Source organism: Chitinimonas violaceus, from assembly GCF_052601015.1.
The window spans coordinates 57,672-113,442 of record NZ_JBQXDJ010000007.1; the positions used below are offsets into that span (position 1 = coordinate 57,672).

Below are 55,771 nucleotides of genomic sequence, written 5' to 3' on the forward strand. Positions count from 1 at the left end.
ACTTCACACTGCAAAATTAAGCTTAAGCCACATAGGACAAGGCTTTGCGCCTTTACACGCAAACTTGACAAAGGCATTATTTCTGTCAGCCTTTAATAAATAAACAGTCTAGGCTCGGCGCAGAACGCGTCGATTTTTTGCATAGGAAGCTCGATTATGGCGCAAGCAACAACACCGCTTTCCGGCATCGCCCGCGCGCTTGTCCAGCAAGGTCGGCTGCAAGAGGCAGATGCCGAAGCGGTCCACGCTCAGTCTCAAACTAGCAACAGCACTTTCGTCCAAGCACTAATCGCCAGCAAAAAATTGAGCGCTGCACAAATTGCGGAATTTGCTGCTGCAACTTTTGGTTATCCATTGTTAGATCTGGCGCAACTTGATGTTGCTTATATCCCTCCCGGGGTGCTTGACCCCAAATTGATGCAAACCCGTCGAATTGTTCCACTCTATAAACGTGGCACCAAATTGTTCGTCGGCATTTCAGACCCTACCAATATCAAAGCACTGGAAGATGCGAAGTTTCAGACCGGTGCAATGATTGAGCCCATAGTCGTTGAAGATAATAAGCTTGGTCAGCTAATTGAAAAGCTCATTGAAGCCAGTGGCGCCAATCTAAAGGATTTGGTTGTAGACCAGGATGAGTTAGATATTGCAGGTGGGGAAGAAGGAGGGGGGGCCGAGCCAGAAGCCGCCTCCATGGATGTCGACGATGCCCCTGTCGTTAAATACATTCAAAAAGTGTTACTGGACGCGATCAACACCGGGGCTTCTGATATTCATTTCGAGCCCTATGAGAAGTTCTACCGCGTACGTTACCGCATTGACGGCGTTTTACGTGAAGTTGCGCAACCCCCGCTAGCCATCAAAGACAAGATGGCTTCACGGATTAAGGTTATTTCAAAGCTCGATATTTCGGAAAAACGCATCCCACAAGACGGCCGTATGAAGTTGGTGCTTTCCAAGAGTCGTGCCATCGATTTTCGGGTCTCCACGCTGCCAACATTGTTTGGCGAGAAAATTTGTATGCGGATTCTTGACCCAAGTTCCGCAACCTTGGGGATTGATGCCCTCGGCTATGAGCCAGAACAAAAGGCCTCCTTACTCGAAGCGATACATCGACCATATGGCATGGTTCTGGTCACAGGCCCAACAGGTTCAGGAAAGACTGTGTCGCTGTATACCTGCCTGAATATCCTGAACGAACCTGGCATTAACATATCCACAGCGGAAGATCCAGCGGAAATCAACTTACCCGGCATTAACCAAGTCAACGTCAACGACAAAGCGGGGTTAACTTTTGCTGCTGCACTAAAGTCCTTCCTGCGTCAGGATCCCGACATAATCATGGTGGGCGAAATTCGAGACCTAGAGACCGCAGACATATCCATCAAAGCAGCACAGACCGGCCATATGGTGTTTTCAACGCTGCACACCAACGATGCTCCCGCGACCTTATCGCGTATGTTAAACATGGGCATTGCCCCCTTCAACATTGCTTCCGCAGTCATTCTGATTACCGGCCAACGCCTTGCGCGAAAGCTTTGCTCTGCTTGTAAGAAGCCCGTCGACATTCCACCGGAGGCGCTTATAAAAGCTGGTTTCGAACCTGAAGAGTTGGATGGCAGTTGGCAACCCTTCGGTCCCGTGGGTTGTGACACGTGTAAGGGAACTGGCTACAAAGGGCGGGTAGGTATTTATCAAGTCATGCCTATTTCCGAGGAGATGCAACGTATCATCATGCGGCAGGGCAACTCCATTGAGCTAGCCGACCAAGCCAAGCGGGAAGGTGTAAAGGACCTCCGTCAATCTGGCCTGTTAAAGGTAAAGCAGGGCCTGACCTCACTGACGGAAGTAGAAGCCGTTACTAACGAATAAGACAGTAGTTGCAAGGAGCAAGCACATGGCTGCGGACAAAAAAGCAAAAACCAAAGAGTATTCCTTCTCCTGGGAAGGAAAAGACAAAACCGGCAAAACCCTCAGAGGTGAAATGAGGGCAGCCGGCGATGCGGTGGTTCGCAGCAACCTACGTAGACAAGGGATTAACGTAACAAAAATTAAAAAGAAATCCACCGCTGGTGGAAAAAGTATTACTGAAAAGGATATTGCATTCTTCACCCGCCAAATGGCGGTGATGATGAAATCTGGTGTTCCATTACTTCAAGCTTTTGATATCGTCGCAAAGGGCCATAGCAATCCGCGTTTCACCAAGCTTTTGCTCGATATTAAAAATGATGTGGAAACTGGCTCCAGCCTAACTACTGCATTTCGTAGACATCCTTTATATTTTGACCAGTTATTCTGTAATTTGGTCCAGGCTGGGGAACAAGCAGGTATCCTTGATGCATTGCTAGATCGTTTAGCTACCTATAAAGAGAAGATTCTTGCCATTAAAGGTAAAATCAAATCTGCACTCTTTTATCCAACAGCGATTATCATCGCAGCGTTTATCATCATCTCGGTGATCATGATTTTCGTTATCCCTGCATTTAAAGATCTATTTGCTGGATTTGGCGCTGATCTCCCGATGCCTACGCAAATCGTCATCAATATCTCAGAATTTTTTACCGATTATTGGTGGTTAATTTTTGGCAGTATTGGTGGCGGTATATACGCCCTAATTCAACTGAAGAAACGCTCGCTTGCCTTCCAAATGTGGATAGATCGGACAGCGCTGAAATTACCAATATTTGGCGAGATTATTCGCAAAGCCACCATCGCTCGCTGGACTCGTACCATGTCTACAATGTTTGCGGCTGGTGTACCACTGGTTGAAGCGCTTGATTCGGTAGGTGGCGCATCTGGCAATATTGTCTACTCGAACGCCACAAAACGTATCCAAAACGAAGTCAGTACGGGTACCAGTCTCACCGTCTCAATGCAAAACAGCGAGGTCTTCCCTCCAATGGTCCTACAGATGGTTGCTATAGGCGAAGAATCTGGTGCCTTAGATTCCATGCTTGGCAAAATTGCAGACTTTTTTGAACAAGAGGTAGACGAAGCTGTAGATGCTATGACCAGCCTGATGGAACCGATGATCATGATGGTATTAGGCCCTATCATTGGCGGTATTATCATCGCGATGTACTTACCGATTTTCAAGATGGGCGCGGCAGTAGGCGGTTAATTCATATGAGTTTGTGGTACGTATTAGCACATCAACCCGTTGTCTTTGTGACTGCCGTTTTCATACTTGGACTTTTGATCGGAAGCTTCTTAAATGTCGTTATCCATCGTCTACCCAAGATGATGGAAGCGAACTTTAGGGCGGAATGTGCATTACTTGATCAGCCTGCAGAAGTACAACTAACTACTGAAACAGCCTCATCACATTATAATTTGATCGCACCACGATCATGCTGTCCGGGTTGCGGTGCTCAGATAGCTGGTTACGACAACATCCCAGTCTTATCTTGGTTGTTACTGCGAGGAAAATGTCGACATTGCAAAACTACCATCTCAATCCGCTACCCATTTGTTGAGCTAGTAACCGGGCTGGTATCGGCAGGGTTAGCCGCTTATTTTGGCTGGGGATTTATTGCTGCAGGCTGTATTGTTTTCGCTTGGTTTCTGATAGCGCTATTCTGTATTGATGTAGATACATACCTTTTACCTGATGATTTAACCCTACCTTTGCTCTGGCTAGGTTTGCTTTTCAATTTATTTGGTGGCTTAACATCATTAAATAGTGCATTAATTGGTGCGGTAGCAGGCTACCTCTGCCTTTGGTCGGTATATTGGCTATTTAAACTAGCTACCGGCAAGGAAGGAATGGGGTACGGTGATTTTAAATTACTCGCAGCGATCGGTGCTTGGCTTGGCTGGCAAGCACTTCCTATAGTCATTTTGCTCTCCTCTCTTATTGGAGCCATCCTAGGCATTGCGCTAACATTGTTAGCCAGTCGGGGTTGGAGCAAACCACTCCCTTTCGGCCCATACTTAGCCATTGCCGGTATGATTGCATTGATATGGGGAGATAATCTGCAACGAATAATATTTGCGATATAGTGTATGTATACAGTTGGATTAACTGGTGGTATTGGCTCAGGAAAAAGTACTGTAACTGCAATCTTTGAAAATCTTGGTGTTCCTTTGGTGGACACAGACTCCATTGCTCATACTTTGAGTCAACCCAATATGCCGGGCTCTCGAGCTGTATATGAGCTATTCGGTTCTCATTTTATTGATGCAAATGGTGCGGTCGAACGAGCCAAGCTTAGAAAGCTCATCTTTGAAAACACAGATGCCAAACATAAACTAGAAGCATCATTGCATCCACTTATTCGAGCTGAAGCGGTAAAAAAATTATCAGCCCTGCCAATCATCACTTCCTATGTATTACTAGTAGTTCCTTTGTTATTTGAAACGGGAAGCTATCAAGACTTAATTGATACTACACTAGTAGTCGATTGTCCCGAGCCTTTACAAATTTTACGTGTCAAAGCTCGAAGCCAGCTCAACCAGCAAGAAGTAGAGGCGATCATGCGTACTCAACTTTCCCGAGCAGAAAGACTAATAAGAGCGGACAGCGTCATCCTCAATGATGGAGACCTAGCATCCCTAGAGGAAAAGGTTAAAATCCTGCATAAGCGATATATGCAAACAGCTGAATTACAACAAGATTCATTGTAATGATTTGTCAAAGCAGTGTTAATCTTGCACAATTGAGTGCTGATTCAGTACAAGCAGCCGGCTCTGCCACCGTGATAAGTTACGAATTCCCTGTTAATGAACGAATCCGCACCCTTCTACGGCTTGAGGATTTGTACAATCGTGCCGCATTCTTTTCCAACCGAGAGCATGCGTTGGAACATCATGCAGCTTTGCTGTGCCTGTTTGAAATCATGGAGGTAGCAGGGCGCGCCGATTTAAAGTCCGATCTTCTGCAAGAATTGGAGCGCCAACGCCAAACACTGGAAGGCCTTCGCGACAACCCTCAAATATCCGAAGAAGCTTTGGATATGGTACTAGCAGATATTGAGCATACGCATACCAGATTGCTTGAGCCAACAGGCAAATTTGCCCAGCACTTACGTGAAAACGAGTGGCTTATGGCAATTAAGCAGCGCTCAACCATACCTGGCGGGGCATGCCAGTTTGACCTCCCCTCTTATCACTACTGGCAGCAACAACCCGTACAAGAGAGGCAGCATGCGATCAACGGATGGCTTGGCCCGATGCTACCCATCAAAGATGGAATCGATATCGTGCTGCGCATCTTACGTAACAGTGCAAAGGTATTCCCATTGACCGCACCGAATGGCGCATTCCAACAAATGTCTGGTGGAAAGTTAGTTCAGCTATTGAAGGTGACACTAGCCAAAGAGTTACCTTTCGTACCCGAGCTCTCAGCAAATAAGTACGCCATTAATGTGCGATTTGTTTCCCCTGCTGCAGGCGGCGACCGTCCCCGCCAATGTGATCAAGATGTAGACTTCCTCCTTGCTTTTTGCAATCTCTAATCTTTATGACAGGGCTCCCTCAAAAACAAATTTGTTGCCCAAGCTGTAGCGGACAGTCTTTTTGGTCACACGAAAACCCTTGGAGACCGTTTTGTACAGAGCGCTGCAAGCAGCGGGACCTTGGAGCATGGGCAAGCGACTCTTACCGCATTCCTGCGAATACAACCAGTCACCATCTTGAAGACACCCAATCCTGACAGTATCAGCTAGTAAAGGCCCGCAAACTAACGAAGTACTGGTGGCGGTACAAAGTTAAGCGTGGATTTTCCACACTCAGCTAGCAAGTTGCCATTAGCAAAGATACAAGCAACTTGTTCCCAATGAAAATCCCTTTCCTAATCCCATACTGGCGCCTCACTCGCCTGACTATACATTTCATGCGTGGCCTATTAGAGGTCGGTCTCATATTTCCCATACATACAAGCAAAGTCAAAGAAGAAGTAATTATTCGTTGGTCACGCCAACTTTGCCAGATCCTGAATATACGCACCATTAACAATCTAATCTGTCGACCACATAATACAATGCTGGTTGCTAACCACGTGTCCTGGTTAGATATATTTGTCTTGAATTCAGTATTTGCATCTCGGTTTGTTGCAAAAGCTGAAGTACGTCATTGGCCTTTCATTGGTTGGTTATGCCACCAGACAGGAACTCTCTTCATAGTAAGAGAACGTCGGCACGATACTCGCAGAGTAAACAAGGAGATCGCTGATGCACTCGCAAATGGCGATTGTGTTGCAGTATTTCCCGAGGGCATAACATCTAGCGGATTATCAACCTCCACCTTCAATGCATCTCTGCTACAACCCGCAGTAGATGCAAATGCCCAGGTTCTGGCTGTAGCATTGTCTTATTACGATCAGCATGGCAATCGGACTGATGCTGCAGCATACATTGGTGAAATGACTTTATTCGACTCAGTATGGCGCTTGATACACCAACCAGTCATAGAAGTGGAATTACAATATTTCCCCACAATTAGTGCCGGGCAGCTCAGTCGCAAGGAAATTGCCCATCAAGTGCAACAACTAATCAATGATCACATTAGAAGTTAAGTGTCATGAGTTAGACACCTGGTACTAGATGGCACCTGAAATACCTGCCCATCCTCTAGCCTAATGGCTGTTAGGAGGCCGCCCCAGACACATCCTGTATCGAGCGCAATAATGTCATCTCGCCGCAAAAAACCGAGCGCAGACCAATGACCAAAGACCACTACCTCATCACGAGCATTCAGCTTATCAGAGCTATCAAACCAAGCATATAAGCTCGCAGGGGCATCTTCCAAGTCCCCTTTGAAGTCTAAATTCAGCGTACCCTCTTCTACATCTAGCATCCTCATGCGCGTACATACGTTGACAACTAATCGTAAACGCTCGATACCGCTTAGACTTGCACACCATCTATTTGGCTCATTTCCATAAAGTTGGCTCAGAAACTCAAAATATCCATCCGCAGACAAAACAAATTGAACTTCATTGGATAAAGCAAGAGCTTGACTAGTCGTCCATTCCGGCAACAATCCTGCATGAACAATCACGTACTCACTCTTATTCACTTGACGTACCAATGGCTGGGTGCGTAGCCAATTCAACAGTATTCCACAGTCATGGGCACATAATAGCTCAGTTAGCGTATCACCCTTTTTCTGCTTGGCCAGTCCATATCCAATAGCTAGAAAATGCAAATCGTGATTACCTAATACCATAAATACAGAATCACGATTTGAATGTGCCCAACGAAGCACAGACAATGAATCCGGCCCACGATTTACTAAGTCACCCACAAGGTAAATACAGTCGGCTGCGGGATTGAATAGAAAACTATCCAATAGAGACATCAACTCGCTAAAGCATCCTTGAATATCGCCTATCACATAATTTGCCATACCTTTCAGCCCTATACTTAGTGCCCCGCATTGTCATCAATAGGAGGAGGCGCCATTTCATAAAGCAGTAAACAAAAAGCCAACCGTTTAGGTTGGCTTTTTGTTTACTGCTGCGAATTACTCCGCAACTTCGGATGCTACTACATCATCTGGCCGATCAAGCAGCTCAACTAAAGCCATAGGAGCGTTATCCCCTTGGCGGAAGCCGTATTTCAAGATACGAAGATAACCACCACTACGATTCTTGTAACGTGGGCCAAGAACATCAAACAACTTGATAACCAACTCTCGGTCACGAGTGCGGTCGAATGCTAAACGCAAGTTTGCAACCGAACGCTCTTGCTTACCCAATGTGATCAATGGCTCGGCAACTCGACGTAACTCTTTAGCCTTAGGCAACGTAGTCTTAATGGCTTCGTGCTTAAGCAATGCATTAGCCAGGTTACGCAGCATAGCGAGACGGTGACTTGTCGTACGATTTAGTTTGCGATTACTTTGACGGTGACGCATGAATCTCTATCCTTTGTCAATCCAGCCTAGTTACGGCTTTTCCAGACCAACCGGCGGCCAATTTTCCAGCTTCATGCCCAAAGTCAACCCCTTGGAGGCAAGTACTTCCTTAATTTCATTTAAGGATTTACGGCCAAGATTTGGGGTCTTTAATAACTCGGTTTCAGTGCGCTGAATTAGGTCACCAATGTAATAAATATTTTCAGCCTTAAGACAGTTTGCCGAGCGAACAGTTAGCTCGAGATCATCAACCGGACGCAACAGAATCGGATCAACCTGAGGGGCACGAGGTGCTTCTGGCTCAACCTCCGTACTCTTCAGGTCCGCAAAGACAGCAAGCTGCTCGACCAAAACACGGGCAGCATATCGCACTGCTTCTTCTGGATCGATTGCACCATTCGTTTCGATATCAATAACAAGCTTGTCTAAGTCAGTACGCTGTTCAACACGTGCACTTTCAACAGCATAACTAACACGGCGAATCGGGCTAAATGAAGCATCCAATAGGATAGAGCCAATGTTACGGCCTTCCTCCTTATCAATGCGCACCACAGCAGGTTGATAACCCCGGCCCTTCTCAACCTTAATCTCCATAGCAAGCTTGCCACCTGAAGACAAGTTAGCGATGACATGGCCAGGGTTAACAATCTCAACGTCATGTGGCACATCGATATCACTGGCTTTGACTAAGCCTTCACCGTCTTTTTTCAAAGTCAGCAATGCCTCACCACGACCGTGAAGCTTTAGTACCACGCCTTTAAGGTTAAGAAGAATATCAACGACATCTTCTTGCACACCATCCAGCGCAGAATACTCATGCAGAACGCCCTCGATTTTTACTTCAGTCGGGGCATATCCAGGCATGGACGACAACAGGATACGGCGCAATGCATTGCCAAGCGTATGGCCGTAACCACGCTCAAACGGCTCCATCACGACACGCGCCTGAGTAGAAGACGATGCCTGCACATCAATGATGCGCGGTTTCAGCAAGTCATTCGCGTTGCTTTGCATAAACAATCAATCCCTTTATCGAAACGAGCTGCGGTCCGAACTATCGGTACGGCGATTACTTCGAGTAGAACTCGACGACGAGCTGCTCGTTGATGTCGCTGGAAAGGTCACCGCGTTCCGGAGAAGCTTTATAGACACCTTCCATCTTCTTACCATCGACATTTACCCAGCTCGGAAAACCAATTTGCTCAGCAAGAGCCAAAGCCTCTTGAATACGAACCTGTTTCTTCGACTTCTCACGAACAGATACAGTATCCCCAGCTCTAACTTGGTATGAAGGGATATTAACGACTTGGCCGTTAACAATAATCGACTTATGGCTCACTAGCTGGCGCGCTTCTGCACGTGTAGAACCATAACCCATACGATAAACGACATTATCCAAGCGAGCTTCGAGAAGCTTTAACAGATTCTCACCTGTTGAGCCTTTACGACGAGCAGCTTCTTCAAAGTAACGACGGAACTGGCGCTCTAGGACACCATAAATACGACGAATTTTCTGCTTTTCGCGCAATTGAACACCAAAACCGGATAGCCTGGGCTGCTTAGCACCATGCTGACCAGGTTTGCTATCCAGTTTGCACTTGGTATCGAGCGCACGACGCGCGCTCTTAAGGAACAAGTCTGTTCCCTCACGGCGCGACAACTTGCACTTCGGTCCGATATAACGTGCCATCTCGGGTCTCCGGAATTAAATACGACGCTTCTTCGGCGGACGACAGCCGTTGTGCGGTACAGGGGTAACGTCAGAAATGCTGGTGATCTTAAAACCCAGCGCATTCAACGCACGCACAGCAGAGTCGCGGCCGGGGCCGGGTCCCTTGATGCGAACTTCGAGGTTCTTAACACCATATTCCTGGGCAACTTTACCAGCATGCTCCGCAGCAACCTGTGCCGCGAATGGTGTACTCTTACGAGAGCCCTTAAAACCAGCACCACCCGAGGTAGCCCAGGAGAGAGCATTTCCTTGGCGATCAGTGATGGTCACGATTGTGTTATTGAAGGATGCGTGGACATGCACGATCCCTTCAGACACAATCTTTTTGACTTTCTTCCGTACACGCACTGTGTTTGCTTTAGCCATTGCTATTCCTTAAGTGCTTACTTCTTGCCGGCGATTGCCTTACGAGGTCCCTTACGGGTGCGGGCATTCGTCCGAGTGCGCTGACCACGCGCAGGCAAGCCCTTGCGATGGCGCAGACCACGGTAACAACCGAGATCCATCAGGCGCTTGATATTCATAGTAATTTCACGGCGAAGGTCACCCTCTACCGTAAATTTGCCGACTTCTTCACGCAGCTTGTCCATTTCTGCATCGGTCAAATCCTTGATCTTACGATCAGAAGGAACACCAGTCGTTGCACAAATAGCCTTGGCGCGAGTCTGTCCGATCCCATAAATGGCCTGTAGACCAATCACGGTATGCTGATGATTGGGAATGTTTACCCCAGCAATACGGGCCATGATTCTCGTTACCCCAAATTTAAAAAGTTGCGGATTTTAGCACCGAAACTAACCATCACACAAGAAAGTGTTTAGTTTAGCCTTGACGCTGCTTATGCCGCGGGTCCGTGCAAATTACACGCACAACACGATTGCGGCGAATAACTTTACAGTTACGGCAAATCTTCTTCACCGAAGCCTGAACTCGCATCGCTCTTTCCTTTCACTTAAAAAAACGTGTCTGAGACCAGGCAAGTAAATACCTTATCAAGCAAACCCGTCTACCTTATCGCCGGGACGGAAGAAACAATCAACCCGACTTGAAATTTGCCTTCTTAAGCAAACTCTCATACTGATGAGAAAGCATATAAGACTGAACCTGTGCCATAAAATCCATTGTTACCACCACTACAATAAGTAACGATGTTCCACCAAAATAGAAAGGTAAATTCCATTGAAGTAGCAAAAACTCAGGAATCAAGCAAACAACAGCAATATATACAGCCCCAATTAACGTTAAACGTAAAATCACACGTTCAATATACTTAGCAGTCTGATCGCCAGGGCGAATACCAGGGATAAACGCGCCACTTTTCTTCAGATTATCTGCCGTCTCCTTGGGATTAAAAACCAAGGCAGTATAGAAGTAACAAAAGAAGACAATAGCTGCTGCATACAGCAACACATACAAAGGCTGCCCAGGATGCAACCCATCGCCAATTCGCTTTAGCCAGGAGAACGATTCAGAATTACCGGTCCAGGACAACACTGTTGCCGGAAACAAAATAATACTTGAAGCAAAAATAGGGGGAATAACACCCGCCATATTTAACTTCAAAGGCAAATGCGTACTCTGGCCTTGCATCACCCTATTGCCAACCTGACGCTTAGCGTAATTGACAAGGACTTTACGCTGTCCGCGTTCTACAAAAACCACGCCTGCTGTCAATAAGACCACACCCGCAGCCAACCCTAAAACCAGAAGGATGGGGAGTGCACCTTGGCTGGTAAGAGTTAATGTCTGTCCAATAGATGCTGGAATACCGGCTGCAATACCGCCAAAAATCAGTATAGATATACCATTACCCAAGCCACGCTCAGTGATTTGCTCACCTAACCACATCAAGAACATAGTCCCCGTAACTAGAGTGACTACAGTGGTTAGATAAAACTCCACTTGCCCGGTCAGCACCAAATTGGGCTGACGATATAGCATTACCGCAATACCAAAACTCTGAAAGGTAGCTAAAACAACAGTCGCATACCGAGTGTACTGCGTAATCTTACGACGCCCAGCCTCCCCTTCTTTCTTCAGTTCCTTCAAATTTGGAAGTACTTCTGAAGCTAACTGCAAAATAATAGAAGCAGAAATGTACGGCATGATGCCTATAGCAAAGACCGTAAAACGCGAAAGTGCACCCCCGGAGAACATGTTAAACATGTTCAAAAGGCCGGCTCCACTTTTTGATGTATCAAAAAGTGCAGCCAGCTCAGCCGGATTTATACCCGGCACCGGGATATGCGCACCAATGCGATAAACGATTAAAGCACCAATAAGGAACCAAATTCGCTTTTTCAGATCTGCAAATTTACTTGCAGTACTGGCCATCGCAGGGTTTGCCACGTATATCGCCTTATCTACACTTTATTCAGCAATACTGCCGCCAGCAGCCTCAAGGGCGGCTAACGCACCAGCCGTTGCCAATACGCCACGCAGCTTGACAGCCTTCTCAACACTGCCGGACAGAATCAGCTTAACCGACCGAGCACCCTGCGGTATAAGTCCCGCCTGCTTCAGCACCAGTAAATCAGCTTCTTCCACAGGCAACCGGCCGAGATCTCCAGTACGTAGCTCTGCAGTCAATCCTTTAGTCATTGACTTAAAGCCGCGCTTTGGCAAGCGACGCTGCAAAGGCATTTGTCCGCCTTCGAAACCCACCTTATGAAAACCGCCCGAACGTGACTTCTGGCCCTTATGGCCGCGACCGCAAGTCTTACCTAAGCCAGAACCGATACCACGGCCAACTCGCTTAGCAGCATGCTTAGCGCCCAAGGCGGGCTTAATCGTATTCAGTTCCATTTAGCTCTCGCTTTTCAGCAGGTAGCTGATCTTATTGATCATGCCGCGATTCTCTGGGGTATCAACGACTTCAACCGTTTGATTGATTTTCTTCAACCCCAGCCCACGAGCACACGCCTTGTGTGCTTCAAGACGGCCAATCAAGCTCTTAATCAAAGTTACTTTAATCTTGGAGTTAGCCATTTCCCTCTACCCCCAAAATATCCTCGACAGCCTTACCCCGCTTAGCAGCAATCTCTGCAGGCGTACGTAATTTAGCCAACCCATCCAACGTCGCACGAACGATATTGTATGGATTAGTTGAGCCGTGACACTTAGCAGAAATATTGGTCACACCCATCACCTCAAACACGGCACGCATAGGACCGCCGGCCTTGATACCGGTACCGTCTGCCGCTGGCTGCATAAACACGGTTGTAGCACCATGCTTACCAAATACAGCATGCTGCACCGTACCGTTTTTCAAGCTGATCTTCACCAACTTGCGACGAGCTTCTTCCATTGCTTTCTGCACAGCAACAGGCACTTCCTTCGACTTACCCTTGCCCATGCCGATGCGGCCATCACCATCACCAACCACAGTAAGCGCGGCGAAACCCATGATCCGGCCACCCTTAACCACTTTCGTGACTCGGTTGACACTGATCATCTTCTCCCGCAAGCCGTCGCCGCGATCTTCGATATCAGACTTAGCCATAATGACTCCTTAGAATTCGAGGCCAGCTTCACGAGCAGCGTCGGCAAGTGCCTTAACGCGGCCATGATAATGGAAGCCAGAGCGGTCAAAAGCGACAGCAGTGATACCCGCAGCTTTGGCCTTTTCAGCAATACGCTTACCAACAATCGCCGCAGCAGCGGCATTACCACCATTAGTCAAATCTTTACGAATATCTGCCTCCAAGGTAGAGGCGGACGCTAAGACCTTGTTACCGGTCTCGTCAATGATTTGAGCGTAAATGTGGCTGTTAGAGCGATGTACTGCCAAACGCACTACTTTTTGCGCTGCGATGCGAGCCCGAGTTTTGCGGGCACGGCGCAAGCGAATTTCGTTCTTGTCCATAATCTTCAGCCTCGATTACTTCTTCTTGGTCTCTTTCAGGACCACCACTTCATCGCTATAGCGAACGCCCTTGCCTTTATAGGGCTCTGGCGCACGATACGCGCGAATCTCAGCGGCAACCTGACCGACCTGCTGCTTATCCACACCCTTGAGAACAATTTCTGTCTGCGAGGGCGTCTCGACCTTCACACCAGCGGGCATCTTATGCGCCACCGGGTGGGAGAAACCGAGGGTTAAATTGAGCGTTTCGCCTTGAGCCTGAGCACGATAGCCCACACCCACCAGGTTTAACTTGCGCTCGAAGCCCTTGGAAACACCGGTCACCATATTGTTGAGTAAGGCACGCATTGTGCCCGACATGGCACGTGAATGCTTGCTGTCGTCAACAGCTTTGAAAATCAGAGCATTGTTCTCTAGCTTGATTTCCACGCCGCTGTCGAGCGGGCGAGAAGCTTGGCCGAGAGGCCCCTTCACAACAATTTCGCCACCTGCCAGCTTAACTTCAACACCAGCCGGCAATGCAATTGGATTCTTAGCTACGCGGGACATCGTCTACTCCTTACGCCACGATGCACAGCAATTCGCCACCGATACCCTGGGCGCGCGCCTTGCGATCAGTCATCACACCTTTAGAGGTGGAGACAATGGCGATACCGAGGCCGTTCATGACCTGCGGAATATCCTCAACACCCTTGTAGATACGCAAGCCAGGCTTTGAAACGCGTTCAATACGTTCAATAACTGGACGACCAGCGTAGTACTTCAGCTCAATATCGAGCTGGGGCTTCTTTTCTTCGCCAGTAATGGCGAAGTTTTCGATATAACCTTCATCTTTCAACACAGAGGCAATAGCAACCTTCAGTTTGGATGAGGGCATAGTGACTGACGGCTTGTCCGCACGCTGAGCGTTACGAACACGGGTCAACATATCGGCGATGGGATCATGCATACTCATTCGTGATCTCCTTACCAGCTAGCCTTAACGACACCAGGGATCTCACCACGCAAAGCAATTTCACGCAGCTTGTTACGCCCCAGGCCGAACTTACGAAATACCCCACGCGGACGACCGGTGATCGAACAACGGTTACGCAGACGTGTAGGATTTGCGTTACGTGGCAATGATTGCAACTTCAGACGAGCCTCAAAGCGCTCTTCGTCGGTCAGGTTCTGGTCGTTGATGATTACCAGTAGCTTCTGGCGCTTAGCGGCAAATTTCTCCACCAGCTTAGCGCGCTTCTCTTGACGGTTGATCAAAGCGAGTTTAGCCATGGCAAACCTCAGTTCTTGAACGGGAACTTGAACGCGGCGAGAAGCGCACGAGCCTCTTCGTCGGTCTTCGCAGTTGTGGTAATCGTGATATTCATACCACGCAGCGCATCAATCTTGTCGTACTCAATTTCCGGGAAAATAATCTGTTCTTTAACGCCCATGTTGTAGTTACCACGGCCATCAAAAGACTTAGCAGAAATACCACGGAAGTCACGAACTCGCGGCAATGCGATGGTTACCAAGCGATCCAGGAATTCATACATACGCTCACGGCGTAAGGTAACCTTACAACCGACTGGATAGTTATCACGAATCTTGAAGCCAGCGATCGACTTTTTCGACAAGGTGACAACGGGCTTCTGGCCAGCAATCTTGGTCAGGTCGCCAACAGCGTGCTCCATAACCTTCTTGTCAGCAACAGCCTCACCAACACCCATATTGATTGTGATCTTTTCGATGCGCGGAACTTCCATGACCGACTTGTAGCCGAACTTTTCAGTTAGTTGCGCAACAACCGTTTCTTTGTAGAAATCTTGCAAACGAGCCATGTTCTACCCCTTAGCCCCCGACCACTTCGCCATTCGACTTGAATACGCGAACCTTCTTGCCGTCATCGAGCAGCTTGAAGCCAACGCGATCAGCTTTCTGGGTGGCCGGATTGAAGATAGCCACATTGGACACATTAATCGGCATGGTTTTATCAACAATCCCGCCAACAACGCCGCGAACCGGATTCGGCTTTTGGTGCTTCTTGACGACATTGATACCTTCAACAACCACCTTGTCACCAACCAGAACGTTCAGCACGGTACCGCGCTTACCCTTATCCTTGCCAGTGATGACGACGACTTCATCGCCTCTACGAATTTTGTTCATGCCCGCTCCTTACAGCACTTCTGGCGCCAACGAGACGATCTTCATGAAACGCTCAGTACGCAACTCACGAGTGACCGGCCCGAAAATACGGGTACCAATTGGCTCGAGCTTGTTGTTGAGGAGCACAGCGGCATTGCCATCAAACTTGATGAGCTGACCATCAGCACGACGGACGCCTTTTGCGGTGCGAACAACGACAGCGTTATATACATCGCCCTTCTTCACACGACCACGCGGCGCGGCATCTTTGATGGTGACTTTGATAATGTCGCCAACGGAAGCATAACGACGCTTGGAGCCACCCAACACCTTAATGCACATAACCGACCGCGCACCTGTGTTATCAGCAACATCCAGCATGGATTGCATTTGAATCATTTAACAAACCTCCAACTTAACCCGTCACTCCTGCCAGCGTACCTGGCAGTGCCGCACGCAAGCCACGGCACAACGGCTAGTTTTGGACCCCGAAGGGGAAAGACACCATCTACTGCTTGCAATTTTCAACAAGCGGCAGATGAAAGAAGGGCATTCTACGCATTGTAGAATGCCCTGACAAGCATATCGTACGAAAAACTAGAAGTTCACATACTTAAACAATGCGAGCCTTTTCAACGAGGCCAGTCACGATCCAAGACTTGGTCTTGGACAACGGACGTGTCTCCTCGATGGTCACAACATCGCCTTCGCCATATACGTTAGCTTCGTCATGAGCATGATACTTCTTGGACAAACGAATAATCTTGCCGTAGAGGGGGTGCTTAACCTTACGCTCCACCAGCACGGTTACTGTTTTATCCATCTTGTTGCTAACCACACGACCGGTCAGCGAACGCTTTAATTTAGTTTCGGTCATTTACGCCACCTTCTCAGCCAGGATGGTGCGAACGCGCGCAATATCGCGGCGAACACGCTTCAGTTCACTGGTCTTGGCAAGCTGCTGAGTTGCCAGCTGCATGCGTAGGCCGAACTGGGCCTTAAGGAGCGAAGTGAGCTCTACTTTCAGCTCACCGACCGACTTATTGCGTAATTCAGTCGTTTTCATCTCACTGCCCCACATGACGGGTTACGAAAGTCGTCGCGATTGGCAGCTTGGCAGCAGCCAGACGGAAAGCTTCGCGAGCGAGAGTCTCGTCCACACCGTCCATCTCGTACAAAACCTTACCAGGCTGGATCTCTGCGACGTAGTACTCTGGACTACCCTTACCATTACCCATCCGAACTTCAGCAGGCTTGGAAGAAATAGGCTTATCCGGAAACACACGAATCCACACACGACCGCCCCGCTTGATATGACGAGTCATTGCACGACGCGCAGCTTCAATCTGACGCGCAGTCAAGCGACCTCGGCCGACGGCCTTAAGCCCCCACTCACCGAAGCTAACTTTATTACCACGCGTAGCGATACCGGTATTGCGGCCTTTCTGCTGCTTGCGGTATTTAAGTCTAGTTGGCTGCAGCATTTCGAGGCCCCTTTCGCGGCTTACGTTCGGCTTGCTCTGGCTGAGGCGCTACCTGCTCACCAGCCTTCACTTCACCCTTGTATACCCACACTTTGATACCGATGATTCCATACGTCGTCTTCGCTTCGGAAGTTGCGTAATCAATATCAGCACGAAGCGTATGCAGAGGAACTCGGCCTTCGCGGTACCATTCAGTACGGGCAATCTCAATCCCATTCAAACGGCCCGACGACATGATCTTGATACCCTGAGCGCCCAAACGCATGGCGTTTTGCATGGCACGCTTCATAGCGCGACGGAACATGACGCGCTTTTCCAATTGGGCAGCAATCGAATCGGCAATCACTTGCGAGTCGATTTCCGGCTTACGGATTTCTTCGATATTGATGTGCACAGGCACACCCATCAGTTTGACCAAGTCGCGCTTCAGAATTTCAATATCTTCGCCCTTCTTACCAATCACAACGCCCGGACGAGCGCTATGGATGGTGATACGGGCATTCTTAGCCGGACGCTCAATAACAATGCGGCCAACCGAGGCATGCGACAACTTTTTCTTCAGGAACTCACGTACCTTGATGTCCTCAGCAAGCATGGCCGGGAAGTTTTTGCTATTCGCATACCACTTCGAAGCCCAATTCTTGTTGACGGCAAGACGGAAACCCGTCGGATGAATTTTCTGTCCCATATCGTCCTCACTCGCCCACAGCTAGGGTGATGTGACAAGTCTGCTTCTCGATGCGATTACCGCGGCCTTTAGCCCGTGCAGTAAAGCGCTTCAAGCTAGCACCTTTGTCCACATAAATAGTCTTCACCTTGAGCGCATCAATATCAGCACCATCGTTGTGCTCGGCATTTGCAATGGCCGACAACAACAACTTCTTGATGATGACAGCACCCTTCTTCGGGCTAAATGTCAGGATATTCAGCGCTTGCTCAACCGGCTTACCACGCACCAAGTCTGCAACTAGGCGAGCTTTCTGAGCCGAGATACGAGCGCCACTCAAAATAGCGGAGGTGTGCATAACGTCTTACCTCTTAGCTTTCTTATCGGCAGCATGACCCTTGAAAGTACGGGTCAGCGAAAATTCGCCCAGCTTGTGGCCAACCATGTTCTCGTTGATATAAACGGGAACGTGTTGTTTTCCGTTGTGCACCGCGATAGTAAGACCGACAAAGTCGGGCAGCACGGTGGAACGACGGGACCAAGTCTTGACCGGACGCTTGTCGTTAGTCGCACGCACTGCCTCAATTTTCTTCAGCAGATGCGTATCGACGAACGGGCCTTTTTTAACGGAACGCGACATGTCTCATTACCCCTTATTCGAATACCGGCGGCGCACGATCATATTGTCGGTGCGCTTGTTGCTACGGGTACGATAACCCTTAGCAGGAGTGCCCCACGGACTAACAGGCACACGACCTTCACCAGTACGCCCTTCACCACCACCATGCGGATGGTCGATCGGGTTCATCGCTGTACCACGGACGGTCGGACGGATACCGCGCCAACGAACAGCACCAGCTTTACCGATCTTGCGCAGGTTGTGCTCTTCATTACCTACCTCACCAATAGTGGCGCGGCAGTCAACATGCACACGACGAATCTCACCTGAACGCAGACGTAACTGCGCGTAAGCACCTTCACGAGCCAGCAACTGGACAGATGCGCCAGCAGAACGAGCAATCTGCGCACCCTTACCAGGTTGCATTTCGATACAGTGGATCGTGCTACCAACAGGAATGTTACGCAACGGAAGCGTATTCCCTGCCTTGATAGGGGCATCCGGACCACTCACCACTTGCGCACCGACTTTGAGACCGCGCGGAGCAATGATGTAACGACGTTCACCATCAGCATAACAAAGCAGAGCAATGTGAGCCGTACGATTCGGGTCGTACTCTAGACGCTCAACAGTAGCAACAATGCCATCTTTGTTACGACGGAAGTCAACTAAGCGATAGTGCTGCTTGTGGCCACCACCCTGGTGACGAACAGTCACTACACCACGGTTATTCCGCCCTGCATTTTTATTCTGCGCCTCAACCAGCGGAGCATAAGGCTTGCCTTTGTGCAACTCCGGGCTGACAACTTTAACAACCGCACGGCGACCGGGCGAAGTAGGTTTAACTTTTACCAGCATCGTCGTTCTCCTTATGCGGCCACTTGCAGATCAATTTCTTGACCTGGCTTCAGCGCAACGTAAGCCTTTTTCCAAGCCTTACGGTACCCGACCGAACGGCCGAAGCGCTTTTGCTTAGGCTTAATATTGGTGATCTGAACAGACTCAACTTGCACCTTGAAAAGCAACTCCACCGCAGCCTTGATTTCAGGCTTGGTTGCATCACTTGCCACGCGGAACACGACCTGTTCATTCTTATCAGCCACCATGGTGCTCTTCTCAGAGATCACCGGTGCCAACAGCACCTGGAGCAGACGATCTTCATTCAGCTTAGTCATGCCAGAATCTCCTCGATTTGCTTGAGCGCTTCGCGAGTAACCAGCACTTTCTTGAAGCGAACCAAGCTAACCGGGTCAGCCTGCGATGGCTCGAGTACAAGCACATTTGGCAGATTGCGCGAAGCCAGATAGAGATTCTCATCCAGATTGTCGGTAACAATCAGGGTGCGCTCATTCAAGCCCATAGCAACCAATTTCGAAGCAAATGCCTTGGTCTTTGGACTCTCTGCGACAAAATTCTCAACCACCACCAAACGCTCTTCACGCACCAACTGCGACAAGATAGTCGCAATACCTGCGCGGTACATCTTACGATTTACCTTCTGGCTGAAGTTCTCTTCTGGGCTATTTGGGAAGATACGGCCACCACCACGCCACAATGGGCTGGATGCCATACCGGCACGAGCGCGACCCGTACCCTTCTGACGCCATGGCTTGCGAGTCGACTTCGCGACATCACTACGGCCCTTCTGAGCACGATTACCGCTACGGGCATTCGCCAAGTAGGCAGTGACAACCTGATGCACCAGATCTTCGTTGTAATCGCGACCGAACAGCGCGTCGGAAGCGGTCACACTAGCAGCGGCCTGACCGCTTGCATTAATGACTTTAAGTTCCATCACGCACCTACCTTCACGCTAGGACGCACAACTACGTCGTTACCCTTGGAGCCAGGTACCGCCCCTTTTACGAGCAACAAGCCGCGTTCAGCATCAACACGCACCACTTCCAGGTTCTGCACAGTACGCTTCACGTTACCGTACTGACCCGCCATGCGCTTACCCGGAAAAACACGACCAGGATCCTGTGCCATACCAATGGAACCAGGGGCGTTGTGCGACACAGAATTACCATGCGACGCACGCTGCGAGCTGAAGTTGTGACGCTTGATAGGGCCCGAAAAACCTTTACCCTGCGAGGTACCGGTCACATCGACCAATTGCCCAACAGCGAAAATTTCCACGGTGATTTGACTTCCAGGCTGATACTGAGCCAACTGATCAACCGTCAGCGTGAACTCGTGCAAACCACGACCAGCCTCAATACCTGCTTTCGCAAAGTGACCAGCCTCTGCCTTGTTGACACGACTGGCACGACGCTCGCCAAAGGCCAACTGCACAGCAGAGTAGCCATCAACTTCCTGCGTTTTTACTTGAGCGACGCGATTGGCAGACAGATCCAACACGGTCACCGGGACGGAAGCACCGTCATCAGTGAACACGCGCGTCATGCCGACCTTGCGCCCGATAAGTCCTAAGCTCATCGTTCTTTCCTTTCAAAGGGCCAGCTACGATTGGCTGGCGATCCTGACAAACCGCTTAATTACTACTGCTGAGCTGAGAAGAACACCCTTCAAAGCACAAAGCATTGCGGGCCCGCCATTTACGGCGAGCCCGCGATACTACTGCAAGTTCTTGGTTTAAAGCAAGAATTTATTGCAGCTTAATTTCCACATCAACACCAGCCGGCAAATCCAACTTCATCAACGCATCGACTGTCTTATCAGTGGGATCAACAATATCCATTAAGCGCAGATGAGTACGAATCTCAAGCTGATCACGAGATGTCTTGTTCACATGCGGGGAACGAAGAACATCGAAACGCTCAATCTTGGTAGGCAAAGGAACCGGCCCCTTAACTACGGCACCAGTGCGCTTAGCTGTATCAACAATCTCCTGCGCGGAGCGATCGATCAGCGCGTAGTCATAAGCTTTGAGACGAATACGAATCTTTTGGTTGGCCATGGTTTTTTCCAAAGAACAGAGCTCCCAATGGGAGCCGTGAAATACGTAAAGAACAAACGGGCAAATCCTTAGGATTTGCCCGAAGCAAACTAATTACTCGATGATCTTAGCAACAACACCAGCGCCTACAGTACGACCACCCTCACGGATAGCGAAACGCAGACCCTGCTCCATCGCGATCGGCGCAATCAGTGCAACCGTCACTTCAACGTTGTCACCTGGCATCACCATTTCGGTACCAGCCGGCAGCTCAACCGCACCTGTCACGTCCGTAGTACGGAAGTAGAACTGTGGGCGATAGCCGTTGAAGAATGGCGTGTGACGACCACCTTCGTCTTTGGACAACACATAAACCGAACCAGCAAACTTGGTGTGCGGCTTGATCGAACCAGGCTTGGCCAATACTTGACCACGCTGAACTTCTTCACGCTTGGTACCACGCAGCAACGCACCGATGTTGTCGCCAGCTTGACCTTGGTCCAACAACTTGCGAAACATTTCAACACCAGTACAGGTGGTTTTAGCCGTTGGGGTGATGCCAACGATTTCGATTTCTTCACCAACCTTGATGATGCCGCGCTCAACACGACCGGTCACAACGGTACCGCGACCAGAGATCGAGAACACATCCTCCACCGGCATCAGGAACGCACCGTCAATAGCACGCTCAGGCGTTGGGATGTAACTATCGAGCGCTTCAGCCAAACGGAAAATCGCAGGCTCGCCGATTTCCGACTGGTCGCCTTCCAATGCTTTCAGCGCAGAACCCTTGATGATGGGCAGGTCATCACCAGGGAATTCGTACTTGCTCAGCAATTCACGAACTTCCATTTCGACCAGCTCAAGCAACTCGGCATCATCAACCATGTCAGCTTTGTTCATGAACACGATGATGTAAGGCACGCCAACCTGACGAGCCAACAGGATGTGCTCACGAGTCTGAGGCATAGGACCATCAGCCGAGGACACAACCAGGATCGCACCATCCATCTGGGCAGCACCGGTGATCATGTTCTTCACGTAGTCGGCGTGACCTGGGCAGTCAACGTGAGCATAGTGACGGTTAGCGGTCTCATACTCGACGTGTGCGGTATTAATCGTAATACCGCGAGCCTTTTCTTCTGGCGCGCTGTCGATCTGATCGTAACCCTTAGCCTCACCACCAAACTTCTTCGACAGAATCGTGGTAATTGCCGCTGTCAGCGTAGTTTTGCCGTGGTCAACGTGACCGATCGTGCCAACGTTTACGTGCGGCTTGGTCCGCTCGAATTTCTCTTTTGCCATTTCTCAATCCTTAGTCTGAATTAGGTTGCAGACTGCCAGGCACAAGACCTGGCAATACCGCTTTACTTCTTATTGATGATTGCTTCCGCAACGTTGCGAGGAGCTTCCGAGTAGTGCTTGAATTCCATCGAGTAGGTAGCCCGACCTTGCGACATAGAGCGCAACGTTGTCGAATATCCAAACATCTCGGACAGCGGCACCTCAGCCTTGATCATCTTTCCGCCCGCAGGGTTATCGTCCATGCCTTGCAGCATGCCGCGACGGGACGAAATGTCACCCATGATGTCGCCCATGTACTCTTCTGGCGTCTCGATTTCCACAGCCATCATAGGCTCAAGAATTACAGGCCCCGCACGGCGCATAGCTTCTTTGAATGCCAGCGAACCGGCCAACTCAAAGGCAATCTGCGACGAGTCAACATCGTGGTAAGAACCGAAAGTGAGGCGAACCTTGACATCAACAACAGGGAAACCCGCCAACACACCAGACTTCAGCGTATTTTGAATACCCTTGTCTACCGAGGGGATGAATTCGCGAGGAATCGTACCCCCCTTGATCTCGTCAATAAATTCGTAGCCCTTACCTTCGCCAGAAGGCTCTACAGTGATCACGCAATGGCCGTACTGACCCTTACCGCCAGACTGCTTAGCATGCTTACCTTCGATATCAACCGCAATCTTAGTGATCGTTTCGCGGTAAGCCACCTGCGGCGCACCCACGTTCGCTTCCACGCCGAATTCGCGCTTCATGCGATCCACCAAGATTTCCAGGTGTAACTCACCCATACCGGACATGATTGTCTGGCCAGTTTCCTCGTCAGTACGGACACGGAACGACGGATCTTCCTTAGCCAGACGGTTCAAGGCGACACCCATCTTTTCCTGGTCAGCCTTGGTCTTTGGCTCAACAGCAACGTGGATCACAGGCTCTGGGAACACCATACGTTCCAAGGTGATGATGTGATCAGGCGAACACAAAGTCTCACCGGTTGTCACATCCTTCAGGCCGATACCGGCAGCAATATCACCAGCACGAACTTCTTCGATTTCCTGGCGATCATTTGCGTGCATCTGGACGATACGGCCCATACGCTCTTTACGGCTCTTGACCGAGTTGTAAACTGAATCGCCGGACTTAACTACGCCAGAGTACACACGGAAGAAAGTCAGCTGCCCCACGTAAGGGTCACTCATCAGCTTGAATGCCAGCGCCGAAAACGGTGCCTCATCCGAAGCCTGACGAGTGTCCGGCTGATCACGATCATCCACACCCTCAACCGGTGGCACATCCACTGGCGACGGTAGCAACTGGATTACCGCATCCAGCATCAACTGCACGCCCTTGTTCTTAAAGGCAGTACCGCACAACATTGGCTGAATTTCACAAGCCAGGGTACGGGCGCGCAAACCGGCGACTATCTCGTCTTCGGTCAACTCACCTGTTTCCAGGTACTTGTTCATCATCTCTTCCGAAGACTCAGCCGCAGCCTCGATCATCTTTTCACGCCATTCGGCAGCAACAGAGACGAGATCAGCCGGGATGTCCACGTAGTCAAACTTCATGCCCTGCGAAGCTTCATCCCACAGGATGGCCTTGTTCTTCAACAGATCGACCACACCAGTGAAGCCATCTTCTGCACCGATAGGAATTGCGATGGGCACAGGGTTCGCACGCAAGCGCAAGCGCATTTGCTCAACGACACGGAAGAAGTTGGCACCTTGACGGTCCATCTTATTCACAAAAGCAAGACGCGGAACCTTGTACTTGTTTGCCTGACGCCAAACAGTTTCCGACTGAGGCTGAACACCGCCCACAGCGCAGTAAACCATGCAAGCACCATCCAGAACACGCATTGAGCGCTCCACCTCAATGGTGAAATCAACGTGACCCGGGGTATCGATGATGTTGATCCGATGCTGCTCGAACTGGTTAGCCATACCCTTCCAGAACGTCGTGGTAGCAGCAGAAGTAATCGTGATACCACGCTCCTGCTCTTGCTCCATCCAGTCCATGGTGGCGGCACCATCGTGCACTTCACCGATCTTATGGTTCACACCGGTGTAGAAAAGAATACGCTCAGTCGTCGTGGTTTTACCCGCGTCGATGTGCGCGCTAATACCGATGTTCCGGTAGCGTTCAATGGGTGTAATGCGAGCCACAGCCAATACCTTTGCTTAAAAGGATGAGTTAGAAGCGATAATGGGCGAAGGCCTTGTTGGCTTCAGCCATACGATGCACTTCGTCACGCTTCTTCATCGCGCCGCCACGGCCTTCTGCCGCATCCAGCAATTCGCCAGCCAAACGCTGGCCCATGGATTTTTCACCGCGCTTGCGTGCAGCTTCACGCAACCAGCGCATAGCCAAAGCCATACGACGAGTCTGACGCACTTCAACCGGCACTTGGTAGTTGGCACCACCGACACGACGGCTCTTTACTTCGACGACTGGTTTCACATTGCCGAGGGCTTGGGAGAACACCTCGAGGGGGGATTTGCCAGTCTTCTTTTCAATGATTTCCAAAGCGCCATAAACGATACGCTCTGCAACCGACTTCTTGCCGTCCTGCATAACAACGTTCATGAACTTGGACAATTCTTCGCTACCGAACTTTGGATCCGGCAATACTTCACGTTTTGGTACTTCTCTACGACGCGGCATTATTCAACCTCAGTAGTTTTCAGTTGAGCGCTTTCACGCTCGCGACCATTCAACGAAATGGTCACTTACTCGACGGAGCCCCAGTGGACAACTCGCCGTCGTCGCGAATATCTTGATCAAACAAGACCGGGCTCGCGACTCAACCCAGGCAATTAAGCCTTCGGACGCTTGGCACCATACTTGGAGCGAGCCTGCTTACGATCCTTAACACCAGCGGTATCAAGAGAGCCGCGCACGGTATGGTAACGCACACCTGGCAAGTCCTTTACACGACCACCGCGAATCAACACGACCGAGTGCTCTTGCAGATTGTGACCCTCACCACCGATATACGAAATAACTTCGAAACCGTTGGTTAAACGCACCTTTGCCACTTTACGCAGAGCCGAGTTAGGCTTCTTCGGAGTAGTGGTGTAAACACGAGTACAAACACCGCGTTTTTGCGGACAGGCTTCGAGCGCTGGCACCTTGCTCTTAGCCGTTTCCGCCACACGTCCCTTACGGACGAGCTGGTTAATCGTTGGCATTATCTTTTTCCCAAAAACAAAAAATGGCGCACCCCATGTGCAAACATGGAGACGCACCCCCACTAAAAGAGCGCGGATTATAGGTAAATCAAGCGCTTAATGTCAACAAACCCTCCCCTCTCCTACCGCATTACTGCGGTCATTCGAGGGAAGGGTTGTCGATTTACTCAGCAGCTAACAAAGTCACCGAGAAATTTCTGCGGTCAGGCTTCTTCCTGCGCTTTTTCTGCTGCTTCAACCAAACTCGCTTCGACCGAAGTGCTGGTCATCTGATTGTCACCCGACCGTTGCCGACGACGGTTGGTGTGATAGGCCAATCCAGTACCGGCAGGAATCAAGCGACCGACAATGACGTTTTCCTTCAATCCACGCAAATCGTCGCGTTTGCCCATGATTGCGGCTTCAGTCAACACGCGGGTTGTTTCCTGGAACGACGCAGCCGAAATAAAGGAATCGGTCGACAGCGATGCTTTCGTAATACCTAGCAGGATGTTATCGAACTGAGCAGGTTGCTTGTTCTCTGCAACCAGCTTGTCATTCGCTTCCAGCACTTCAGCGCGCTCAACCTGTTCGCCCATGATGAAGTCTGAATCACCAGAATCGGAAATCACCACACGACGCAACATCTGACGCACGATTACCTCAATGTGCTTGTCATTAATCTTAACGCCCTGCAAGCGATACACTTCCTGTACTTCCTCAGTGATATAGCGAGCCAACGTCTCGATACCCTGCAAGCGCAGGATGTCGTGAGGATCCGCCGGACCATCCACAATAGTTTCACCACGGTTCACAACTTGGCCGTCGTGAACAAGCACGTGCTTGTCCTTCGGAATCAGGTATTCATGCGGCGTACCATCGAGATCAGTAATGATCAAACGTTGCTTACCCTTGGTGTCCTTACCGAATGATGAGGTGCCGGTCACTTCAGCCAGCATGCCCGCATCCTTGGGCGAACGGGCTTCAAACAGCTCGGCCACTCGCGGCAGACCACCAGTAATGTCGCGTGTTTTGACGGATTCTTGCGGAATACGTGCCAACACTTCACCGACACCGACCTGTTGACCATCCTTAACCGTAATGATGGCGCCCACCTGGAAAGTGATATTCACAGCCGCATCAGAACCAGCCAATTTCACTTCCACGCCGTTCTCATCCAGCAGCTTGATCTGCGGACGTACGCTCTTGGTCGCACCAGCCTTACGCTTCGGATCGATGGCAACCAATGTCGACAGACCCGTCACTTCGTCGATCTGTTTGGCAACCGTCACGCCATCTTCTACGTTCTCAAACCGCACCTGACCAGCATATTCGGTAATTATCGGGCGGGTATGTGGATCCCACGTCGCCAACACAGCACCGGCTTTGATGGACTCGCCGTCATTGACGCGCAAGGTAGCACCGTACGGCACCTTGTGACGTTCACGCTCACGGCCATTATCGTCAAATACGACAACTTCACCGGAACGAGTAATAACGATCTGCTCGCCCTTGGTGTTGGTGACGTAACGCATGGTGCCCGCGAAACCGATTTTACCGTTCGACTTGGTCTCAACTTGGCTTGCCGAAGCTGCTCGCGAAGCCGCACCACCGATGTGGAAGGTACGCATTGTCAGCTGAGTACCCGGCTCACCAATCGACTGAGCAGCGATCACACCAACCGCTTCACCCACGTTGACACGCTGACCTCGGCCCAAATCACGGCCGTAGCACTGGCCACACAGACCATATCGCGTTTCGCAAGTCAACGGCGTACGAACCTTGACTTCATCAATGCTCAACGCTTCGATCTGGTCAACGATATCTTCAGTCAACAGCGTACCGGCTTCGAAAGCAGTTTCCTGAGTTGCAGGATCAACCACATCGATAGCGGCAACACGGCCGAGGATACGATCACGCAGTGCTTCGATGACATCGCCGCCTTGCAACACGGCCTTCATGTTCACACCATTTTTGGTGCCACAATCATGCTCGGTAACAACCAGATCCTGCGTCACGTCCACCAGACGACGTGTCAGATAACCGGAGTTAGCTGTCTTCAACGCCGTATCGGCCAAGCCCTTACGTGCACCGTGAGTCGAAATAAAGTATTGAAGAACCGTCAACCCTTCACGGAAGTTGGTGGTAATCGGCGTCTCGATAATCGAGCCGTCCGGCTTGGCCATCAAGCCCCGCATACCAGCCAGCTGGCGAATCTGCGCTACAGAACCCCGAGCACCAGAGTCGGCCATCATGTAGATGGAGTTGAACGACTCTTGATCGACCTCTTTACCTTCACGGTCAATGGTCTTCTCTTTACCAAGATGCGCCATCATCTGCTTGGCAACCTGGTCACCACAACGGCCCCAGATATCCACAACCTTGTTGTAACGCTCACCTTGCGTTACAAGGCCTGAGGTGTACTGCGCTTCAATTTCCTTCACTTCGCGCTCAGCTTCAGCCAGTAGGGTAACCTTCTCAGCCGGCACAAGCATGTCATCCACACAGATCGACAGGCCAGCACGGGTCGAGTAGGTGAAACCGGTGTACATCAGCTTATCAGCCAGGATAACCGTTTCACGCAGGCCAACACGGCGGAAGGACGCATTGATCAGCTTGGAGATTTCCTTCTTCTTGAGCGCCTTGTTGACGTTCTCGAAGGGCAATCCCTTAGGCAGAATTTCGGACAGAATGGCGCGGCCTACCGTTGTCTCACGACGCACCATCTTATATTGCCACTCGCCAGCGTCGTCCTGGTACCAGTCCTTAAGGCGCACGCTCACACGGGCGTTGAGTTCAGCTTCGCGCGTCTCATAAGCACGGATCAGCTCTTCCAGGTCGGCAAAACGCAAGCCCTCACCCTTACCATTAATACGCTCACGGGTCATGTAGTACAGACCCAAAACGATATCCTGCGACGGCACGATGATAGGTTCGCCGTGCGCTGGGGAAAGCACGTTGTTGGAAGCCAACATCAAGGTGCGGGCTTCCATCTGCGCTTCCAGCGACAGTGGAACGTGAACAGCCATCTGGTCACCGTCAAAGTCGGCGTTAAAGGCAGTACAAACGAGCGGGTGTAACTGGATAGCCTTACCTTCGATCAGTACCGGCTCAAAAGCCTGGATACCGAGACGGTGCAGCGTCGGCGCACGGTTCAACAGGACCGGATGTTCACGAATAACGTCTTCCAGGATGTCCCAGACTTCCGGCACTTCTTGCTCAACCAGCTTCTTGGCAGCCTTAATAGTGGTAGCCAGACCGAGCACTTCCAGCTTATGGAAGATAAAAGGTTTGAACAGCTCGAGCGCCATCTTCTTTGGCAGGCCGCACTGATGAAGTTTGAGAGTCGGACCCACCACAATAACCGAACGACCCGAGTAGTCGACACGCTTACCCAACAAGTTCTGACGGAAACGACCGCCCTTACCCTTGATCATGTCAGCCAATGACTTAAGCGGACGCTTGTTGGCGCCAGTCATAGCCTTGCCACGGCGGCCGTTGTCGAGCAGCGAGTCGACGGCTTCCTGCAGCATACGCTTTTCATTGCGCACGATGATTTCCGGAGCTTTCAGCTCCAGCAGGCGCTTGAGACGGTTATTCCGGTTGATCACGCGACGATAGAGATCGTTCAAATCAGAAGTGGCGAAGCGACCGCCATCCAACGGCACCAGGGGACGCAATTCCGGCGGCAACACTGGCAGCACGTCCATGATCATCCACTCGGGTTTAATACCCGACTTGTGGAAAGCTTCCAATACTTTCAAACGCTTGGCAATCTTCTTGATCTTGGCTTCAGAACCGGTCGATTGCAGTTCGTGGCGCAGATTGTCCATTTCTGCATGGATATCCAGCGTACGTAGCAACTCACGGACTGCCTCAGCACCCATCAGCGCAACGAACTCATCACCGTATTCTTCAACCTTGGCCAGATAGTCATCTTCCGACAACAACTGACCACGATTAAGCGGGGTCATGCCCGGCTCAATCACGATGAAACCTTCGAAATACAGCACACGCTCAATATCACGCAGCGTGATATCCAACACCATGCCCAAACGCGAAGGCAGGGACTTCAGGAACCAGATGTGCGCAACAGGAGATGCCAGCTCGATGTGGCCCATGCGCTCACGACGGACTTTGCTAAGCGTGACTTCAACACCGCACTTCTCGCAGATAACGCCACGATGCTTGAGACGCTTGTACTTGCCACACAGGCACTCGTAATCCTTGACTGGCCCGAAAATGCGGGCACAGAACAGACCGTCACGCTCCGGCTTGAAGGTACGGTAGTTAATGGTTTCCGGCTTCTTGACTTCACCGTACGACCAGGAACGGATCTTGTCAGGCGACGCCAGGCCGATGCGAATCGCATCGAACTCTTCTTCCTGCGTTACCTGCTTGAACAAGTCGAGCAAAGCTTTCATGTCTTTTTACCTCGTATGACCCGTGAGGCCCTGCAAACCTTGGCAAAGATTTGCCTTCAGCTTTTGGGGCGCCTGGCGGGACGCGGCCTCACTGCCTCGTCCCACGCGCCCATGTTGTTGCGACCGCGATTTAGTAACGATCCAAATCGATATCAATACCCAACGAGCGGATTTCCTTCACCAGCACGTTGAAGGATTCCGGCATGCCGGCATCGATCTTGTGATCGCCCTTCACGATGTTCTCGTACACCTTGGTACGACCATTCACATCGTCAGACTTCACCGTCAGCATTTCCTGCAGCGTGTACGACGCGCCATAAGCTTCCAACGCCCACACTTCCATCTCACCGAAGCGCTGACCACCGAACTGCGCCTTACCACCCAGCGGCTGCTGAGTAACCAAGGAGTACGGACCAGTCGAACGGGCATGCATCTTGTCGTCAACCAAGTGATGCAGTTTCAGCACGTGCATGTAACCCACGGTAACCCTACGCTCGAACGGCTCACCAGTACGGCCATCATGCAACTGAAGCTGTGTCTTGGTGTCGTTAAAGCCTAGACGCTTGGTCTGATCTGCGTTGGTCGGATAGGCCAACTCCAGCATAGCCATCAAGTCAGCTTCTTTAGCACCATCGAACACTGGCGTTGCAAAAGGCACACCGTCACGCAGATTGTCTGCCAACTCCAGGATTTCGCGATCGTTCATCGCGGCCAGATCTTCCGGCTTGCCTCTCGAGTTGTAGATCTGCTCCAGGAACTTGCGCACTTCACCTGCACGCTTGGCTTCCTTGATGCTTTCATCCTTAAGCATGCGGTCGATACGTTGACCCAAGCCCTTGGCAGCCCAACCGAGGTGGACTTCAAGAATCTGACCCACGTTCATCCGTGATGGCACACCCAACGGATTCAGCACGATATCCATCGGCGTACCATCGGCCATGTGTGGCATGTCTTCGATCGGCAGAATCTTGGACACCACGCCCTTGTTACCGTGACGGCCAGCCATCTTGTCGCCAGGCTGCAGACGACGCTTCACGGCCACATAGACCTTGACCATCTTCTGAACACCCGGTGGCAGTTCATCGCCCTGGGTCAACTTACGCTTCTTGTCTTCAAAACGCAGATCGAACTCAGCACGCTTCTGCGACAGATTGTCCTTCATCAGCTCCAGCTGCTTGGCGACTTCTTCGTCAGCCAACCGGATATCAAACCAGTCATGACGTGCCAGATCTGCCAAGTATTCCTTGCTCAGCTCAGTGCCCTTGGCAATACGCTTCGGTCCGCCATTGACTTTCTTACCAACAAGCAAGCGCTCCAGACGCTCGAAAGCATCGTTCTCCAGAATCCGCAGCTGATCATTAAGATCAAGACGATAGCGTTTGAGTTCATCATCGATGATCGATTGAGCACGACGATCTCTATCAATACCTTCGCGCGTGAATACCTGGACATCGATAACCGTACCGCTCATGCCGGACGGGACACGTAGCGAAGTGTCCTTCACATCGGATGCCTTCTCACCGAAGATAGCGCGCAGCAGCTTTTCTTCAGGCGTCAGCTGGGTTTCACCCTTAGGTGTCACCTTACCGACCAGCACATCACCCGCTTCAACTTCAGCACCGATATAGACGATACCTGCTTCATCCAGACGGCCAAGCATACGCTCGGACAGATTGGAAATGTCGCGGGTGATTTCTTCCGGTCCAAGCTTGGTATCACGGGCAACGACACTCAGCTCCTCGATATGGATCGATGTATAGCGATCTTGCGCCACCACACGTTCCGATATCAGGATCGAGTCTTCGTAGTTGAAACCGTTCCACGGCATGAAGGCGACCAGCAGGTTCTGCCCCAATGCCAACTCACCCAGGTCTGTAGATGCACCGTCCGCAATCACATCGTGGGCGGTAATCACATCACCAACGCGTACGATAGGACGCTGGTTGATATTGGTGTTCTGGTTAGAACGGGTGTACTTAGTCAGGTTGTAGATATCTACACCGACTTCACCCGCGCTGGTTTCGTTGTCGTTAACACGGATCACAACACGGTTTGCATCGACATAATCGACACGACCACCACGCAGTGCCTTAACGGCAGTACCCGAGTCAACCGCACAAGTACGTTCGATACCGGTACCAACCAACGGCTTTTGCGCACGCACACAAGGCACGGCCTGGCGTTGCATGTTGGCGCCCATCAAAGCACGGTTGGCGTCATCGTGCTCCAGGAACGGAATCAGCGAGGCTGCAACCGACACGATCTGGCTAGGTGCAACGTCCATGTATTGGACACGCTCTGGACGAGCGACGATGGTTTCACCGTGCTCACGGCAAGTCACCAGCTCATCAATCAACGTACCGTTGTCATCCAACTTGGCATTTGCCTGGGCGACCACGTACTTGCCCTCTTCGATCGCAGACAGGTATTCGATCTCGTTGGTTACCTTGCTATCCACCACCTTACGGTATGGGGTTTCCAGGAAACCATATTCGTTGGTACGGGCATAAATAGCCAACGAGTTGATCAGACCGATGTTCGGGCCTTCCGGCGTCTCAATCGGACAAACACGACCATAGTGCGTTGGGTGTACGTCACGCACTTCAAAGCCAGCACGCTCACGGGTCAAACCACCCGGCCCCAACGCTGAGACACGACGCTTATGGGTGATTTCGGACAACGGATTGGTTTGGTCCATGAACTGCGACAACTGCGAGGAGCCGAAGAATTCTTTGATCGCAGCCGAAACAGGCTTGGCATTGATCAAATCGTGCGGCATCAGATTTTCGCTCTCAGCTTGTGAGAGACGTTCTTTCACAGCACGCTCAACGCGCACCAAGCCAGCACGGAACTGATTCTCCGCCAACTCACCCACGGAACGGACACGACGATTACCCAAGTGGTCGATATCATCGACTTCGCCGCGGCCGTTGCGCAGTTCTACCAGGATCCCAATCACCGCCATGATGTCGTCGGTGCTCAACACAGCCGGACCAGTGATGTCTTGTTTACCCACACGCTCGTAGAACCGCTTGTGCCAACCGGGCGCCTTGTCGTCCAGACGATCTGGATAGGCTCTACGGTTGAACTTCATACGACCAACGGAGGACAGGTCGTAACGATCTGCCGAGAAGAACAAGCCTTGGAACAATGCCTCGACCGAATCTTCAGTCGGCGGCTCGCCAGGACGCATCATGCGATAGATGGCAACCCGCGCGGCTTGGCGATCGGGCGTTTCATCCAGGCGCATAGTGTTCGAGATGTAAGCACCCTGATCAAGATCATTGATATAGAGGAGCTTGACTTCCTTCACGCCCGAAGCATCCAGTTTGATCAGGAGCTCTTCGGTGATTTCCTCATTGGCCTTGGCAATGATCTCGCCAGTACCTGGGTGAACCACATTGGCACCGAGTACACGACCCACAAGCAAATCAGCAGGGACTTCCAACTCTTTGACGCCTGCCGCCTGCAAATCACGAATGTGCTTAGCAGTAATGCGCTTGTCCTTCTGGACAAGCAACTTGCCATCGCTCCCAACAATGTCGAACTTGGCCACTTCACCACGCAGGCGCTCCGCAACCAACTCCATGAACACGCCTTGGCGAGACAATCGAGCAACATCGAACTCGTAAGACTCCGCGAGAATTTGCTCGTTGTTGTAACCCAATGCACGCATCAAAATCGTCACAGGCATCTTGCGGCGACGGTCAATACGGAAGTAGAGCAGATCTTTCGGATCAAACTCAAAATCAAGCCAGGAACCACGATAAGGAATAATACGGGCAGAGAACAATAGCTTGCCCGAGCTGTGTGTCTTACCCTTATCGTGTTCAAAGAACACACCTGGCGAACGATGCAACTGAGAAACGATGACGCGCTCAGTACCGTTGATAACGAACGAGCCATTCTCGGTCATGAGCGGAATCTCGCCCATGTACACCTCTTGCTCCTTCGCCTCCTTGACTACAGGCTTCGATGACTCCCGGTCAAAGATTGTCAGGCGAACTCGAGCACGCAAGGGTGCCGCGAACGTGATACCGCGCTGCTGGCACTCCACCACGTCAAAGGGTGGCTCACCCAACTGATAGCTGACGAAGTCGAGCCGAGCGTAGCCATTATGGCTAACGATCGGGAAAATCGATGAGAAAGCAGCCTGCAGGCCGATACTACGACGATCTTCTACCGATACACCAAGCTGCAAGAACTCGGTGTAGGAGTCGATTTGGGTGGCGAGCAGATAGGGAACGTCGAGAACGTTCGCACGCTTCGCAAAACTCTTACGAATGCGTTTCTTCTCAGTGAACGAGTAACTCATAGAGTCTCCGATCGAGGTGGGGCGCTAAAACCAAACCGCAAGGCCCGTATTAGCAGGCTTTCCGGTTTGGCTGCGCGGTTTGCCGACGATTTACTACAAGCGCAAGAAGGCTGACGACAAGGTCGTCAGCCTATCTCGCATCACCCGAAGGTGATTACTTCATCTCAGCGGTAGCACCAGCTTCAACAAGCTTCTTCACCATGGCTTCAGCATCAGCCTTAGGTGCGCCTTCCTTAAGGGTCTTAGGAGCGCCGTCAACCAGATCCTTGGCTTCCTTCAAGCCCAGGCCAGTCAGTTCACGCACAACCTTAATTACGCCAACCTTGTTAGCACCAGCGCCGGTCAGAATAACGTCGAAGTCAGTCTTCTCTTCAACAGCAGCAGCGCCAGCAGCGGCAGGGCCAGCAACAGCCATTGCAGCAGCGGAAACACCAAACTTTTCTTCGAACGCCTTAACCAGGTCGTTCAGTTCCATAACGGTAAGGTTGCCTACGGCTTCGAGAATGTCTTCTTTGGTCAGAGCCATGTTTAATTACTCCTGATTAATACAGTCTGTCTATTTGAAAAGGCCGTCTGCACGAGGCAGACTTAAGCAGCTTCTGGTGCTGCTTCCACTGCCGCTGCTTCTGGAGCCGGGGCGCCGTCGGACTTCTTGGCAGCCAGCGCGGCCAAGCCACGAGCGAACGAGGAAACAGGGGCTTGCATAACACCCAGCAACATAGCGAGCAGCACTTCGCGGCTCGGGATCGAAGCAAGTTGGGTTACTTCGGCAGCATTCAATACCTTGCCTTCGTAAGAGCCCGCCTTAACAACAATCTTGTCATTTTGCTTGGCAAAATCAGCCAATACCTTGGCAGCAGCCACTGGGTCAGCGGAAATACCGTACACCAATGGGCCTACCATGTGGTCACTCAAGCCAGTAAAAGCAGTATCCTGCACAGCCCGGCGAGCCAGGGTGTTTTTCAGAACACGCAGATACACACCTTGCTTACGTGCTTCAGCACGAAGCTTGGTCATAGCACTGACCTGAATACCACGATATTCAGCTACCACGATGGTCTGAGCTTTTGCTACTTCAGCAGCAATCTCAGCCACTACAGCCTTTTTATCGTCGAGATTAAGACTCAAGGTCTACCCTCCTAGAAAATCCACTCACAAGGAGCGGGGCCTAAAAGAAATGGCGACCAATTATCAGGGAGTGAACCGCTGTACCATTAGATACAACAGCAAATCCTGTTCTTGGGTACACCATCTGCGTAGGGCGGGGTGACGTGAGCAGTAAACCACTCCGTATCACCTAGCCGATTAAGGCGACTAGCAGAACATGTCGGCCAGTTACCCCCTACGGTCTTTGATAATCTGCAGCCACCTTTCGATAAACTACAGCCCAAAGTCCGTGTTGGTGCAGCAATGCCGCACCCTTAATACTTAAGCGCCCAATACCGAACTGGTATCAACACGCACACCAGCACCCATCGTGCTGGAAACAGCGATCTTCTTGAAGTAAACACCCTTGGAAGAAGCTGGCTTAGCCTTTTGCAAAGCGTCAACCAGCGCCGCCAAGTTAGCCTTCAGATCCGCAGCATCGAATGCAGCGCGGCCGATAGTGGTATGAACGATACCGTTCTTATCGGTACGATACTGAACCTGACCGGCCTTAGCATTCTTAACAGCTTCAGCAGCATTCGGCGTTACCGTGCCAACCTTCGGGTTAGGCATCAAACCACGCGGACCGAGAATGGTACCCAGCTGACCAACAATACGCATGGCATCCGGCGTAGCAATCACCACGTCAAAATCCATCATGCCGCCTTTGATCTGCTCAGCAAGATCTTCGAAGCCCACGATATCTGCACCAGCAGATTTTGCAGCTTCAGCATTCGCACCTTGAGCAAATACAGCAACGCGAACAGTCTTACCTGTACCCTTTGGCAGAACAACGGAACCACGCACAACTTGGTCAGACTTACGAGCATCAACACCAAGATTGATAGCCACATCAACCGACTCGCTGAACTTGGCTGTTGCGCCACCCTTGACCAAAGTCAACGCCTCATCGATAGCGTACAACTTGTTACGGTCGATCTTTGCTTTCAGAGCAGCGACGCGCTTGGAAACTTTAGCCATTTACACACCCTCCACATTCAAGCCCATTGAACGAGCAGAACCCGCGATGGTGCGTACAGCAGCGTCCAGATCAGCTGCAGTCAAGTCTGGAGTCTTGGTCTTAGCAATGTCTTCAAGCTGAGCACGAGTAATGGTGCCAACCTTGTCTGCATGCGGCTTGCTGCTGCCCTTAGTAATACCGACAGCCTTCTTGATCAGAATGGTTGCTGGCGGTGTCTTCATCACAAATGTGAAAGACTTATCCGCAAAAGCGGTAATCACCACAGGAATTGGCAAACCAGGTTCAACGCCTTGCGTCTGGGCGTTGAAAGCCTTACAGAATTCCATGATGTTCAGGCCACGCTGACCCAATGCCGGACCAATAGGAGGCGATGGGTTCGCCTTGCCTGCCGGCACCTGCAGCTTGATATAGCCAATAATTTTCTTAGCCACGGTGTGCTCCTAAGATGGGTATTTGACGCGAGTAAAACTCGCTCCCCAGTTACTAAAACCGACTTACGCCGGCACTTTCAAACATTTCCAGAACTAAACTTTTTCGACCTGAGAGAAGTCCAATTCAACCGGTGTAGCACGACCAAAAATCAACACCGATGCTTTAAGCTTGCTCTTGTCGTAATTCACTTCTTCAACCGTTGCATTAAAGTCCGCAAATGGTCCTTCAGTAACACGCAATACCTGTCCCACATCAAACAACACCTTGGGCTTCGGTTTTTCAACACCTTCTTGCATTTGCGCCATGATGCTTTCGACTTCCTTGACGGAAATCGGGGTAGGCCGCATGCCAGACCCACCAATAAAACCCGTCACCTTAGGCGTATTCTTCACCAAGTGCCAAGTCTCATCGGTCATATCCATTTCCACTAGCACATAGCCAGGGAAAAATTTACGCTCGGTCAAAGCCTTGGTTCCATTACGGATTTCCATGACCTCTTCCACCGGCACCAGAATCTGACCAAACAGATGCTGCATCTCAGAGCGTTCGATCCGCTCCTTTAAAGCCTTCATCACACTCTTCTCAAAACCCGAGTAAGCGTGAACCACATACCAGCGCATTGCCATCTTGTTATCTCCGACGGATCGATCAGCTGCGCTTTAACAGCACATCATAGAACAGCCAGGTCAGGCCAGAATCGACCAGCCACATGAACAAAGCCAGCACAAAAGTAAACAGGAATACCATACCGGTAACCTGCCACACCTCTTTCTTGTTAGGCCAGACGACCTTTTCCGCCTCCTTGATAGAGTCTCTGGCGTAATCAACAAAAGTACGGCCGGTTGCAGAATACCAAACCACCAGCGCCGCCAGCAAAACCCCAAGCACTACCGCCGATACACGAAGTACTTTTTGATCTATCGGGAGCAAATAGAAGCCCGCAACACCTGCCGCAACCAGCAACAAGGCCGCCCCAAGCTTCAATTTATCTGTGTTTTCCATGCGTCGGCTCAATGCCCAAGAAATAAAAGATAGCCGCTTTCCTAACGGAAAACGGCTGCCTTATTAAATAAAAACCAAACCACCATTGTGGCAGGCGAGGAGGGCCTCGAACCCCCAACCCCCGGTTTTGGAGACCGGTGCTCTGCCAATTGAGCTACTCGCCTTTAATCCCGCCTTATACAATCACTTGCCTAAGGCAGTCAAACAATTTACTCGATGATCTTAGCAACAACACCAGCGCCTACAGTACGGCCACCCTCACGGATAGCGAAACGCAGACCCTGCTCCATCGCGATCGGAGCAATCAGTGCAACCGTCACTTCAACGTTGTCACCTGGCATCACCATTTCGGTACCAGCCGGCAGCTCAACCGCACCTGTCACGTCCGTAGTACGGAAGTAGAACTGTGGACGATAGCCGTTGAAGAATGGCGTGTGACGACCACCTTCGTCTTTGGACAACACATAAACCGAACCAGCAAACTTGGTGTGCGGCTTGATCGAACCAGGCTTGGCCAATACTTGACCACGCTGAACTTCTTCACGCTTGGTACCACGCAGCAACGCACCGATGTTGTCGCCAGCTTGACCTTGGTCCAACAACTTGCGGAACATTTCAACACCAGTACAGGTGGTTTTAGCCGTTGGGGTGATGCCAACGATTTCGATTTCTTCACCAACCTTGATGATGCCGCGCTCAACACGACCGGTCACAACGGTACCGCGACCAGAGATCGAGAACACGTCTTCCACTGGCATCAGGAACGCGCCGTCAATAGCACGCTCAGGCGTTGGGATGTAACTATCGAGCGCTTCAGCCAAACGGAAAATCGCTGGCTCGCCGATTTCCGACTGGTCGCCTTCCAGCGCTTTCAGCGCAGAACCCTTGATGATGGGCAGGTCGTCGCCAGGGAATTCGTATTTGCTCAACAATTCACGAACTTCCATCTCAACCAGCTCAAGCAACTCAGCGTCATCAACCATGTCAGCCTTGTTCATGAACACGATGATGTAAGGCACGCCAACCTGACGAGCCAACAGGATGTGCTCACGAGTCTGAGGCATAGGACCATCAGCCGAGGACACAACCAGGATCGCACCATCCATCTGAGCCGCACCGGTGATCATGTTCTTCACGTAGTCGGCGTGACCTGGGCAGTCAACGTGTGCGTAGTGGCGGTTAGCAGTCTCATACTCGACGTGTGCGGTATTAATCGTAATACCGCGAGCCTTTTCTTCTGGCGCGCTGTCGATCTGATCATAACCCTTGGCTTCGCCACCGAACTTCTTCGACAGAATCGTGGTGATTGCAGCTGTCAGCGTAGTCTTGCCGTGGTCAACGTGACCGATCGTGCCAACGTTTACGTGCGGCTTGGTCCGCTCGAATTTCTCTTTTGCCATGACGGAGTCCTTAAATTGCGAATAGAAGAAACTATCAAGGGATGGTGCCCATGGGCAGATTCGAACTGCCGACCTCTCCCTTACCAAGGGAGTGCTCTACCCCTGAGCTACATGGGCATTCCACACAAACGATGGAGCGGGTGAAGGGAATCGAACCCTCGTCGTAAGCTTGGAAGGCTTCTGCTCTACCATTGAGCTACACCCGCACGACAAGATTTCCAACCCGCTTGCCACGCGGTAAAACACCGCGACGCTATTACTTCTTAAATTCTGGTGGAGGGGGAAGGATTCGAACCTTCGAAGGCAGAGCCGTCAGATTTACAGTCTGATCCCTTTGACCGCTCGGGAACCCCTCCTGAATGAGGGGCGCATTATGGGTAAGCAGACAGACCTTGTCAAAACATTTTTCAAATATTTTTTGGGCTGTAATGCAGAGCCCATCTGCCTTACCGAACAATGGGCATCAAGATTGCTTAGTTTGGTGCATGTTACCAACCGCCCACACCAGAAAAATATCTTCTCGTTCTGTGCAGCGGGGTAGCGCGCTACTTGCCTTTTTCCTGGTGGTAAGCGTTGCTTTTCTGGCTTTGATTGTTTCGAAGCTCGGACAAGTAGTCCCTCCTCAGAACAAGAGTGATGAGATTACTGACAGTGCTTTGCAAGCAGCTAAAGCTGCACTACTTGGCTGGACGGTAAGTCACGCCGACCTGCCGGGATTATTGCTTTATCCAGATCGTAATAATACGGATGGAGACTATGATGGTACCTCCGACTGCCCCTCAATTTCTGGGAACACATCCCTTCTTGGCTCATTACCTGACAAGATTGATAGCAACTCAGCCAATTTTGGGAATTGTTTAGCCGACCAGAATAACTCTCGCCCCATTGGCATTAGTTATTTAAGGGACGGTAGCGGCACCAAGCTTTGGTATGCAGTCTCGCAAAATCTGCTTGTTGGTTATCCTGGCTCTGTTGATCCAGACATTACAACCGCATGGTTAGGCACACCAGCTCCTTTCTTGTGGTTAAAAATATGTAGCGGCAGCGGTGTCCCGATAGACGATGTCGCATTCGTCATCATTGCGCCAGGGCCTCCATTAGTTGGTCAAAATCGCAACGCCGCAGCTCCAGCAGTTAGTAACTTCTTGGAAGGCATTCCTAATGGTGGCACAGGAGCTTGCGCCGGCCCCCAGAGCAATGCTGATACTGACGTTAATTTGACTTTCGTCTCAACCCCTCAAACAAATACGTTCAACGACAAACTCACTTACGTCACGAAACGTGAACTAATTAATGCACTGGTAGTAAGGGTTATTAATGAAATACGCAGTGCGCTGGACAGATTCCATAGTCAGTACAACGAATACTCAGACGCTGGGGACAACTCCGGCGAGTGCAATGCCAACTCAAACAAAAACCGCTTACCGCTAAATAACACCAACACGAATAGTGGCTGCCAAGGAAAAGGGCTAAGTAGTCTTCCAACGTGGATTCGTTCAGAGACAACGAAAGGTTGGTTTCTTCAGACTACTTATGTGAAAAATAGTGCAGATCAAGTCACATTGACGCTTAGTAACTGTGACACCCCATTTGTTTTTAATTGGAACAACACCACAAAGCGAACAGATGTGATGCCATCACCTTTGCAATGCAGAAAATTGGCGCCATGAACCCAAGGAAAAAATGGTTACAACATGGATTTACACTCGCGGAGTTGGCCACCGTTATGGTGATTATTGGTCTGCTGCTCGGAGGGATAATGACTGTGCTACCAAGGCAAATGGAGCACCAAAGATACTTACAAACACAGAAGGCGCTGACAGATATTTCCGATGCATTGATTGGTTTCGCTTTAGCGCACCCAGGAGTCCCAACAGGCCTCCGTGGTTATCTACCATGCCCCGATTCCCCCGAGGCCACTGCGCCTAACGTACCGGGCGACGGTTTGGAAGATGTCGTCCCAATTAACGGATGTGGCACATCGGGTGACCCCCGTTGTGGCGACAGCAACAACGATAATGTAATAAATTCAAGTGACACCCCGAATCAAAATGTATGTGTCTCGCAAGAAGGCTGGCTTCCCACTGCCACACTAGGGGTGTCATCCAGCGATGGCTGGGGAAACCGATTTCGTTACCGTGTCGATGCAAAATTCAGCAATCACACAACTGGCTTCACTGTGGGTCTCAACAGTGTGGGTAACCTAAGGGTGTGCAGCAACGCAGCCTGCGCAACGACCGTCGCAGATAAATTGCCCGTCGTATTTCTCTCGCATGGGCTCAACGCTGCTGGCGCAAGAAACAGTGCATTCATACTGAATGCCCCACCCTCGGCCGCGCAAGTTGACGAATTGCAAAATACCAACGGTCGAAATGCGGCCGATACCACCAGCATAGTGTGCCCAGCCGATCCAGCAGCCCCTGCCCCAGCCTGCACCTTTGTCAGCCACGAAAGATACGAAACCGATGGCGCAGGCGGGCAGTTTGATGATCAGGTTGGTTGGGTGCCAACCAGCCTCCTGTTTAACCGCTTGGTAGCTGCTGGCAAACTTCCTTAAAGCCTGTTCACAGCCCTACTTTTAGAGCCAAAATCAGCTCGCGGGTTTTAGGCAAAACTCAACACAGCCTTCCCGATTTGTATTTAGTATCAATACACACCCTCGCTCAGTAGCCATCCTCGCTACCTGGTACAACCCGAGCCCGAACCCTGTCGAAGAGGCAACGGGCCGAATCAATAACTTGCCCAATAGCTCTCTCGGAACGGGTTCCCCATCATCCATCACAGTAAGTACCGCCTGGCCATTTAGAACTGTCAACCTTGCCTGAATGCGCAAACCTGGACGAAGTGCCCGCTTATTCAATGCGTTGCCAATCAGATTATCCATTGCGTTGGTAAACAGCCCCTCGTCAAGCATGGCCTCCAACTCCCCATCCGCCACAAAATCGACACCGCTGTCGACATGTCGACACTTTTGCTGTTCCCACCATGTCGCCGCAGTAACACGCTTCACCGATTCGGACGCCAAAGGCAACGTCAGCTTATTTAGCGTGGTTTCGAGCCTACGGGTAATTTCGGGGAGTTGTCGCGCATAAAGCGCTGCAGACTGCTCTGCATCGTGCATAGCGTCCGCTGCCGCCAGCAACAGCTTTAGGGTCTGTAATAGATTCTTGATGTCATGCGTCAAACGGGCCCCAGTCTGATGTACCGCTTCGACATAAGCCTGTTCTGAAAGCAGTTCTTCTCGCAGTTTTGCCTGGTAGAACTGGCTCAGCAATTCGGCAATCAACTGGAATTGCAAATACAACGCCGGCGGAACCGGACGCTCAGACAACAGTACCAACGCAAACCTATCTGCTTTTACAGAAGCGTTGAAGCGCGCACTTTCAGTACCAAATCGTCCAGTCAACCGGTCATAGGACCAGCTACCACCGACCACACCAGGGAGCGTAAGCAGCTCCGCGATGGCGCTGTGGAGAAAGCTCTCAGGGGATGCAGTACGATTGGAATATGCTGTAAGCCGAGTCGACCAGCGCTCAAACGGTGTCCCCAGCTGGAGCACGCGCATAGAAAATAGTGCGCCGATACCGGCGAACCCGGCCCTTGGGTTCCAAAGCCACGCGAAACCACCCAGACCGCCACCTAGTCCTACCAACACCAGGGCTAGTGCCTCCACATAGTTCCAATCAGACAGGGCATCCAACGCCACCGCACCCAGCGGCACAAGCAACGCCAACAGAAGTATGAGCACAGCATCAAAGAAATCGAGCGAAGCCCGCTGACGCTCTGGGCTTGTAACTACAGGCAACGCGCCTAACAGCAACAAACACAGCGGGATGCCGTATTGGAATAAACCTTCAAAGAGAAGCGGATGATTCGCAGCACGTGGCATAGCGACCAGCCAGAGCATAAAAAGCAGGTTCAGCAACATGCCCATATGGAAACGTCGCTGCCAAGGCCGCAATGCACGAAGGGAACGGCTGCCAAACAGACTTGCCAGCAGCGCCAACCAACATAGCATCAATCCTTTGCCAGCCAGCAACGTAAGTACAACACCAACCAGTACAAACCGAATGAACGCTGCCCGGGTAATACGCAGACCGGTATCGAACACCGGCTGCCACAGTAGTAGCAAGCCATATTGCGTAATCAGCAGCATACGGCTAACAGGGCCATCCGCACCAATCAGCAACGAAAACCAAACCAAGCCGACAAGTAACAACGGCAGGATTCGTTCACGAAAAATTGGCAGCTGTTGTATTCGGGTTATGAACGTATTTGGCATAGCTCATGGCTTAGTGACTACAGACCAGCACCAACGTTAAGCATGTCCCTGCTCACGATCACGCGGGCAGTGCTTATAACACCGTGGTTGCAAAACAACTTTAGCTGCACACTCAGCTTAATTTTGGCACGCCCGTTGCTATATTTTCCTCAGCTCGCCTTGGGGCGAATTCCTCGTAGGAGATTGGGTGCCATGAACTACGCAAAACATAATCAACAGGGCTTTACCCTGATCGAAATTGCAATCGTATTGGTCATTATCGGCTTACTGCTGGGCGGCGTGCTCAAAGGCCAGGAAATGATCGAAAACGGCAAGACGAAAAACGCAATCAATGATTTCAATGGCATGTCCGCTGCAGTCAATGCTTTTCGGGATCGCTACCGCTCCCTGCCTGGCGACGAGAACGTCAACACCCAGACCACGCGTGGTTGGGCAGCCAACGTCGGTGGTGGTAACAATGATGGGTTGATCGGTGCGGCAACCGCAAATCCCTTCACCACCAATGGCGGGGAAAACAACAACTTTTGGCGTGCCCTCCGTTATGCCGAACTGATCCAAGGCGACCCAGCACAGACTGCTGCTGCAGCCCGGCCTAACAATGCATTCAACGGCGTAATCGGTGTAACCAGAACCGTCTATGGCATTACCGGTAACGCCATCTGCATGAGTGCGATTCCTGGCAAACACGCTGCTGCAATCGATCGGCAACTGGATGATGGCAACCCACAAACAGGAACCGTCCGCGCAGCCAGCGCTGCTGCAGCGCCTTTGGCCCCGACAGCCGCAGCACCGGGGGTTGCTGTTTATAACGAGACCAATGGTCAACTCTGGACCACTTGCCGTCAGATCTAGCCTCACACAGCAAAGCTTGTTGCTCAGGATGTAAAAAGGTTGCGGGATTGCATACTTTGCATATGCCCATTTACTCCGGCACTTGAGATACCAATCGGCACCGACAAACAAAAACAGCCCCCAGAAGGGGGCTGTTTTTGTTTACACAGGCTTTAGTCACCTACTAATAAGCGGCGCTCTGCCCTGGCCAAAGCATCTGGGACGCCAAGCAGTACCAGCACATCGCCCACCTGCAGCAGCTGCTCTGGCGGTGGTTCATCCAATCTACGACCGCCTTGGCGCAAGCTTCTTACGCTGACGTCGATCTCCTCAAGCTTAATTTCGCTCAATGTCTTACCTACCGCCGCAGTGCCTTCGGTAAGCTGAAGCGAATGCAAACGCGGCTGAGCCTGTTCCTCTATGCCTTCGTCGCTTGCGCCGCGAAAGAACCCTCGGAACAAGCTGTAGCGTTGCTCACGGGCATCCCGGATATGTCGTAGCACCCGGTTAAGCGGCACACCCAGCAACATCAAGGCATGCGAAGCCAACATCAAGCCACCTTCCATGATCTCGGCAACCACCTCATCCGCCCCGGCTTCGCGTAGCTTTTCGATATCGTTATCGTCCCTGGTCCGAATAATGACAGGCAGGTCGGGCCTCTCCTGGCGAACAATATTCAGAATCTTCAGGGCGGAAGGCGTATGGTCGTAAGTCACGATCAGTGCTCGAGCACGCGGCAGCCCCGCTGATATCAGCACCTCACGGCGTGTAGCATCCCCGAACGAGACATTCTCGCCAGCGGCTGCGGCCTCTTTGACACGTTCCGGGTCCAGGTCCAAGGCATAGATCGTGACATCCTCCTGCTGCAGCACCCGTGCCAGCGCCTGTCCACTACGGCCATAACCACACAGAATGACATGGTCCGAAGTTGCCATGGTTCTGGCTGCCAGCTGGGTCAAACGCATCGCCTGCATCATCCAGTCTGACGCGATGAAACGCCGTACGATGCCTTCGGACTGTTGAATCAGAAATGGCGCAGCGAGCATCGACAACAAGATGGCTGCCAACGCCACCTGCTCCACCTGTCGCGGCATCACCCCCGATGCAATCGCCAGCGTCAGCAACACAAAACCAAACTCCCCCCCCTGCCCCAATGCCAAACCGGTACGTACCGCCGTACCTGTACTGGAACCGAACCAACGGACCAACGCTACGATCAATCCACACTTACCCAGCGTAAGGAAAGCAAATACCAGCAAAACTGCAAAGAGGTTCTGCCACAACGCCCCGAGGTCGAGCCGCATGCCTACGGTGATGAAAAACAGCCCCAGCAACAAGTCCCGGAAGGGTCGAATATCCTCTTCCACCTGGTGCCGATACTCTGTTTCCGCAATCAACATACCGGCAAGGAAAGCCCCCAGCGCCAAGCTGAGACCCGCTTGTGCGGTGGCATAGGAAATACCCAGCGTCACCAGCAATACATTCAATACAAATAGCTCTGTGGACCGCCCTTTGGCCACCAAATGAAACAAGGGCCGTAGCAACTTCGGTCCGAAGTACAGCAACACAACAAGCGTGATGGCTATTTTGAGCGCCGCGTATCCCAGCGCCATCCACAAATCGATGCCTGCGGAGCCCAAAGCCGGGGTGACAATCAAAAGCGGCACAACGGCCAAATCCTGAAATAGCAACACCCCGATGGCGTGCTGACCATGCGGTGCATTCACTTCCACGCGTTCCGCCAGCAACTTGGTGACAATGGCGGTGGATGACATGGCCAGAATGCCCCCCAACACCAACCCGACCTGCCAGGACAGACCAAATAGCAATGAGGCTCCCATCACCACCAGCATGGCGGACCCAACCTGGGCTGAACCAAGGCCTAATACAGTGCTACGCATGGCCTTCAGTTTGGGCAGGCTGAATTCCAGACCAAGACTGAACATCAGGAACACCACCCCGTACTCGGCCAGTTCCGAAGCCTGTTCCGACGAAACAATCAAGCTGAATGCGTTCGGGCCTATCGCTATCCCCACCAGCAGATAGCCGAGCATGGCCGGCAATTGCGCCCGACGACAAAGGGTTACCACCGCGACTGCAGCCGCCAGCAAAAGTAAAACGGTTTCAAGCGCGTGATGCATGTGTTACCTGATCAAAGTGATGCGCGGATTATACGAACCCGCATGGAACACACGCGGGGATTCGGCGCTATATATTGGAATATAGACCTCACTGGTCAAGAACCGTGCCCGCTACTGCGCACGACCTGCGACGCTTCCCTTATACTTCTATGCCATGACACCCAATCGCACACTTACACAAGCGAGTCTGCTCGCGCTCGGCCGCGATGTTCTCACTACCGAAGCTGATGCTATCCAGGCCCTGGCAGACCGTCTGGATGAATCATTCGTACAGGCGCATGCATTGCTCCTGAACTGCAAGGGCCGGGTGGTCGTCGCCGGCATAGGCAAATCAGGGCATATCGGTGGAAAGATCGCCGCCACCTTGGCCTCCACCGGTACACCCGCATTTTTCATGCACCCAGCCGAAGCGGCCCATGGTGATTTGGGGATGATCACCGCTGAAGATGTCGTGCTGGCCTTATCGAATTCCGGTGAAAGCAATGAGCTTGTTGCCTTGCTGCCCGCCATCAAGCGTAAAGGCGCCAAGATCATCGCGATGACGGGCAATCCACGTTCGTCGCTGGGTAACGCCGCCGATGTCCATCTTAATTCCGGTGTCAGTAAAGAAGCCTGTCCATTGAACCTGGCACCTACCGCCAGTACGACGGCCTCATTGGCATTGGGCGATGCGCTTGCTGTATGCCTTCTGGAAGCCAGAGGGTTCAGCCGTGATGACTTCGCGCTATCTCATCCTGGAGGTAGCCTTGGGCGCAAATTGCTGGTTCATGTGCGTGACGTCATGCATCAGGGCGAGGAATTACCGGCTGTCAGTACCGAGGCCAGCCTACGTGATGCCTTGTTCGAGATCACCCGCAAGGGGCTTGGCATGACAGCTGTGGTCAATGCAGCTGGCGATCTGGTTGGTGTCTTTACCGATGGTGACCTTCGCCGGGCCATGGACAAGGATATTGACCTCAAACGCGCCGCGATCACTGATGTGATGACCTTGAAGCCAAAGACGATCGACGTCAATCGACTGGCTGTCGAAGCAGTACAGCAAATGGAACAATCCAAGATCTATGTGCTGCTGGTAACCGATGCCGGCAAACTGGCAGGCGCTATTCGCATGCATGATCTGTTGCAAGCCGGCGTGGTCTGACCGTCACAAATTACATAAAGGAATTTTCTGTGCTCGAACGCGCCCAAACGGTCCGTCTCATGATTTTCGATGTGGATGGTGTGATGACAGACGGCAGTCTGTATTACACCGATGCCGGTGAAGAAATGAAAGCATTCAACTCACTTGACGGCCACGGCCTGAAGATGCTCAAGCAATCCGGCGTTCAACTGGCCATCATCACTGGTCGTCAGTCCAAACTGGTCGAACACCGCGCCCGCAACCTGGGTATCGATCATCTCATCCAGGGTGCCCATGACAAACGTGCCTCATTTGAGGCGCTGCTGGACAAGCTCGGTTTCACAGCGGATCAATGCGGCTACATGGGCGACGATGTAATCGACCTGCCAGTTATGCGACGGGCACACTTTGCCATCGCTGTGCCAGACTCACCCACCGTAGTTCGGCAGCATGCGCACTATGTTACCGGTGCGCGCGGTGGCCACGGTGCCGTGCGAGAAGCGTGTGAAGTTATCATGCAAGCCCAGGGTACACTCGACGCGCAATTGGCTGCGTACTTGGCGTAACCATGCTGCCCGACCGCGCTGCACGCGCCTTCCCCTTTTTACTACTGGGACTGATGGCCGGAATGGCGTTGATGCTTGATCGTGTCACCGATGTGCCCAGCTTGTCGCCAGGGGCCGCTATACGGACGCCAGACCTGACGATCAACCAGTTTTCCGCAGTCAGTTACGGTAGCGACGGTAAACCGCTCTATACCCTCAAAGCGGAGAAGATGTTGCGTTACCCCGATGACGGCCGGGCTGAGTTTGAAAAAGCTTCACTGGTGCGGACCCTGCCCACAGAGCCCTCGTTGACCATAACCGCTGAGACCGCACGCTCCACGGCAACCGGCGACAGAGTCTGGTTCGAGCAGAATGTGCAAATGCAACGCGCGGCAAGCCCCGATGCTGTTGCCATCCAGCTGAATACGCGTAACCTGTTGCTGGATACCGCCCGTGGCACTGCCTTCTCGGACGCCGCAACGCAAGCCTGGATGGGCGACGACCAGATACGCAGTACCGGATTTGATTACGACCATAATACCGCGCAGCTGAGACTGCGCTCCAAAGTGAGCATTGACTATGCCCCGCCCAAACGCTGAGCTGATACTGGCGGCCGCTCTAGTTAGCCTGGCCGCATTATCAGCCCAGGCTGAACTGGCTGACCGCAGCCAAAAAATTCATATTGATGCCGGTGGCGGCTCACGAGATGCAAAGACAGGCCTCTCCATTCTGGAAGGCGGCGTCAAGTTGACCCAGGGCACATTGTCGCTAAAAGCTGAGCGCGCCACCCTGCAGGAGCTGCCGAGTGGCGACCAGCAGATCAAGGCACATGGCCGGCAGGTAGAATTCCGCCAAAAGCTGGAAGGTGAACGTGGCTGGCTGGACGGCAAGGCAGACCAACTGGAATACGATAGCAAGAGCGGTGATGTCCGCCTACAAGGCAAGGCCTGGCTGAAAATAAGCGGTAATGAAATCAGTGCCAGCACAATCACTTACAACACCCAGACCGAACTGTACAAGGCGGAAGGCGGCCCGACTGAAAAAGGCAACGACGGCCGGTTACAGATGGTGATCCAGCCTCAAGTCAAGTCGACCGATAACAAGCCGGTTGAAGGACAAAGCAAGCCATGACAACCCGCTTGTCCGCACAACACCTGCAGAAACGTTATAAGTCGCGAACCGTGGTACGGGATGTGTCCCTGCATGTCGATGCTGGCGAAGTTGTCGGCTTGCTCGGCCCTAATGGCGCCGGCAAGACAACCAGCTTTTATATGATTGTGGGCTTGGTGGCGCTCAATGGCGGCCAGATCCAGCTTAACGATGCGGACATCACGCATCTACCTATGCATGATCGTGCCAAAATGGGCCTCGGTTATCTGCCGCAGGAAGCCTCGATCTTCCGCAAACTCACCGTGGCAGAAAACATAAGAGCCATTCTGGAACTTCATGAACGCAGCAGCGACGCTATCGAAGCGCGCCTGGAAGAACTGTTACGTGAACTGAATATTTCCCACTTACGGGACAGCGCTGCATTGGCGCTTTCCGGTGGTGAACGGCGGCGCTGCGAAATTGCACGTGCGCTGGCGGCCAATCCACGATTCATTCTGCTGGACGAGCCATTCGCCGGCGTAGACCCGATTGCGGTCATGGACATCCAGAAAATCATCGGCTTCTTGAAACAGCGGCAGATCGGCGTGCTTATTACCGATCACAACGTTCGTGAAACCCTGGGTATTTGCGACCGGGCCTATATCATTAATGAAGGCAGCGTACTTGCCTCGGGTAGCGCAGAAGAGATCGTACATAACGACAATGTACGTCGGGTCTACCTTGGTGAGCATTTCCGGCTGTAAACCCTCAACGCACAGGCCGGTATGAAACAGTCTCTCCAGCTCAAACTCTCCCAGTCTCTGACACTTACGCCGCAGTTGCAGCAATCCATCAAGCTGCTGCAATTGTCCACTCTTGACCTAAATCAAGAGATTGAACGCTTCCTGCAGGATAATCCCATGCTGGAACGCGAGGACGACACCGAGCCAGATACCTATATGGTGCGGGAAGACGGTACCCCGACTGCACCAGCAGAGCAGGAAGCTGCAAGTACCGAAACACCATCCGAGGAAAGCAGTCAACCTGACTTCGACATGGATGACTCGCTGGGTGACAACTACTGGAACGAGGCCTCTGGCAGTGGAGGTAAAAACAACGATGGCGATGACGAATTCGATCCCCAGGCCAATGTCGCGAGAATTTCCACCCTGCGTGAGTATCTACTTGAACAGCTTGGCCTGTTGCCGCTGAGCTTTCGGGATCGTGCCGTCGCTAGTCTAGTTATTGATGCGCTCGATGATGACGGCTATTTGGGCATGAGCCTTGCTGAAATATTTGAACTGGTGCCTGCCGAATTACGGGCAGAGCTTGAACTTGAGCTGGAAGAACTGCAAATTGCATGGCAATTAGTAAGACAGTTGGAACCTTGTGGCGTTGGCGCTGTCGATCTAAAAGATTGCCTTAGTTTGCAGTTGCGACAACTGAATAGAAACGAACCGGCGTGCGAGTTGGCCTTGGCCGTGGTTACCAACGGTCTCGATTTATTGGCCAACAAGGACTACAGTAAACTTAAGCGAACGCTAAAGTGTGACGACGAATCACTACGGGCTGCACAGGAGCTTATCAAGCGGTTAAGCCCTCATCCTGGCGCAGAATTTGGTGATTCGGATACCCGTTACGTGGTGGCGGATGTGGTCGTGAAAAAGATGAAACAAAGCTGGACGGTGCAGTTGAACGAAGCTGCGATGCCCAAGTTGAAGGTCAACCAGTTGTACGCAAATATTCTGCGTCAACAACGCGATAGCGGCACGGGTCTTTCCGGGCAGCTGCAAGAAGCGAAATGGCTGATCAAAAACGTGCAGCAGCGCTTCGAGACCATCTTGCGCGTTGCTCAGGCTATCGTCGAGAAGCAACAGCGTTTCTTCGAGCATGGCGATGTGGCCATGCGTCCCTTGGTGTTACGCGATATCGCCGAGGAGCTAGATCTGCACGAATCAACCATCTCGCGCGTTACCACCCAGAAGTACATGCTTACTCCGCGAGGCATCTATGAATTCAAGTATTTCTTCGGAAGTCACGTCGACACCGATTCAGGCGGCGAATGCTCTGCGATCGCCATCAAAGCCCTGATCAAGCAACTTATTCAAAACGAAGACCATAAGAGTCCCCTAAGCGATAGCGTCATTGCCGAGGTACTGGGTAAACAAGGCATCAATGTTGCCCGACGCACCGTCGCAAAATACCGAGAAGCACTGCATATCCCTCCCGTGAACCAACGAAAGTCCCTGTAGCCGCCAAAGCAAGATTAATTGGCGACGTCCTTAACACAAGGAGAGTCGTATGAATCTAAACATCAGTGGGCATCATCTCGAAGTTACTCCCGCCATGCGCGAATATGTCGAAGCCAAGCTCGAGCGGGTGACTCGCCACTTCGACCACGTGATAGACATGAATGTCATCGTTTCAGTCGAAAAACTACAACAGAAGATCGAGGTCACTGTTCACGTGCGGGGTAAAGATATTCACGTGGAAGCCGTCCAACCTGACATGTACGCCGCCATCGATCTAGTAGCAGATAAGTTAGACCGCCAAGTGCTCAAGCACAAGGAGAAACGCTACAACGACAGACACACCGACGCGTTGAAGTATCAATCTATGCCGGAGCAGCCGGCCGCTTAAAAGTATTGCTTCACTTCTGACGCGCGAGGGACGGGAATGGCACTGGGACGCCGTTCCCGTTTTTTATTTCTCAGCGGGTTAAACGACACTTGTACCTAGTACAAATACATGCCTCAAGTCATCAATCACTTCAGAATTAGCGTGTTTATCAACTCATTGAACTTGTTACGATCAGTCGCGAGCAGCTATCAGCAAGGTGCAGAGCAACACATAAGCCCTGATCACAGCTACGCAGCAAGATCGTGAACATGTTCTTACAACACACTCAAAAATTACCTGCCATCCCACATTTACTGCACTAGTCTTGCCTCAAAGCCACACTCAGCATGAAGTCAAAACCTATGCCAACCAACCCGTGCATCGTTACCTTGCCGCCGGCCACGACGGGCGTACAATGGCGGCCTCTTCATGAAGTCTCCCATCATGTCCCTGATTGCTTCCATCCTGCCACCAGATAATGTATTTCTTGATCTGGACCTGACCAGCAAAAAGCGTCTGTTTGAACAGGCCGGCCTTTTGTTCGAGAACAGTCAGGGCATTGCACGTAGCGCAACCTTCGATGCCTTGTTCGCTCGTGAAAAACTCGGTTCGACCGGTTTGGGGCAAGGCGTTGCCATTCCGCATGGACGGATCAAAGGCATCAAACAGGCGGTAGGCACCTATGTTCGTCTGAAAAACCCGATTGCTTTCGAAGCACCCGATGGCAAGCCAGTGTCTTTGGCCTTTGTGTTGTTAGTGCCAGAGCAGGCAACCGACCTGCATTTGCAGATTCTTTCTGAACTTGCACAGCTTTTCAGTGATAAAAAATCGCGCGAAGCACTCTGTGCGGCGACAACCGTCGAAGAGAGCTATCGTTTATTGACCACTTGGCAGTCCTGAGTTGGCACGGTAGCAGCTAGAATCGGGCTATCTGCCGAGAGAGCCCGCCCATGCCGCAAATTACTGTCCGCCAGCTTTTTATCGACAATGCCGAGAAACTGCGCCTGACCTGGCTAGCAGGCCAGAGTGGTGCGAATAATCTGCTTTCCAACGAAGCCGATGCGCAAAAGCCAGCGCACGCCTTGGTTGGCCACCTCAACTTTGTCCACCCGAACCGTGTCCAGGTGCTTGGACTGGCTGAAGTCGCCTACCTCAAAGAGTTAGAAGCCACCGCGCTGAAAAAGTCGCTCGACCATCTTTTCAGCACCGATATGGCTGCGATGATTATCGCCAACGGCCAGGCTGCGCCAGACGTATTGCGTGAATCCTGTGAGCGAGCTCACGTTCCGCTGCTGACTTCACCCGAACAGTCGCCTTACCTGATGGATGTATTGCGCTTTTATCTTGCGAAAGCGCTAGCCGTATCCACCAATCTTCATGGCGTTTTCTTAGATGTGCTGGAAGTAGGGGTACTGATCACCGGCGAAAGCGCGATGGGTAAAAGCGAATTAGCGCTGGAGCTGATCTCCCGCGGCCATGGCATCGTTGCCGACGATGTGGTTGAGCTCTACCGTATTGCCCCCGACACTCTGGAAGGACGCTGCCCCCCCTTGCTGCGGGACTTTCTCGAAGTGCGCGGCCTTGGCGTACTGAATATCCGCACCATATTTGGTGAAACGGCAGTCCGCCCCAAGAAAAACCTGAAGTTGATTATCCATCTCACCAAACAGTCCGAATCGGTAACGCCATTGGACCGATTGCAGATGCAGGCTGCCACACAGTCGGTACTCGACGTAGCGATCCGAAAGGTTGTCATCCCAGTAGCCGCCGGCCGTAACTTGGCCGTTCTCGTAGAGGCCGCGGTACGGAACTATATTCTGCAGCTGCGTGGTATCGACTCGACTCGCGAATTTATCGAGCGCCACCAACGTTTCATGGAATCTGGGGAGTAAGCATGCCATCGGTTGCATCAACACAAGTTGTACTGATTTCCGGCTTGTCTGGTTCCGGCAAGAGCGTGGCGCTCAAACAGCTTGAGGATCAAGGCTATTTTTGCATCGATAACCTGCCAGCCACTTTGCTCCTGCAAGCCGTGCAGTCATTACGCGATGAAGGGCATCGCCGTATCGGTATTAGCGCGGATGTTCGTGGTGTACATAGCCTGCCAGCCCTGCCCGCAGCGGTAGCTACTTTGAAATCACAAGGGTTGGACGTCCGGGCGCTTTTCCTGGAAGCCAAACCCGATGCGCTGCAAATGCGTTTCTCTGAAACCCGGCGTAAACATCCACTCTCGGTAGCCCACCCTGAGCTCACCGTAGCCGAATGCATTGTGCTGGAACAGGAACTCCTGGTCGATGTAGCCAGCCTCGCGCATCGGATTGATACCAGCGACCTCAGCGCCAACGCACTACGCAGCTGGGTAAAGCGACTGCTGGACCTGGACCAATCGCGCCTCACCGTCATTTTTCAATCATTTGGTTTCAAACATGGTCTACCGCTCGATGCAGACCTCGTGTTTGACGTACGTTGCATACCCAACCCCTATTACGACCCCAAGTTGCGTCCACTGACAGGGCGGGATCAACCCGTGATCGACTTTCTGGAAGCACAACCGCTTGGGCAGAAAATGTATACCGACATTTGTAACCATCTTGTCGACTGGTTACCTGCGTTTGATAGCGACAACCGCAGTTATCTCACCGTTGCCATAGGCTGCACAGGCGGCCAGCACCGCTCAATCTGGCTGGCAGAAAAACTGGCCGTCCGTTTTGGCAACGATCGACAAGTGCTCTCCCGCCACCGTGAACGACGTGGGGAAACCTCGTGACGCCACCACCACGCACCGTCACCCTCGCCTTTACGGGTGCATCGGGCATGCCCTATGGCTTACGTTTACTCGACTGCCTTCTCGAAGCCGGTGTACGGGTCTATCTACTCTATTCACAAGCCGCGCAGATCGTCATCAAGCAGGAAATTGGTGAGACTTGGCCATCGCGAGCCAAAGAAGTAGAAACTATGCTTCGGGAACGCGCGAACCTCTCCAATGACCAACTACAGGTATTCGGCAGAGAAGAATGGTTCGCACCGGTGGCATCGGGCTCCAACCCTGCCGATGCGATGGTGATCTGCCCTTGCACCATGGGTACCCTCGCTGCCGTCGCTACCGGCATGAGCGACAACCTCATCGAACGTGCTGCAGATGTCAGCATCAAGGAAGGCCGCAAGCTGATTATTGTGCCTCGCGAAACACCGTTCTCGGCTTTGCACCTGGAAAACATGCTCAAACTCGCCCGCATGGGAGTATGCATCCTGCCGGCCAACCCTGGTTTCTATCATCATCCACAAAGTGTTGGGGAACTGGTGGATTTTGTAGTGGCCAGAGTGCTGGATCAGTTGAACGTACCGCATGAACTGATGGTACGTTGGGGCGATAGCGAAGCCTGATTGGAAGCGGTTCGCGAATCAATTCACTAGCAAATGCCCCGCCATGTATACCTTGGTGCACAGTATTGCGCTATTGACCACGCTGTACGCACCAATATTCAACTCTACCCATATGTAAGGAAAAGACTATGGCCATGGATGTAATCGACTACAAGCTGTTTGGCGATGATATGCAATTCGTCGAGATCGAACTCGATCCGGGCGAAGCGGCGGTTGGTGAGGCTGGTACCTTGTTCTACATGGAAGATGGCGTCCAGATGGACACGATCTTTGGCGATGGCTCCGCAGCACAGCAAGGTTTCATGGGCAAACTGATGGGAGCCGGCAAGCGGCTGCTGAC

The 55,771-nt window shown here is 51.7% G+C and carries 66 protein-coding genes and 4 tRNA genes (1 of these 70 running past the window's edge); 22 read left to right on the plus strand and 48 right to left on the minus strand.

Features of this window, described 5'->3' with window-relative positions; all coding sequences use genetic code 11:
* The first annotated feature begins 156 nt into the window (after positions 1-156).
* The 7 genes from pilB to ACUHMQ_RS04110 all read left to right on the plus strand — a co-directional run bounded on the left by pilB (position 157) and on the right by ACUHMQ_RS04110 (position 6,514).
* Positions 157-1,872, plus strand: a complete 1,716-nt coding sequence (gene pilB, locus ACUHMQ_RS04080; protein ID WP_445294173.1) for a type IV-A pilus assembly ATPase PilB — start codon at positions 157-159, stop codon at positions 1,870-1,872.
* Between the two features lie 25 nt (positions 1,873-1,897).
* Positions 1,898-3,121 carry a type II secretion system F family protein gene (locus ACUHMQ_RS04085; RefSeq protein ID WP_445294174.1) on the plus strand — a complete coding sequence of 408 codons (1,224 nt, stop codon included), beginning with the start codon at positions 1,898-1,900 and terminating at the stop codon, positions 3,119-3,121.
* A gap of 5 nt (positions 3,122-3,126) precedes the next feature.
* On the plus strand, positions 3,127-4,002 hold the full coding sequence (locus tag ACUHMQ_RS04090) for a prepilin peptidase (RefSeq protein WP_445294175.1): 876 nt from the start codon (positions 3,127-3,129) through the stop codon (positions 4,000-4,002).
* A gap of 3 nt (positions 4,003-4,005) precedes the next feature.
* Positions 4,006-4,626: a dephospho-CoA kinase gene (coaE, locus tag ACUHMQ_RS04095; RefSeq protein ID WP_445294176.1), complete on the plus strand. Its 621-nt coding sequence runs from the start codon at positions 4,006-4,008 to the stop codon at positions 4,624-4,626.
* The gene (gene zapD, locus ACUHMQ_RS04100) at positions 4,626-5,456 is read left to right on the plus strand and encodes a cell division protein ZapD (RefSeq protein WP_445294177.1); all 831 of its coding nucleotides are present in this window, start codon (positions 4,626-4,628) and stop codon (positions 5,454-5,456) included. Before coaE ends, zapD begins: the two co-directional genes overlap by 1 nt.
* A 5-nt stretch (positions 5,457-5,461) precedes the next feature.
* Positions 5,462-5,653, plus strand: a complete 192-nt coding sequence (locus ACUHMQ_RS04105; RefSeq protein WP_445294178.1) for a DNA gyrase inhibitor YacG — start codon at positions 5,462-5,464, stop codon at positions 5,651-5,653.
* 123 nt (positions 5,654-5,776) lie between these two features.
* Positions 5,777-6,514 (plus strand): lysophospholipid acyltransferase family protein, encoded by a 738-nt coding sequence (locus ACUHMQ_RS04110; protein ID WP_445294179.1) that lies wholly within the window; start codon positions 5,777-5,779, stop codon positions 6,512-6,514.
* Here ACUHMQ_RS04110 and ACUHMQ_RS04115 read toward each other — a convergent pair.
* The 46 genes from ACUHMQ_RS04115 to ACUHMQ_RS04340 all read right to left on the minus strand — a co-directional run bounded on the left by ACUHMQ_RS04115 (position 6,511) and on the right by ACUHMQ_RS04340 (position 39,776).
* Complete coding sequence (locus ACUHMQ_RS04115; RefSeq protein WP_445294180.1) at positions 6,511-7,347, minus strand: symmetrical bis(5'-nucleosyl)-tetraphosphatase; 837 nt, start codon at positions 7,345-7,347, stop codon at positions 6,511-6,513. The genes ACUHMQ_RS04110 and ACUHMQ_RS04115 overlap by 4 nt on opposite strands.
* Positions 7,348-7,464: 117 nt before the next feature.
* On the minus strand, positions 7,465-7,857 hold the full coding sequence (rplQ, locus tag ACUHMQ_RS04120) for a 50S ribosomal protein L17 (RefSeq protein WP_445294181.1): 393 nt from the start codon (positions 7,855-7,857) through the stop codon (positions 7,465-7,467).
* A gap of 30 nt (positions 7,858-7,887) precedes the next feature.
* A complete protein-coding gene (locus ACUHMQ_RS04125) occupies positions 7,888-8,871 on the minus strand; it encodes a DNA-directed RNA polymerase subunit alpha (RefSeq protein WP_445294182.1) in 984 nt (327 codons plus the stop codon).
* A gap of 55 nt (positions 8,872-8,926) precedes the next feature.
* Positions 8,927-9,547, minus strand: a complete 621-nt coding sequence (gene rpsD / locus ACUHMQ_RS04130) for a 30S ribosomal protein S4 (RefSeq protein WP_445294183.1) — start codon at positions 9,545-9,547, stop codon at positions 8,927-8,929.
* A gap of 15 nt (positions 9,548-9,562) precedes the next feature.
* Positions 9,563-9,955, minus strand: coding sequence for a 30S ribosomal protein S11 (gene rpsK / locus ACUHMQ_RS04135; RefSeq protein ID WP_445294184.1), 393 nt, complete (start codon positions 9,953-9,955; stop codon positions 9,563-9,565).
* 17 nt (positions 9,956-9,972) lie between these two features.
* A complete protein-coding gene (rpsM, locus tag ACUHMQ_RS04140; protein ID WP_445294185.1) occupies positions 9,973-10,335 on the minus strand; it encodes a 30S ribosomal protein S13 in 363 nt (120 codons plus the stop codon).
* 76 nt (positions 10,336-10,411) lie between these two features.
* Positions 10,412-10,525: a 50S ribosomal protein L36 gene (gene rpmJ, locus ACUHMQ_RS04145; RefSeq protein ID WP_072428311.1), complete on the minus strand. Its 114-nt coding sequence runs from the start codon at positions 10,523-10,525 to the stop codon at positions 10,412-10,414.
* A 99-nt stretch (positions 10,526-10,624) separates the two neighbouring features.
* On the minus strand, positions 10,625-11,923 hold the full coding sequence (gene secY / locus ACUHMQ_RS04150; RefSeq protein ID WP_445294230.1) for a preprotein translocase subunit SecY: 1,299 nt from the start codon (positions 11,921-11,923) through the stop codon (positions 10,625-10,627).
* 36 nt (positions 11,924-11,959) lie between these two features.
* The gene (gene rplO / locus ACUHMQ_RS04155; RefSeq protein WP_445294186.1) at positions 11,960-12,394 is read right to left on the minus strand and encodes a 50S ribosomal protein L15; all 435 of its coding nucleotides are present in this window, start codon (positions 12,392-12,394) and stop codon (positions 11,960-11,962) included.
* Positions 12,395-12,577: a 50S ribosomal protein L30 gene (gene rpmD / locus ACUHMQ_RS04160; protein ID WP_445294187.1), complete on the minus strand. Its 183-nt coding sequence runs from the start codon at positions 12,575-12,577 to the stop codon at positions 12,395-12,397.
* Positions 12,570-13,091, minus strand: a complete 522-nt coding sequence (gene rpsE / locus ACUHMQ_RS04165; protein WP_445294188.1) for a 30S ribosomal protein S5 — start codon at positions 13,089-13,091, stop codon at positions 12,570-12,572. Before rpsE ends, rpmD begins: the two co-directional genes overlap by 8 nt.
* 9 nt (positions 13,092-13,100) lie before the next feature.
* Positions 13,101-13,454, minus strand: coding sequence for a 50S ribosomal protein L18 (gene rplR, locus ACUHMQ_RS04170; protein ID WP_445294189.1), 354 nt, complete (start codon positions 13,452-13,454; stop codon positions 13,101-13,103).
* A 15-nt stretch (positions 13,455-13,469) separates the two neighbouring features.
* Complete coding sequence (gene rplF, locus ACUHMQ_RS04175; protein ID WP_072428317.1) at positions 13,470-14,003, minus strand: 50S ribosomal protein L6; 534 nt, start codon at positions 14,001-14,003, stop codon at positions 13,470-13,472.
* A 10-nt stretch (positions 14,004-14,013) separates the two neighbouring features.
* Positions 14,014-14,409 carry a 30S ribosomal protein S8 gene (gene rpsH / locus ACUHMQ_RS04180; RefSeq protein WP_099407144.1) on the minus strand — a complete coding sequence of 132 codons (396 nt, stop codon included), beginning with the start codon at positions 14,407-14,409 and terminating at the stop codon, positions 14,014-14,016.
* 11 nt (positions 14,410-14,420) lie between these two features.
* Entirely contained in the window at positions 14,421-14,726 is a 306-nt protein-coding gene (gene rpsN, locus ACUHMQ_RS04185) for a 30S ribosomal protein S14 (protein ID WP_445294190.1), read from the minus strand.
* A gap of 8 nt (positions 14,727-14,734) precedes the next feature.
* Positions 14,735-15,274, minus strand: a complete 540-nt coding sequence (gene rplE, locus ACUHMQ_RS04190; RefSeq protein ID WP_445294191.1) for a 50S ribosomal protein L5 — start codon at positions 15,272-15,274, stop codon at positions 14,735-14,737.
* Positions 15,275-15,284: 10 nt separating this feature from the next.
* Entirely contained in the window at positions 15,285-15,602 is a 318-nt protein-coding gene (gene rplX / locus ACUHMQ_RS04195; protein ID WP_445294192.1) for a 50S ribosomal protein L24, read from the minus strand.
* Between the two features lie 9 nt (positions 15,603-15,611).
* A complete protein-coding gene (rplN, locus tag ACUHMQ_RS04200; RefSeq protein ID WP_099407148.1) occupies positions 15,612-15,980 on the minus strand; it encodes a 50S ribosomal protein L14 in 369 nt (122 codons plus the stop codon).
* Positions 15,981-16,194: 214 nt separating this feature from the next.
* Complete coding sequence (gene rpsQ, locus ACUHMQ_RS04205) at positions 16,195-16,458, minus strand: 30S ribosomal protein S17 (RefSeq protein WP_445294193.1); 264 nt, start codon at positions 16,456-16,458, stop codon at positions 16,195-16,197.
* Positions 16,459-16,647, minus strand: a complete 189-nt coding sequence (gene rpmC / locus ACUHMQ_RS04210) for a 50S ribosomal protein L29 (RefSeq protein ID WP_445294194.1) — start codon at positions 16,645-16,647, stop codon at positions 16,459-16,461.
* 1 nt (position 16,648) lies between these two features.
* Positions 16,649-17,065 carry a 50S ribosomal protein L16 gene (gene rplP, locus ACUHMQ_RS04215; protein WP_445294195.1) on the minus strand — a complete coding sequence of 139 codons (417 nt, stop codon included), beginning with the start codon at positions 17,063-17,065 and terminating at the stop codon, positions 16,649-16,651.
* The gene (gene rpsC, locus ACUHMQ_RS04220; RefSeq protein ID WP_445294196.1) at positions 17,049-17,753 is read right to left on the minus strand and encodes a 30S ribosomal protein S3; all 705 of its coding nucleotides are present in this window, start codon (positions 17,751-17,753) and stop codon (positions 17,049-17,051) included. The genes rplP and rpsC overlap by 17 nt, the downstream gene beginning before the upstream one ends.
* Before the next feature lie 7 nt (positions 17,754-17,760).
* Positions 17,761-18,090, minus strand: coding sequence for a 50S ribosomal protein L22 (rplV, locus tag ACUHMQ_RS04225; protein WP_445294197.1), 330 nt, complete (start codon positions 18,088-18,090; stop codon positions 17,761-17,763).
* Between the two features lie 6 nt (positions 18,091-18,096).
* Positions 18,097-18,372 (minus strand): 30S ribosomal protein S19, encoded by a 276-nt coding sequence (gene rpsS, locus ACUHMQ_RS04230; protein WP_445294198.1) that lies wholly within the window; start codon positions 18,370-18,372, stop codon positions 18,097-18,099.
* Between the two features lie 6 nt (positions 18,373-18,378).
* Positions 18,379-19,209, minus strand: coding sequence for a 50S ribosomal protein L2 (gene rplB, locus ACUHMQ_RS04235; protein WP_445294199.1), 831 nt, complete (start codon positions 19,207-19,209; stop codon positions 18,379-18,381).
* An 11-nt stretch (positions 19,210-19,220) separates the two neighbouring features.
* Positions 19,221-19,517 (minus strand): 50S ribosomal protein L23, encoded by a 297-nt coding sequence (gene rplW / locus ACUHMQ_RS04240; protein WP_445294231.1) that lies wholly within the window; start codon positions 19,515-19,517, stop codon positions 19,221-19,223.
* Between the two features lie 5 nt (positions 19,518-19,522).
* Positions 19,523-20,146, minus strand: a complete 624-nt coding sequence (rplD, locus tag ACUHMQ_RS04245) for a 50S ribosomal protein L4 (protein ID WP_445294200.1) — start codon at positions 20,144-20,146, stop codon at positions 19,523-19,525.
* Positions 20,146-20,790: a 50S ribosomal protein L3 gene (gene rplC / locus ACUHMQ_RS04250; RefSeq protein ID WP_445294201.1), complete on the minus strand. Its 645-nt coding sequence runs from the start codon at positions 20,788-20,790 to the stop codon at positions 20,146-20,148. Before rplC ends, rplD begins: the two co-directional genes overlap by 1 nt.
* 169 nt (positions 20,791-20,959) lie before the next feature.
* Positions 20,960-21,271 carry a 30S ribosomal protein S10 gene (gene rpsJ, locus ACUHMQ_RS04255; RefSeq protein WP_072428332.1) on the minus strand — a complete coding sequence of 104 codons (312 nt, stop codon included), beginning with the start codon at positions 21,269-21,271 and terminating at the stop codon, positions 20,960-20,962.
* Between the two features lie 93 nt (positions 21,272-21,364).
* Positions 21,365-22,555, minus strand: a complete 1,191-nt coding sequence (gene tuf / locus ACUHMQ_RS04260) for an elongation factor Tu (protein ID WP_445294202.1) — start codon at positions 22,553-22,555, stop codon at positions 21,365-21,367.
* A gap of 62 nt (positions 22,556-22,617) precedes the next feature.
* Complete coding sequence (gene fusA, locus ACUHMQ_RS04265; RefSeq protein ID WP_445294203.1) at positions 22,618-24,714, minus strand: elongation factor G; 2,097 nt, start codon at positions 24,712-24,714, stop codon at positions 22,618-22,620.
* 28 nt (positions 24,715-24,742) lie between these two features.
* The gene (gene rpsG, locus ACUHMQ_RS04270) at positions 24,743-25,213 is read right to left on the minus strand and encodes a 30S ribosomal protein S7 (protein WP_445294204.1); all 471 of its coding nucleotides are present in this window, start codon (positions 25,211-25,213) and stop codon (positions 24,743-24,745) included.
* Between the two features lie 152 nt (positions 25,214-25,365).
* Complete coding sequence (gene rpsL / locus ACUHMQ_RS04275) at positions 25,366-25,740, minus strand: 30S ribosomal protein S12 (protein ID WP_072428335.1); 375 nt, start codon at positions 25,738-25,740, stop codon at positions 25,366-25,368.
* 203 nt (positions 25,741-25,943) lie between these two features.
* Entirely contained in the window at positions 25,944-30,143 is a 4,200-nt protein-coding gene (gene rpoC / locus ACUHMQ_RS04280) for a DNA-directed RNA polymerase subunit beta' (RefSeq protein ID WP_445294205.1), read from the minus strand.
* 130 nt (positions 30,144-30,273) lie between these two features.
* The gene (gene rpoB / locus ACUHMQ_RS04285; protein ID WP_445294206.1) at positions 30,274-34,458 is read right to left on the minus strand and encodes a DNA-directed RNA polymerase subunit beta; all 4,185 of its coding nucleotides are present in this window, start codon (positions 34,456-34,458) and stop codon (positions 30,274-30,276) included.
* A 154-nt stretch (positions 34,459-34,612) separates the two neighbouring features.
* Positions 34,613-34,984 carry a 50S ribosomal protein L7/L12 gene (rplL, locus tag ACUHMQ_RS04290; RefSeq protein ID WP_445294207.1) on the minus strand — a complete coding sequence of 124 codons (372 nt, stop codon included), beginning with the start codon at positions 34,982-34,984 and terminating at the stop codon, positions 34,613-34,615.
* Between the two features lie 62 nt (positions 34,985-35,046).
* A complete protein-coding gene (gene rplJ, locus ACUHMQ_RS04295) occupies positions 35,047-35,586 on the minus strand; it encodes a 50S ribosomal protein L10 (protein WP_445294208.1) in 540 nt (179 codons plus the stop codon).
* Positions 35,587-35,886: 300 nt separating this feature from the next.
* Complete coding sequence (gene rplA, locus ACUHMQ_RS04300; RefSeq protein ID WP_445294209.1) at positions 35,887-36,585, minus strand: 50S ribosomal protein L1; 699 nt, start codon at positions 36,583-36,585, stop codon at positions 35,887-35,889.
* Positions 36,586-37,017: a 50S ribosomal protein L11 gene (gene rplK / locus ACUHMQ_RS04305; RefSeq protein WP_072428341.1), complete on the minus strand. Its 432-nt coding sequence runs from the start codon at positions 37,015-37,017 to the stop codon at positions 36,586-36,588. It abuts the gene before it with no gap.
* Between the two features lie 93 nt (positions 37,018-37,110).
* A complete protein-coding gene (nusG, locus tag ACUHMQ_RS04310; protein ID WP_445294210.1) occupies positions 37,111-37,644 on the minus strand; it encodes a transcription termination/antitermination protein NusG in 534 nt (177 codons plus the stop codon).
* Between the two features lie 22 nt (positions 37,645-37,666).
* Complete coding sequence (secE, locus tag ACUHMQ_RS04315; RefSeq protein WP_445294211.1) at positions 37,667-38,020, minus strand: preprotein translocase subunit SecE; 354 nt, start codon at positions 38,018-38,020, stop codon at positions 37,667-37,669.
* Between the two features lie 88 nt (positions 38,021-38,108).
* A tRNA-Trp gene (locus ACUHMQ_RS04320) sits at positions 38,109-38,184 on the minus strand.
* 45 nt (positions 38,185-38,229) lie between these two features.
* Entirely contained in the window at positions 38,230-39,420 is a 1,191-nt protein-coding gene (gene tuf, locus ACUHMQ_RS04325) for an elongation factor Tu (protein ID WP_445294202.1), read from the minus strand.
* 42 nt (positions 39,421-39,462) lie between these two features.
* Positions 39,463-39,537: transfer RNA gene (locus tag ACUHMQ_RS04330), tRNA-Thr, on the minus strand.
* Positions 39,538-39,552: 15 nt separating this feature from the next.
* Positions 39,553-39,626, minus strand: a tRNA-Gly gene (locus tag ACUHMQ_RS04335).
* Positions 39,627-39,691: 65 nt separating this feature from the next.
* Positions 39,692-39,776 (minus strand) — tRNA-Tyr (locus tag ACUHMQ_RS04340).
* Between the two features lie 36 nt (positions 39,777-39,812).
* On the opposite strand from ACUHMQ_RS04340, the gene ACUHMQ_RS04345 reads away from it, so the two are divergent.
* On the plus strand, positions 39,813-41,090 hold the full coding sequence (locus ACUHMQ_RS04345; RefSeq protein WP_445294212.1) for a hypothetical protein: 1,278 nt from the start codon (positions 39,813-39,815) through the stop codon (positions 41,088-41,090).
* Positions 41,087-41,977 (plus strand): type II secretion system protein, encoded by an 891-nt coding sequence (locus ACUHMQ_RS04350; protein WP_445294213.1) that lies wholly within the window; start codon positions 41,087-41,089, stop codon positions 41,975-41,977. Before ACUHMQ_RS04345 ends, ACUHMQ_RS04350 begins: the two co-directional genes overlap by 4 nt.
* Before the next feature lie 33 nt (positions 41,978-42,010).
* Here the strand turns inward: ACUHMQ_RS04350 and ACUHMQ_RS04355 are convergent, their stop codons facing one another.
* Positions 42,011-43,702 carry an ATP-binding protein gene (locus tag ACUHMQ_RS04355; protein ID WP_445294214.1) on the minus strand — a complete coding sequence of 564 codons (1,692 nt, stop codon included), beginning with the start codon at positions 43,700-43,702 and terminating at the stop codon, positions 42,011-42,013.
* 192 nt (positions 43,703-43,894) lie between these two features.
* Here ACUHMQ_RS04355 and ACUHMQ_RS04360 point away from each other — a divergent pair, with 192 nt between their 5' ends.
* The gene (locus tag ACUHMQ_RS04360; protein WP_445294215.1) at positions 43,895-44,554 is read left to right on the plus strand and encodes a prepilin-type N-terminal cleavage/methylation domain-containing protein; all 660 of its coding nucleotides are present in this window, start codon (positions 43,895-43,897) and stop codon (positions 44,552-44,554) included.
* Between the two features lie 152 nt (positions 44,555-44,706).
* On the opposite strand, the gene ACUHMQ_RS04365 is transcribed toward ACUHMQ_RS04360, so the two are convergent.
* Complete coding sequence (locus tag ACUHMQ_RS04365; RefSeq protein WP_445294216.1) at positions 44,707-46,674, minus strand: monovalent cation:proton antiporter family protein; 1,968 nt, start codon at positions 46,672-46,674, stop codon at positions 44,707-44,709.
* A gap of 154 nt (positions 46,675-46,828) precedes the next feature.
* Between ACUHMQ_RS04365 and ACUHMQ_RS04370 the strand changes: the two genes are divergently transcribed.
* The 12 genes from ACUHMQ_RS04370 to ACUHMQ_RS04425 all read left to right on the plus strand — a co-directional run.
* Positions 46,829-47,815, plus strand: a complete 987-nt coding sequence (locus ACUHMQ_RS04370; RefSeq protein ID WP_445294217.1) for a KpsF/GutQ family sugar-phosphate isomerase — start codon at positions 46,829-46,831, stop codon at positions 47,813-47,815.
* A gap of 29 nt (positions 47,816-47,844) precedes the next feature.
* The gene (gene kdsC, locus ACUHMQ_RS04375; protein ID WP_445294218.1) at positions 47,845-48,360 is read left to right on the plus strand and encodes a 3-deoxy-manno-octulosonate-8-phosphatase KdsC; all 516 of its coding nucleotides are present in this window, start codon (positions 47,845-47,847) and stop codon (positions 48,358-48,360) included.
* A gap of 2 nt (positions 48,361-48,362) precedes the next feature.
* Positions 48,363-48,938, plus strand: coding sequence for an LPS export ABC transporter periplasmic protein LptC (lptC, locus tag ACUHMQ_RS04380; protein WP_445294219.1), 576 nt, complete (start codon positions 48,363-48,365; stop codon positions 48,936-48,938).
* A complete protein-coding gene (gene lptA, locus ACUHMQ_RS04385) occupies positions 48,919-49,470 on the plus strand; it encodes a lipopolysaccharide transport periplasmic protein LptA (RefSeq protein ID WP_445294220.1) in 552 nt (183 codons plus the stop codon). The genes lptC and lptA overlap by 20 nt, the downstream gene beginning before the upstream one ends.
* The gene (gene lptB / locus ACUHMQ_RS04390; RefSeq protein ID WP_445294221.1) at positions 49,467-50,192 is read left to right on the plus strand and encodes an LPS export ABC transporter ATP-binding protein; all 726 of its coding nucleotides are present in this window, start codon (positions 49,467-49,469) and stop codon (positions 50,190-50,192) included. The genes lptA and lptB overlap by 4 nt, the downstream gene beginning before the upstream one ends.
* A 21-nt stretch (positions 50,193-50,213) precedes the next feature.
* On the plus strand, positions 50,214-51,680 hold the full coding sequence (locus ACUHMQ_RS04395; RefSeq protein ID WP_445294222.1) for an RNA polymerase factor sigma-54: 1,467 nt from the start codon (positions 50,214-50,216) through the stop codon (positions 51,678-51,680).
* Positions 51,681-51,729: 49 nt separating this feature from the next.
* The gene (hpf, locus tag ACUHMQ_RS04400; protein ID WP_445294223.1) at positions 51,730-52,068 is read left to right on the plus strand and encodes a ribosome hibernation-promoting factor, HPF/YfiA family; all 339 of its coding nucleotides are present in this window, start codon (positions 51,730-51,732) and stop codon (positions 52,066-52,068) included.
* 423 nt (positions 52,069-52,491) lie between these two features.
* Positions 52,492-52,947: a PTS IIA-like nitrogen regulatory protein PtsN gene (ptsN, locus tag ACUHMQ_RS04405; RefSeq protein WP_445294232.1), complete on the plus strand. Its 456-nt coding sequence runs from the start codon at positions 52,492-52,494 to the stop codon at positions 52,945-52,947.
* Between the two features lie 50 nt (positions 52,948-52,997).
* Positions 52,998-53,939 carry an HPr(Ser) kinase/phosphatase gene (gene hprK / locus ACUHMQ_RS04410; protein WP_445294224.1) on the plus strand — a complete coding sequence of 314 codons (942 nt, stop codon included), beginning with the start codon at positions 52,998-53,000 and terminating at the stop codon, positions 53,937-53,939.
* Between the two features lie 2 nt (positions 53,940-53,941).
* Positions 53,942-54,814, plus strand: coding sequence for an RNase adapter RapZ (gene rapZ, locus ACUHMQ_RS04415; RefSeq protein ID WP_445294225.1), 873 nt, complete (start codon positions 53,942-53,944; stop codon positions 54,812-54,814).
* A gap of 47 nt (positions 54,815-54,861) precedes the next feature.
* The gene (locus ACUHMQ_RS04420) at positions 54,862-55,431 is read left to right on the plus strand and encodes a flavin prenyltransferase UbiX (RefSeq protein ID WP_445294233.1); all 570 of its coding nucleotides are present in this window, start codon (positions 54,862-54,864) and stop codon (positions 55,429-55,431) included.
* A gap of 128 nt (positions 55,432-55,559) precedes the next feature.
* Positions 55,560-55,771 carry the beginning of a TIGR00266 family protein gene (locus ACUHMQ_RS04425; protein ID WP_445294226.1) on the plus strand. It continues 580 nt past the right edge of the window, so 212 of the gene's 792 nt are visible here — the first part of the coding sequence; the start codon lies at positions 55,560-55,562; its stop codon lies off the right edge, out of view.

Excerpts from the sequence above, each read along its gene's own strand:
- rplC (WP_445294201.1), bottom strand. The coding sequence starts at position 20,790 with ATGAGCTTAGGACTTATCGGGCGCAAGGTCGGCATGACGCGCGTGTTC.
- rpsJ (WP_072428332.1), bottom strand. The coding sequence starts at position 21,271 with ATGGCCAACCAAAAGATTCGTATTCGTCTCAAAGCTTATGACTACGCG.
- rpmJ (WP_072428311.1), bottom strand. The coding sequence starts at position 10,525 with ATGCGAGTTCAGGCTTCGGTGAAGAAGATTTGCCGTAACTGTAAAGTT.
- ACUHMQ_RS04125 (WP_445294182.1), bottom strand. The coding sequence starts at position 8,871 with ATGCAAAGCAACGCGAATGACTTGCTGAAACCGCGCATCATTGATGTG.
- rpmD (WP_445294187.1), bottom strand. The coding sequence starts at position 12,577 with ATGGCTAACTCCAAGATTAAAGTAACTTTGATTAAGAGCTTGATTGGC.
- ACUHMQ_RS04105 (WP_445294178.1), top strand. The coding sequence starts at position 5,462 with ATGACAGGGCTCCCTCAAAAACAAATTTGTTGCCCAAGCTGTAGCGGA.
- ptsN (WP_445294232.1), top strand. The coding sequence starts at position 52,492 with ATGTCCCTGATTGCTTCCATCCTGCCACCAGATAATGTATTTCTTGAT.
- ACUHMQ_RS04360 (WP_445294215.1), top strand. The coding sequence starts at position 43,895 with ATGAACTACGCAAAACATAATCAACAGGGCTTTACCCTGATCGAAATT.
- rplA (WP_445294209.1), bottom strand. The coding sequence starts at position 36,585 with ATGGCTAAAGTTTCCAAGCGCGTCGCTGCTCTGAAAGCAAAGATCGAC.
- lptB (WP_445294221.1), top strand. The coding sequence starts at position 49,467 with ATGACAACCCGCTTGTCCGCACAACACCTGCAGAAACGTTATAAGTCG.
- rpsN (WP_445294190.1), bottom strand. The coding sequence starts at position 14,726 with ATGGCTAAACTCGCTTTGATCAACCGTCAAGAGAAGCGCGCTAAGCTG.
- rpsL (WP_072428335.1), bottom strand. The coding sequence starts at position 25,740 with ATGCCAACGATTAACCAGCTCGTCCGTAAGGGACGTGTGGCGGAAACG.
- rplP (WP_445294195.1), bottom strand. The coding sequence starts at position 17,065 with ATGCTGCAGCCAACTAGACTTAAATACCGCAAGCAGCAGAAAGGCCGC.
- hprK (WP_445294224.1), top strand. The coding sequence starts at position 52,998 with ATGCCGCAAATTACTGTCCGCCAGCTTTTTATCGACAATGCCGAGAAA.
- rplF (WP_072428317.1), bottom strand. The coding sequence starts at position 14,003 with ATGTCCCGCGTAGCTAAGAATCCAATTGCATTGCCGGCTGGTGTTGAA.
- rplR (WP_445294189.1), bottom strand. The coding sequence starts at position 13,454 with ATGGACAAGAACGAAATTCGCTTGCGCCGTGCCCGCAAAACTCGGGCT.
- zapD (WP_445294177.1), top strand. The coding sequence starts at position 4,626 with ATGATTTGTCAAAGCAGTGTTAATCTTGCACAATTGAGTGCTGATTCA.
- rpoB (WP_445294206.1), bottom strand. The coding sequence starts at position 34,458 with ATGAGTTACTCGTTCACTGAGAAGAAACGCATTCGTAAGAGTTTTGCG.
- secY (WP_445294230.1), bottom strand. The coding sequence starts at position 11,923 with ATGGCCAGTACTGCAAGTAAATTTGCAGATCTGAAAAAGCGAATTTGG.
- rapZ (WP_445294225.1), top strand. The coding sequence starts at position 53,942 with ATGCCATCGGTTGCATCAACACAAGTTGTACTGATTTCCGGCTTGTCT.
- rpsS (WP_445294198.1), bottom strand. The coding sequence starts at position 18,372 with ATGTCGCGTTCCGTTAAAAAAGGCCCGTTCGTCGATACGCATCTGCTG.
- rpsD (WP_445294183.1), bottom strand. The coding sequence starts at position 9,547 with ATGGCACGTTATATCGGACCGAAGTGCAAGTTGTCGCGCCGTGAGGGA.
- rpsM (WP_445294185.1), bottom strand. The coding sequence starts at position 10,335 with ATGGCCCGTATTGCTGGGGTAAACATTCCCAATCATCAGCATACCGTG.
- ACUHMQ_RS04370 (WP_445294217.1), top strand. The coding sequence starts at position 46,829 with ATGACACCCAATCGCACACTTACACAAGCGAGTCTGCTCGCGCTCGGC.
- rplE (WP_445294191.1), bottom strand. The coding sequence starts at position 15,274 with ATGGCTCGTTTGCAAGATTTCTACAAAGAAACGGTTGTTGCGCAACTA.
- hpf (WP_445294223.1), top strand. The coding sequence starts at position 51,730 with ATGAATCTAAACATCAGTGGGCATCATCTCGAAGTTACTCCCGCCATG.
- pilB (WP_445294173.1), top strand. The coding sequence starts at position 157 with ATGGCGCAAGCAACAACACCGCTTTCCGGCATCGCCCGCGCGCTTGTC.
- rpsH (WP_099407144.1), bottom strand. The coding sequence starts at position 14,409 with ATGAGTATGCATGATCCCATCGCCGATATGTTGACCCGTGTTCGTAAC.
- rpsC (WP_445294196.1), bottom strand. The coding sequence starts at position 17,753 with ATGGGACAGAAAATTCATCCGACGGGTTTCCGTCTTGCCGTCAACAAG.
- rplQ (WP_445294181.1), bottom strand. The coding sequence starts at position 7,857 with ATGCGTCACCGTCAAAGTAATCGCAAACTAAATCGTACGACAAGTCAC.
- rplL (WP_445294207.1), bottom strand. The coding sequence starts at position 34,984 with ATGGCTCTGACCAAAGAAGACATTCTCGAAGCCGTAGGCAACCTTACC.
- tuf (WP_445294202.1), bottom strand. The coding sequence starts at position 22,555 with ATGGCAAAAGAGAAATTCGAGCGGACCAAGCCGCACGTAAACGTTGGC.
- secE (WP_445294211.1), bottom strand. The coding sequence starts at position 38,020 with ATGGAAAACACAGATAAATTGAAGCTTGGGGCGGCCTTGTTGCTGGTT.
- nusG (WP_445294210.1), bottom strand. The coding sequence starts at position 37,644 with ATGGCAATGCGCTGGTATGTGGTTCACGCTTACTCGGGTTTTGAGAAG.
- ACUHMQ_RS04355 (WP_445294214.1), bottom strand. The coding sequence starts at position 43,702 with ATGCCAAATACGTTCATAACCCGAATACAACAGCTGCCAATTTTTCGT.
- ACUHMQ_RS04110 (WP_445294179.1), top strand. The coding sequence starts at position 5,777 with ATGAAAATCCCTTTCCTAATCCCATACTGGCGCCTCACTCGCCTGACT.
- rpsQ (WP_445294193.1), bottom strand. The coding sequence starts at position 16,458 with ATGACCGAAACTAAATTAAAGCGTTCGCTGACCGGTCGTGTGGTTAGC.
- lptA (WP_445294220.1), top strand. The coding sequence starts at position 48,919 with ATGCCCCGCCCAAACGCTGAGCTGATACTGGCGGCCGCTCTAGTTAGC.
- ACUHMQ_RS04090 (WP_445294175.1), top strand. The coding sequence starts at position 3,127 with ATGAGTTTGTGGTACGTATTAGCACATCAACCCGTTGTCTTTGTGACT.
- rpsK (WP_445294184.1), bottom strand. The coding sequence starts at position 9,955 with ATGGCTAAAGCAAACACAGTGCGTGTACGGAAGAAAGTCAAAAAGATT.
- rplX (WP_445294192.1), bottom strand. The coding sequence starts at position 15,602 with ATGAACAAAATTCGTAGAGGCGATGAAGTCGTCGTCATCACTGGCAAG.
- ACUHMQ_RS04085 (WP_445294174.1), top strand. The coding sequence starts at position 1,898 with ATGGCTGCGGACAAAAAAGCAAAAACCAAAGAGTATTCCTTCTCCTGG.
- ACUHMQ_RS04365 (WP_445294216.1), bottom strand. The coding sequence starts at position 46,674 with ATGCATCACGCGCTTGAAACCGTTTTACTTTTGCTGGCGGCTGCAGTC.
- ACUHMQ_RS04395 (WP_445294222.1), top strand. The coding sequence starts at position 50,214 with ATGAAACAGTCTCTCCAGCTCAAACTCTCCCAGTCTCTGACACTTACG.
- rplO (WP_445294186.1), bottom strand. The coding sequence starts at position 12,394 with ATGGAACTGAATACGATTAAGCCCGCCTTGGGCGCTAAGCATGCTGCT.
- ACUHMQ_RS04420 (WP_445294233.1), top strand. The coding sequence starts at position 54,862 with ATGCCCTATGGCTTACGTTTACTCGACTGCCTTCTCGAAGCCGGTGTA.
- rpsE (WP_445294188.1), bottom strand. The coding sequence starts at position 13,091 with ATGGCTAAGTCTGATATCGAAGATCGCGGCGACGGCTTGCGGGAGAAG.
- coaE (WP_445294176.1), top strand. The coding sequence starts at position 4,006 with ATGTATACAGTTGGATTAACTGGTGGTATTGGCTCAGGAAAAAGTACT.
- ACUHMQ_RS04115 (WP_445294180.1), bottom strand. The coding sequence starts at position 7,347 with ATGGCAAATTATGTGATAGGCGATATTCAAGGATGCTTTAGCGAGTTG.
- rplN (WP_099407148.1), bottom strand. The coding sequence starts at position 15,980 with ATGATTCAAATGCAATCCATGCTGGATGTTGCTGATAACACAGGTGCG.
- rplD (WP_445294200.1), bottom strand. The coding sequence starts at position 20,146 with ATGGAACTTAAAGTCATTAATGCAAGCGGTCAGGCCGCTGCTAGTGTG.
- rplB (WP_445294199.1), bottom strand. The coding sequence starts at position 19,209 with ATGCTGGTAAAAGTTAAACCTACTTCGCCCGGTCGCCGTGCGGTTGTT.
- rpoC (WP_445294205.1), bottom strand. The coding sequence starts at position 30,143 with ATGAAAGCTTTGCTCGACTTGTTCAAGCAGGTAACGCAGGAAGAAGAG.
- rpsG (WP_445294204.1), bottom strand. The coding sequence starts at position 25,213 with ATGCCGCGTCGTAGAGAAGTACCAAAACGTGAAGTATTGCCGGATCCA.
- ACUHMQ_RS04350 (WP_445294213.1), top strand. The coding sequence starts at position 41,087 with ATGAACCCAAGGAAAAAATGGTTACAACATGGATTTACACTCGCGGAG.
- lptC (WP_445294219.1), top strand. The coding sequence starts at position 48,363 with ATGCTGCCCGACCGCGCTGCACGCGCCTTCCCCTTTTTACTACTGGGA.
- rpmC (WP_445294194.1), bottom strand. The coding sequence starts at position 16,647 with ATGAAAACGACTGAATTACGCAATAAGTCGGTCGGTGAGCTGAAAGTA.
- rplV (WP_445294197.1), bottom strand. The coding sequence starts at position 18,090 with ATGCACACCTCCGCTATTTTGAGTGGCGCTCGTATCTCGGCTCAGAAA.
- tuf (WP_445294202.1), bottom strand. The coding sequence starts at position 39,420 with ATGGCAAAAGAGAAATTCGAGCGGACCAAGCCGCACGTAAACGTTGGC.